Raw genomic sequence first — 57,671 nt, forward strand, 5'->3', positions numbered from 1 at the left:
CTGGGCAACGCCAGCCAAACAACAGGAGTATTATCATTTCATTGCAGATGAAAGTGATCGCCTGAGCCGGCTGATCACCAATGTTCTGCAGCTGGCCCGCATGGAACGACAGGAACTGAAGCTGGATATAAAGCCCTGCCCGGTCAACCAATTGATCGAGTTATTGCGCTCCCGGCTTGAATCACAGGTAGCCGCTACTGAATTTACTTTGTGCTTTAGCCATGAAGATTTCGATAACAATGAACAAATCCAAGTCGATACCGATGCCATGATGCAAATCCTGATGAACCTGGTCGACAACAGCTTGAAATTCGCCAAGCAGGCATCCAACAAACAGCTCGATCTTCACATCCGTAACAACAATGCTCAGCTTGAGATTGTGCTGCGGGATTACGGCCCGGGTATTCCCGATCAGGAGCGCAAGCGGATTTTTGATTTGTTTTACCGTATTGGTAATGAGCTTACCCGATCGGCCCAGGGAACCGGCATTGGCCTGGCGCTGGTGCAACAATTGGTCAGCGTCATGGGCGGCAGCATCGAGATTCAACAGCCGGATCAGGGTGCCGCATTCTGTATCCGCTTTCCCATGTTGTAGAGCACATCGGCAATAGCCCTGCCGCACACCCGTGCATACCCTTGCACACCCCTGCACACAATAAAAAAGCCCCGCGTCATAACGACACGGGGCCACGCCTAAACCACACACTGGTGGTTAAAAAGTAGGGCTTCAGGGCAGTAGGGTATCCAGTACTTCGCGGGAGTAAACCAGCTCACCGTCGGCATCCGTACCGGTAATGCGATAACGTACGGCGGTGGCATCACACTCGGATTCCAGACAGAACGCATCGTAATAACCACCGGTAATGGAGCCACTGGTAAGATTCAAACGCATGACGATATAACCGGTGAGCCCACCACATTGGAATTCAATTGCGTTACCGGTGTTAAGCGGGCCCGTGGCACTGCTGTTGAGTACGCCCGAGGCGGAGCCATTGCCCAGACATCCATCCAGCACCGCATTGTTGGCGGTAAAGGTCATTAAAGCCGTGGGCGGGAAGAAGGTATTGATGGTGGCCTTCCAGTTGGCCGATCCGGCTTCCAGATCGGAGTTGTCCGCTGTGATGGTCCAGTTGAAGGTACCATCAGGCTGCTCACAGCCATTAAACTGGCACTGCATGATGTCCATCAACCGTTGCAGTAGATCCAGATAATCGTTGAAGAATTTATCGGTGCCCACCAGCTCAGGCTCATCACAGACATCACCGATACCGTCCCCGTCACTGTCGGCCTGATCCGCGTTGGGCAGCGCCGGGCAATTGTCCAGGTCATCTTCGATACCGTCGCCATCACTATCGAACAACGAATCACAGGCATCACCGAGGCCATCTCCATCGCCATCGGCCTGATCCGCATTGGGCGCCACCGGGCAGTTATCCAGTTCATTATCGATACCGTCGTTATCCAGATCGGGATCACAGGCATCGCCTATATCGTCTGCATCGCCATCGGCCTGGTCAAGATTGGGAACCGCAGGACAGTTATCAACAGCGTCTTCGATGCCGTCATTGTCCAGATCCACATCACACACATCACCCTGACCGTCATCATCGCTGTCGAGCTGATTCGGGTTGAAATCCGCCGGGCAGTTGTCATTCAGGTCAAGGACACCATCGCCATCAGTGTCCACACCACCGCCGCTATTATCACAATTGAGAAAGAACAAGGCGTCGCGGTTTTCCAGCGTGGGCCCACCCAATGGTGAGGACTGCCATTCAAACGCAAGGCTCACCTGGCGGGGAACTTCGGTTCCGGTTTCACCGCTGTTACAGGCAAGCTCAATACTGCCGCCATAGGTGGCGGTGGTACCGCCACTGCAATCGCCACCGGCATAGCTGACGTCGGTTCCATCGGTAGTAAAACACACCGCACGCCCACTGAGTTTACTCAATACCACGGAGCCGGCATCGCCTTCAAACTGTGTATTCGCGGGTGGGTTAACAAATATTTCTTCATTGGTGGGTGCTTTTTCACAAGCAGCCATCAGCGTTGCAGCGAGCATTAAACCGGAAAGTCGGATCAACCGGTTGGCCCCTATTCCATCAGGAAACAAAAAAGTCATGGTCAGGTCCTTCATTTTTGTCATTGTAGAGTTGAATCGTTATTATGCTGCACCCCAGGATGCAGCATGCAGCTTGGCATAGCACCCGCCTCCGCCGTTAGTACTTAAGTTGCATTGACACTGCCTACCGGCTTGTGGTTTAACTCGAAGCCTCACTTCAAGTTTTTTTGATAGACAAATTAATGTGACTGAATTTCGCGTTCCCCCCTATTCCGCCCCTTCCACCAGCATTCTGGTGATTGATGATCATCCGGTTTTTCAGGATGGCATCGCCGTTATTCTGCAAGCATTGTTGACCGATGTGGAAATCATTCCCGCCCTCAATGCCGACACTGCCATCGCACACGCCAAGGCCCGCCCCGACCTGGACTGGATTTTCGTGGACTACCAGTTACCGGATTCCGATGGTTTGTCCATCATTGCGCAATTGAACGGGCTCATGGTCACCGCGCCTATTGTCATGATGTCCGGTGTCGATGAACTGGAACTGGTGGCAAAAGCGTTGCAGCTCGGTGTCAGCGGCTTTATTCATAAATCCGGGGGCAAGCAGATATTCAAAGACTGTCTGCAAGCCATTGAACAGGGCAAGGTGTATCTGCCCGCCGACACGCAGGTACGACTGGAGCATTATCGGCAGACCATCGGCAAACATACGGATGCCATCAAAAAGCAATTGAGTACGCGGCGCATGGATGTGTTGCTGCTGGTGGCAGAAGGTTATTCCAATCAGGAAATTGCTTCATCCCTGTCGATTTCGGAAGCCACTGTCAAATCCCATGTCTCTGCGCTGATGTCCATTCTGGATGCCGACAGTCGCTACCACTGCGTGGCAGAGGCACGCAAATTGGGGCTCATCAAGTAACCGGTGGTTGCTGCAGAAGTTGTCGCAACACCTTTCTCAAGTGCACTGGCTTTACCGGTTTTTTTAACAGAAACAGCGCATTGTCCCGCATGTTCTGTACCAACTGGGGGCTGGTATCACCACTCATTAGTACTGCCGGTACCGGTTGATCCAGGCAGGATTGCACGGCGCGGATAACCGAGAGCCCGGTGCACCCCTGCAGATGATAATCAGAAACGATGATCTGCGGAGGGACACTGGCATCCGCGTGGGCCAGTGCCGCATCTTTGCCATCTGCTGCCATTACTTCACACCCCCATTCCGCCAGCAGGCTGCAGGTGGCTTCCAATAATGCCGGTTCATCATCCACCACCAACACGCGGCAACCCCGCAATGAAAATCCGGAGACTTCCTCCTGCCGTGCAACCAGGGCCGGGTCGCCCTTGGGCAACACCAACCTGAACGTGGTGCCGGCTCCGGGCACTGATTCCAGTTGCAGGTCCAACTGCAACAAAACCGCCAAACGCTTAACCACAGATAGACCCAAGCCAACTCCCTGCTGACGATGGTGCGTGAATACCTGATGGTATTCCTCAAATACCCGGGACTGTTCATCCAGGGGAATGCCACGACCGCTGTCCTGCACCAGCACCAGCACTTTGTCCGCCAGGCACTGTATACGCAGCTCAACTGTACCGCTGTCGGTAAACTTGATGGCGTTGGACAAAAGGTTGCGAATAATGCGCCCCAATACCATCGGATCAGTCCACACCACACAGGGCTCGGTAACGCAGTTCAGTTGCAGGTTTTTCGCCTGTGCCGCAGGCTCAAATTCCCGTGCCAACATGGACAGCAAATCACTCAGTTCCACGTGCGCCGGAGACACGCTGAGATCGTTGGCCTCCAGCCGGGACAGATCCATTAACGAATTGAACATGTCCGTCAGGGCGTCATGACAATTCACGCCCTGCTGCACCAGTATTTTCTGTTCCGGCGTATCCTGCTGGCGTTTCAGTTTCATGCTCTCCAGAATCAGCCCCAGCGCCTGCAGGGGTTGGCGCAAATCATGGCTCGCCACCGCCAGGAATCGCGACTTTGCCTGATTGGCTGCCTCCGCTTTTTCTTTGGCTACAGTAACCTGCTCCAGCAGTTCACGGTTTTGAAAATCCATGGTTATGGACATGGTGATAATCTGATTGATACGGCTGCTGATCATCACAAAAGCTGTCAGACAGGCCACGCCCAACAAGGCGGTGGCACTCAACCCCAACAGGAACAACTTGATGATAAGCAAGCTCAGAACCGGCAGAATAAAAGCAATATAGGCTGGCAGGAAGGCGGCTAACGCCGGCAAGGTGGAAGCACACATACCAGCCAGCGCGATGGAGATAAAAATAACGGATTCCGTCTGGGGCTGATTCATAAACCACACCGGCACCAACCCCCAGATAGCTCCGGCGTACAACATACCCGCCACCAGCAACGGTTTCACACGGCGGTAATCCCCATGCTGCCGCGCGTGCTGCCATAAACTGTCCACCGTATACAGCCGGACCACATGACTCATGAACATCAACGCCATCCACAGCAGCGCATAGAAAGAATGACTGGTAAACCAGAGCACACCGGTGGTGACCAGGACAGCCACCGTATGGGGCCAGGCATTGGCCCGCAATTGATCAAAAACGTAATCGATCTGGGATTCTGTTACGGCGGATTTTGCATACTGCATGTTATTGTTGTCGCCAATACAGCGGAAATAGTAGACAGCAGAGACTGCATGCTAGCACGAACCCGCAATCATGTATCTAGCGGCTTACTGTCCCTGCGCAACAGCTCGCGCTGACGTCGCAAGCGGGGATTTTCCGGTTCCAGCTCCATGGCCGTGGCGATGATTTCCAGCGCTTCCAGGTGGCGTTGGTGCTTGCCCAGCGCCGTGGCCAATGCCATCAACGCCGGCACACAGCGGGGTTTGTGCTCCAGGCAACGGGTGGCCGCTCGCGATAACATGATGAAATCTTCCAAGGCCTCACAGGCTTCAAACAGCGCCAACCAGCCATCCAGATAATCCGGCAGCTGCTCGGTCAGCTGCTGGGACAAGACCTTGGCGACGGACCACTGCCCCTGCTGTCCCAGCATTTTGGCAAACGCCACCGCCTGCAGGGCAGACATGGCTTTGCCGCCCCGCCCCGGCAGGGTCAACTCGATCTGTTTGTTGTCATTATTTTCAGTACTGGTCACGACTTACCACTTCATCATCCGGCAGGCGCTTCAGTATACTCCGAAAAGCAAACTAATTGCGTTTGGTCTGACTGCCTGCCCCAAACGCCTCTCCCCCTTGATTCAAGCGCCAGATCCGTTAGAATCCCGCCGCTCGTATTTCTACTTTACTAACCGCCCTGGATTTACGCTCCAGACAGCGAGGACACTATGCACCACCCCACCGGCAGCGCACCCATAGTGGTTTGCGCGCTCTATAAATTCGTAACTTTGGAAAACTTCGAGGCGCTACGCCGCCCCCTGCTGGAGGTCATGCTGCAGCAGGATGTAAAAGGCACACTGCTTCTGGCCAAAGAGGGCATCAACGGCACCATCGCCGGCAGCCGTGCCGGCATCGACGCAGTGCTGGCGCACTTGCGCAGCGACCCCAGGCTGGCACAGCTGGACAGCAAAGAATCCTTTGATGAAGAGCAACCCTTCTACCGCACCAAGGTCAAGCTCAAGCAGGAAATCGTAACCATGGGCATTGCGGACATTGATCCCAAGCGGGTGGTGGGCACCTACGTCAAACCCAGCCAGTGGAACGCTCTGATCAGCGACCCTGAAGTGCTATTGGTGGATACCCGCAACGATTACGAAGTGGAAATCGGCACCTTCAAAGGGGCCATTGACCCACAAACCAAAACCTTTCGGGAATTCCCCGCCTACGTTGCCGAACACCTGGACAAGAACAAGCACAAAAAAGTAGCCATGTTCTGTACCGGCGGCATCCGTTGCGAAAAATCCACTGCGTTCCTTAAGGAACAGGGGTTTGAAGAGGTGTATCACCTGGAAGGCGGTATCCTCAAATACCTGGAAGAAGTTCCCCAGGAAGAGTCCCTGTGGCAGGGGGAATGTTTTGTCTTTGATAATCGCGTTACCGTGGATCACCAGTTGCGCAAGGGCAACTTTGACCAATGCCACGCCTGCCGGCGACCGATCACGGAACAGGACAAACGCTCGCCCCATTATCAGGCGGGGGTCAGTTGCCATCATTGCTACGACGAGTATTCGCAGGAGCAAAAGCGGCGTTTTGCGCAGCGGGAAAAACAGATCAAACTGGCACAAAAGCGCGGCGAACAGCACCTGGGGGGCGATCAGCGCACCCTGATCGAAGAGCGCCGCCGCCTGAAGCTGGAGCAGAAAAATGCCCAGCGCGAACAGGATCGTAAAGCCGGGCAATAGCGTAGCGCACGTTAACGCAGGCGGGCCATCATCGAATCCGGTGGCACCAGATCACCGGTTACCGGAAAATGCACGATGGCTTCCAGCCCCCCGCCGTCGCGATTACGCAATTGCACCCGGCCATGGTGCATATCCACAATCCGCTTCACAATGGCAAGCCCCAGGCCGGAACCTTTACTGGTCCGGCTTTGATCACCGCGGGCGAAGGGTTGAAACAGTTCGAACATTTCCTTTTCACTCAAGCCGGGGCCGCGGTCTGCCACCACCACACAGATTTCACCATCTTCCATGCCGCTGTGCACATCAACCTGGCCACCCCCATGACGAATGGCGTTGCCGATCAAATTGGCAAACAGGCGCTTCAGGGAAAGCCGCTTCAGAGAGATACCCGGCAATTCATGTAACGCGGTTTTAATGGTGCAGCCTTCCGATTCGAATTGAGAGACCACCTCCACAATCACTTCGTTGAGATCACCCACTTCGGTTTGTTCATCACTGCCATCGCGCACAAACAGGATAAACTGATCCAGGATCGCGTTCATATCCTCAATATCCCGAATCATGCCGTCGGTGAATTCTGTTTCACCCAGCAACTCAGCGGTGAGCCGCATGCGGGTGAGCGGTGTGCGCAGGTCATGGGAAATGCCGGCCAGCAGCAAGGCCCGCTCCCGGTCCACCCGCTGCAGATTATCGCTCATCTGCAGAAAGGCCCGGTTCACCGCTGCAATCTCACGGGAGGTGTTTTCCAGCAGGTAACCTTTGACCGGTTCACCGCGACCGATTCTACGCGCTGCCAGTGCCAGGTTTTTCAGTGGCCGATTAATCTGGCCGGCAAAAAAAGTACCCAGCAGAAAGGCCAGCGCCGGGGTTCCGATCAACCAGGTCAGAAAGGCAATGACTTCGTAGCGACCGAAATTTTCCAGTGGAAACCGCACCCACAGGCTGCCCAGTTGCCGGGTACTCACCCATAACCCCGGCGCAGGATCAAAGCCCAGCCGAACAGCGCTGCCCTCCCCGATACGGCTGCGCATGGGTTCCACGAACAGGTTGTCGAACAGGCCCGCACCCGGTGGTGGAATCAGGCTGTCATCGGCGGTGATAACAATATTATGCTGTGCCTCCAGCCGCTGCAGCAGCTCGGTTTTACGTTCGCTGTCCACCAGGTAGCGAATGGTATCCATCTCCAGCGCGACCAGCTTAGCGTTCTGTTTGATGCCGGGCAAATACAGGTAGTACACCGCAAACAACAGTGTGGAAATCTGACTTAACAAAATCACCAGCCACACCAGCCAGATGGTGCGCCAGAACGAGGAGCGGGGAATCAGCTTCATAGAGAATCCAGAATGACATCAACGGCACATTATCCAGATTTCCAGGCTCCGGTGCCACTGACCTTGCCCGCCGCCCTCAGACCAGCCGGGCCACACTCAACGGCCGTAAGGTCGCGCGCCGTTTATGGTAGTGCTGATCCATGCGTGCCAGAATATCCCGCAGCATGACCACGGTTTCCACAATATACGGCCCCTTGTTGAGCATGACGCACTCCGCCACCACCGCCATAGCAGCGTCCGTCACCTCGGCGCGGGAGGGCACTCCCTTCTTGGCCATGGACTCCAGAATCTGGGTGGCCCAGATCACCGGAATGTGGGCGGCCTCGCACAGCCAGAGAATTTCCTGCTGCACCTCGGAAAGCCGCTCGAACCCCAACTCCACCGCCAGGTCGCCACGGGCAATCATCACCCCCAGCGGGCGGCCATGACGCAACCCGGCCAACAGAATACGGGGCAGATTCTCGAACGCCTGCCGGTTTTCGATTTTCAGCACCACCCCCAATTGGGGCCGGTCCAGCCGGTCCAACGCCTGATGCAGGGCATCCACATCTGCCGGCACCCGTACAAAGGACAGTGCGATCATGTCGGCAAACTCCACCACCTGCTCCAGATCAAGCAGATCCTTGGCCGTGAGCGCCGGCAGATCCAATACCGTATCCGGAAAATTGATGCCTTTTTCCGGCTGCAGCCTGCTGCCTTTGGGATCAGCCTGGGTGATTCGCAAATGCATCTCCCGGCCATCGCAGGCTTCCACCCGGGCACCTATTTTGCCATCGTCAAACCATACCCGCTGGCCCACCTCAACCTGGTCAAACGCCTGCGGCAATGAGCAATGAATACGTGCGGGCTGCACCAGATCGCCCAACTGGTCCCGTTGTTCCTGCACCCCGGGTTGCAGGCTGCGGGTCAGAACGAGGGTATCGCCACGGAACAGAACGATGGGCAACACCACGTCCTGCAACCCAAGCGCCAGCGTCGACGCCATCGTTTTCTGCCCTCGTTTCAGGTCCAGCCGCGTGGCGTCGGTGATATAGGCGGTATGATTCAGTTCGGCAATACAGCTACCGGTTTGCACCTGGACCACGTTCATCTTGCGACGCTGGCCCCGGCCGTCCACCAACTGTATGCGATCACCCACCTGACACTGCTGCAGAAATTCCGCCGCCACACACAATGGCTTGTGCAGACCCGCCGGCAGACGGGCGTCCGCCTCCGCATGCAGCCATACCCGGCAGGGTTCCAGCACCAGCCCGTATAAATCGCGACGGGGCTTCAACTTCCGCAGGCGACCACTGCTTTGCATCGGGCCGGTGCGCAGTTTGGGGCCCGCCAGATCCACCTGAATCCTGGCGGGTGAAGCGCCGTTTTCCACCGCGCTGCGAAGGTGTCGGGCCATTGCCCGCCATGCGCTCGCATCATCGTGGGCGCAATTGATGCGCATGACGTTCATGCCACTGGCCAGCAAATCCGCCACCAACTGTGGCTCAGCCGCCGCCTGGGATGGCATGGTCACCATCACACTGGCCTCTGTACCGGCCTCTGCACCGGCCTTTACACTGGGCGGCAATTCACCCAGCAACCGCCGGCGCTGTTGGCGCAATAATTGGGGGCCACTGAGATAATCCACCGGCGCTTGCGGTGTCTCGCACCGGCGGCCGGTTATGCTCTGCAGCAAATTAATGACAGCATTAAGATGGGCCAGGGTATACGGCTCCATGGCCGACAGAGAGGACAGGCCGAAACGTGACAACCGATGTTGCAAGGGGCGAATGTCACCCTGCCGCACGCTGAGATAATGCACCAGATTGCGGGCACTGCTCTGATACTGTTCACTGCAGCGCCGGATCTCGGGTTCCAGTTGACGCTCCAGGGCCATGGCGCCGTCCCGCAAGTGAATCAGCTCCGCTTGCAGATCCAGCAACGAATCCATATTCGATGCAATCACATAACCCCCCTGCTCTACCGGCGTTGGCAGAGAGACAGATTAAGGCAGCTTTATGACGGTTTGGGGAAGCCGGTCAGCCGGCACTGCTGCCGTCGGGCACAAATACGTAGCCCACCCCCCAGACGGTCTGGATATAACGGGAGTTGGAGGGATCGTCTTCGATCAGCCGCCGCAACCGCGATACCTGGACATCGATACTGCGTTCCATGGCACTCCATTCACGCCCACGGGCCAGATTCATCAGCTTATCCCGGGTCAGCGGTTCACGGGGATGCTGTACCAGGGCTTTCATGACGGCAAACTCACCGGTGGTGAGGGACACCGCCTGCCCGTCCTTGGTCAGCGTACGGGTGGACAGATCCAGTGAGAAAGGCCCGAAGGTCACCACCGTTTCCTGTTGTGACGGGGCGCCGGGCAATTCTTTCACCTGGCGGCGCAGAACAGCCTTGACCCGGGCCAGCAGCTCCCGCGGGTTGAATGGCTTGGGCAGATAATCGTCCGCCCCGGCTTCCAGACCATTGATACGGTCGGCATCATCACCCTTGGCCGTGAGCATGATGATCGGAATCTGGTTGTCCGCGCCCCGCAGGCGTTTGCAAATGGACATTCCGTCTTCCCCGGGCAGCATCAGATCCAGCACCATCAGGGAGTAAATCTCCCGTGACAGGGCCCGATCCATTTGCTCGGCATCGGCCACCGCCTTCACCAGAAACCCCTGTTCTTCCAGATAACGCTGTAGCAATCCCCGCAACCGGGAATCATCATCAACTACCAGAACCTTCTGCTGCTGTTCCTGCTCGCGGGGGCTGTCTACCATTGAAATTACCTGTTAAAACCTCGTGGGGATGGAACCATCCGGATAAACGTGCCTCAAAACCAGTCACGGGCACAACCGGTTAAGGTAGCGGGATCACCGCGCAAAGTCATGTCCGGAAAGTGTTACAAACCGTGTTATGACAACTAACGTGCTAAAATTGCACTGCTTTTCGACATTATCAACTATTGCATGAGAATGTTGCTTAGCTTCATTATGCACAAAACCATTCCAATAACGCGACAACCTGGATGACCACATTGCGCGCAGCCATCAATACGATACTCAGAAAAACACCGCTGCCCCTGTTGATTGCAGCCTTCACCCTACTGATCATCCTTGCCCTGTTCATGCTGCAACCGGAGCCGGAGAAAAAACCCGTGGCCGACATCCTGCCACTGGTGAAAACCCTGCCCGCCAAGCCGCAAAGCCACCGCCCCATGGTGACCCTCTATGGCCGTCTGGAATCTCCGCGGGAATCCAACCTGTCCAGCACCATTAATGCCTATGTGGCAAAAGTGCTGATACAGGAGGGCCACTGGGTTCGCACCGGCGACATAATCGTGGAGCTGGAAGACAGCGATGTGCGCCTGATTTACGAACAAAGACAGGCGGAGCTGGAAGACCTGGAAGCCCAGCTGGCATCTGAACAGGCACGCTACGAGACCGACGTCAAAGCCCTGCAGGTGGAACGGCAGCTGGTGGCCCTGACACAGAAGTCGGCCCAGCGCTACGAAAAACTGGTGGAGCGCAATGTGGGCTCTGACCTGAGCCGGGATGAGGCCCTGCAGCAGGCCCGCGCCCAGGCCCTGAGCCTGTACAGCCGCGAATACGCCGTCAACGACCATCCCAATCGGGTGAAACGCCTGCAGGCGCAGCTGAAGCGAGCGCGGGCAGTGCGGGATCAGGCTGCCCTGGACCTGGCCCGGACCCGCATCACCGCGCCCTTTGACGGCCGCGTCACCGCCATCAACGCCTCACCCGGCAACCGGGTGCGCCCCGGCGACGTAGTGGCGACCCTGTTCGATTCAGAACACGTGGAAGTCCGCGCCCAGATTCCCTCGCGCTACCTGAACCAGGTGGAACCCGCACTGGCAAACGGCATTGAGCTGGACGCCACCTTCGCCCTGAATGAGAAACGCATCGGTCTGGTTCTGGAACGGTTGGCCGGGGCCATCGCAAGTGGGCAGGGCGGCGTGGACGCCTTGTTTGCCCTGGATGAAAGCCAACGCAATCTCACCCTCGGCCGCGCCGGCGAGGTGTACCTGCATATGCCCCCGGTGGACAACAGCATCGCCCTGCCCCCCACCGCCATCTACGGCCAGCAGCGCATTTATACGGTGGAGGATGGCGTTCTCAATACGGTTATGATTCAGCGCCTGGGAGAGGTGCTGACCGAAGACGGTGACCGCTGGCAACTGATTCAGGCCGACGTGGAGCCCGGCCAACCCATCCTGATCACGCAACTCTCCAACGCCCTGGGCGGCCTGCGGGTGAAGCAGCAAGACGATACCGGGCGGGCCGGCGATGAGTGAACCCAAAGGCATCATCGCCACCTTTGCCACGCACCGGGTGGCGTCCAATCTGCTCATGTTTCTGTTTATCCTGGCCGGGTTGTGGGCGTTAAAGAAAATGAACACCCAGTTCTTTCCCAACTTCGAACTGGAATACATCAGCATCGCCGTGCCCTGGAGTGGTGCCAGCGCCGAGGATGTGGAGCGCTCCATCATCATCCCCATGGAGCAGGAACTGAAAACCCTCACCGAAGTAAAAAAGATGACCGCCACTGCGCGGTCCGGCTCCGGCAGCATTGTGCTGGAACTGGAGGAGGGGGTGATCGTAGGTGATGTACTGGATCGGGTGAAACAACGGGTGGAATCCATCCGCAACCTGCCGGACGAAGCCGAGCGGCCGGTGATCCAGCAGATCGAGCGCTTCTCCCCCATCGCCAACATCGTCATCATGGGGTCGGAATCCCTGCCGGAGCTGGCCATGTTGGCGCGCCAGTTCGAGGATGAACTGCTGGGCCGCGGCATCCGTAAGATCAATTTTGTGGGCATGCCGGCAGAAGAAATTGCCATCAAGGTGCCGTCGTCCACCCTCCATGAAACCGGCCTGTCGCTGACCGAAATCGCCAACCGGGTGCGCCAGAACAGCACCGACCTGCCGGCCGGCACCGCCGCCAAGGATGAAGTCTCCAAACAGGTGCGCAGCCTGAGCCAGCAACGCACCGTGCAGGGCTTTGAAGAAATGCCCCTGTTTACCGACAGCAGCGGCCGCCTGCTGCGGGTGGGGGATCTGGCGGAGGTGGAGCGCCGCCCGCAGGAAGACGAGCCTTACATCACCGTCAACGGGCAGCCCGCCATTGAAATGCTGATGATGCGCACCGAATCGGAGGACACCCTGCGTACCGCCCGCATATTCACCCAATGGCTGGAGGATGTGCGGCCGCGTCTGCCGCAAGGGGTGTCCATTAAGGTGTACAACGAGCGCTGGAAGCACCTGCGTGATCGCATCAACCTGCTGCTGGAAAACGGCATCAGCGGACTGATCCTGGTGATCGCCACCCTGTTTCTGTTTCTCAATGTACGGGTGGCGTTCTGGGTTACGGTGGGGATCCCGGTCTCGTTTCTGGCCACCCTGGCGGTGCTCTATCTCACCGGTGGCACCATCAATATGATCAGCCTGTTTGCCCTGATCATGGCCCTGGGTATCATCGTGGATGACGCCATCGTGGTGGGCGAAGACACCCTCACCCACCTGGAGATGGGCGAGTCCGCCGAGCGGGCCTCGGTGGGTGGCGCCCGCCGTATGTTTGCGCCGGTATTGGCCTCCTCCATGACCACCATCGCTGCGTTCCTGCCACTGACCATGCTGCATGGCGTAATGGGGAAAATCGCCTTCGACCTGCCGGTGGTGATCATCTGTGTCATCATCGCCTCCGTGGTGGAATGTTTTCTGATTCTGCCCGGCCACCTCAACCACAGCCTGCGCAAACAGAAAGAAGAAAAAACCACCGGTTTCAAAGCCAACTTTGATCGTAAGTTTGTGGCGTTTCGGGAAAAGCGTCTGCGCACCGCCGTGGACGCCGCCATCAAGAATCGGGGCAGTGTCATCGTCGCCGGCCTCAGCGCCTTCGCCCTGATGTTGAGCCTGGTATTCACCGGTGTCATCAAAACCACGTTCTTCCCGGCCGTGGACGGCAACGAGATTCGCGCCAATGTGGAATTTCACGCCGGCACCTCCAAGAAAACCGTGGATGACTTTCTGGTTCACCTGGAGGACAGCCTGCAGCAAACCCGGCGCCAGATTCAAAACGAGTTTGACCAGGATATTCTGAACGCGGTCATCACCTACCATGGCCGCTCGTTCTTCGATATCACCGGGCGGGAAGTCAATCGCGAATCCGGTGCAGTGATCGTCGACCTGGTGAGCGGACAACGCCCCATGACCAACGCCGAGTTCATCCGCCGCTGGCAGGACAACATTGCCAAACCACCGGGCATCAAGCGCTTTGCCATGACCCAACGGGAAGCCGGACCGGCCGGCAAACCCATCGCCATCCGCCTGATCGGCGATGATATACAGGCCTTGAAAGCCGCCAGCCTGGAATTGCAGGCCGCCCTAGCCCGCTATCGCGGAGTCAGCAATATTGACGATGATCTGCCCTGGGGCAAGGAACAACTGATTTACGAGCTGACCCCAACCGGACGCCAACTGGGCCTGGACACCGCTACCGTCGGCCGCCAGCTGCGGGCCGCTTTTGACGGTAACCTGGCCCAGATCTTCAACCAGGATGACGATGAAATCGAAGTGCGGGTGACCCTGCCGGACAACGAACGCAACAGCACCCAGACACTGGAGTATTTCCCGGTCACCCTGGCCAGTGGCGCCACCGTACCCCTGAGTGAAGTGGTGCGCTTTGAATCCCGCCAGGGTATCGAGAAGCTCAATCACACCGACGGCGCGCTCAATGTCACCGTGTCAGCGGACCTGGACGACAAGATCGCCAATGCCAACGAAATCTTTGCAGACCTCAATGCCGGCCTGCTACCGGATCTGCAGCGCCGCTACAGCGTCAACCTGGGCCTGGAAGGCAAAGCCCAGGATCAACAGGAGACGCTGCAGGAAATGCGCCTGGGCATGATGATTGGCCTGGCGCTGATTTTTATTGTGCTGAGCTGGGTGTTTTCATCCTACATCTGGCCATTGGCGGTGATGGCCGCCATTCCCCTGGGCCTCACCGGTTCGCTGATCGGGCACCTGATTATGAACAAAGACCTGTCCATGTTCTCACTGATGGGGTTATTTGGCCTGTCCGGAATCGTCGTTAACGACTCCATTGTCCTGATCACCTTCTTCAGTCAATTACGGGAGCGGGGCATGGCGGTGCACGAAGCCATCGTGGAGGCCATCTGCGCGCGTTTCCGGGCGGTGGTACTGACCTCCATGACCACCGTCGCCGGTCTGCTGCCCATATTATTCGAAACCTCACTGCAGGCTCAGTTCCTGATTCCCATGGCCATTTCCATCGTTTTCGGCCTGGCCTATGGCACCTTCTTGATCCTGTTCTTTGTTCCTGCGATGATCACCTACCTCGAATCCGGCAAGCTGCGGTTAACGGGTGTCACCGCCAAGCTGCATAATCGTATCCGCCCTGTACCAGGCGGCTAAATTACAGAAAGTCTGTATTTAATCTCCGGTAAGTCGTATATGTTTACCGTTCGAGCCCGACACAACTTTGATCAAAAATACAGCTAAGCGCCTTAGAATCAACACCGTTTCTAAGGCGTTATGGCAAATTGCGATGGAAACCCGGCGTGGATTTTGAAACAATCCTCACTCCATATTTCGCATGGCCAACGTTAGTATCCCGGGTTTGATAAAACCAATTGGGGTTCAGGGAAAAGATGTCTCCATCAGATCAATCATCGTTTACAAAAGGATTCTCTGTGCACAATGCACACAACAGGGATCGTGATGGATCACTCCTGGTCAACATCCAGAGCCGGGTGCTGGCAAGCCTGTCCGACCTGCTCACCGAATTCTTTCACCAAATGGACGATGCCTTTTTTGACCGGGCAGAACAGGCGGCCACCAATAACGAACAAAACATGTATTTTGAAGCCATGCGTGAACTGCGCATGCATGCCCGCGACGTGGACAACGAACTGCGCAAAGAGCTGGCGTTCCAGTTCGATCTGCTGAGCAAAAAACAACGCCAGGAAGACGTCCATCGTGATGACGATTTAAGCCTGGTGGACAAAGACCGGGTAGAGGTGGATGTTGCCCTGTCCAACATCCGCAACAAGATCCGCACCAGCTATCCGGACCTGCAGCTGCAGTTCAGCCGCCTGCTGAATCACTATCTGGGGATTGACTGGCTCAACGAAGACAACCATCCCCTGGGCGCCGACACTCTGGTGACCGCCTTCAGTCACGCCATCGAAAAACTGGATTTACCGCTCAAGGTACGGCTGATGGTGTTGAAGTATTTCGAACGCCAGGTGGTGGAAAATCTGCGTCAGCCACTGTTGGATGCCGCGAAAATTCTGTTGGATGCCGGAGTCAAATCCGAGCCCGCCAACACCAGCACAACCAGCACACCCCCTGCCGGCCCGGAGCAGCAAGCGGCCCCCGGCGCGTCAGCCGCGGAACCACAGCCAGCAGCTTCACAGGGCGGGGACAGCCCCGACCTGCACAGCGCACTGGCCGCCCATTACGAAACCACGGTGCCGTTCGAGCAGGTGCAGGCCTTGATGACCCATTTCTACAAAGGCAGCCTGAACAATCGCCTGTTCGCAGTAAAACAGGGGCAAGCGGCACCGGAGCTGCACCGGGAAGACCTGTTCAGTGTGCTGAGCCGGCTGCAAAGTGCCGAACGGGATTCACTGCAGGATGAAGATCCCGCCAACAGCCATTATGACCACCAGGATGTGCGCTTGCTGCTGGAACACCAGTTGGCCCATACCGTCCGCCAGCGGGGCGCCCGCAAACTGAAGCAGGCCGATGATGATGTCATCAACCTGGTGAGCATGGTATTCGAATTCATACTGGACGATCACAATATCCCACCGGAGGTATCCCTGCTGCTGGGCCGTCTGCAAATTCCGGTGATCAAGATCGCACTGGCCGACAAGCAGTTCTTCAGCGACGCCCATCACCCGGCCCGCCGCCTGCTGAAGTTGTTGTCCCAGGCCGCCATCGGCTGGGAAAAAGAATCGGTTCTGCAGCGTGACCTGTTGATGGAGGAGATCCGCAATGTGGTCACGCGCATTCTCAACGAATTCGAAGTGGACAACCTGTCCCTGTTCGCCGATCTGGAAAAAAGTTTTTCCCGCTTCCTGCAGGAAGAAACCCGGCGCGCCAAAACCGTCGAAAAACGTGTGCTGCAAACCGCCCAGGGGCAGGCCAAAACCGAGCAGGCCCGCAACACCATCAATCAGCTGATCAACGACCGCATGCAAGGCAAAACCCTGCCCTCTGTAGTGATCGACATGATCGACGGACCCTGGCGGGTGTTGATGCTGCAGCGCCTGATGCGCCACGGGCGGGATTCCGATGAATGGAAACACTGCCTGAAAACCGTGGATGACCTGATCTGGAGCATTCAACCGGCCAACGCCGGCAGCGACCGCGAACGCTGGGTGAAGATCATTCCCACCCTGCTGCGGGAAATCTGTGGTGGCCTGGAAAGCATCAAGCATCCCGGGCTGGAAGTGGACAAATTTCTAGCCGCCCTGTGGGAAATCCACGGCCAGATTCTGCAGACACCGCCGGATCAGCAACTGCCCAACAGCCGCACAGTGGATCACACCCTGACTGAACCGGCAGGCAGCCCCGTTGCCGTCCACCACACCCCCGGCAACTCACCGGCCAGCGACCCTGCCAGCGGCGCTGAACTCTCCGCCATCGAGCGCCAGAAAAAGCGGGCGGCGGAACGCAAAGCCCTGCTCGATCCCAAGCAACATGCCCAGTCCGACCTGCGCCGTCAGTTGCTCACCATGAAAGCCGGCCAATGGATTGAAGTCCATACCCTGGAAGGCAAGGTCCGCCGCTGCAAACTGGCCTGGCGCGACACCAACACGGACATCTACATTTTTGTCTCGCGCCGCGGCAACAAGGTGCTGGAAACCAACCTGGACAGCATGATTCGCATGGCCAACGCCGACGAATTGCGCCTGCTGGAAAACGTGTCCATGTGGGATCGTGCCCTCAGCAACGTACTGGGGGGCCTCAAACGCAATGTCTCCCGGGAGGCCGAGACCTCCTCGACGGATTGAGCAAACAGGTCACATAGACAAGCCCCCTTCCTATCGTTTTACCTGTTCATGGGTTTATAATCCCGCCTCCACCTCAGGTAGTAGCCACGAGAAAGATTAGAAAATGATCAATATCGCTGACACCATTGCCAACGAACTTGGCGTCAACTCCATTCAAGTCAACGCCGCCGTCGCCCTGCTGGACGAAGGCGCCACTGTTCCGTTTATTGCCCGTTACCGGAAGGAAGCCACCGGCGGCCTGGACGACACCCAACTGCGTACGCTGGAAGAACGCCTGCGCTATCTGAGAGAACTGGAAGAGCGCCGCGAAGCCATCCTCAAGAGCATTGCCGAGCAGGAAAAACTCACGCCGGAACTGGAATCGGCCATCCAGGCCGCCGACACCAAAACCCGTTTGGAAGACCTGTACCTGCCCTATAAACCCAAGCGCCGCACCAAAGGCCAGATCGCCCGCGAAGCCGGCCTGGACCCGCTGGCCCAGTCCCTGCTGCAGGATCCCCGCCTGGACCCGGAACAGGAAGCGGAAAAGTTCATCAACGCGGAACAGGGGGTGGCCGATGTCAAGGCCGCCCTGGATGGTGCCAAGTACATTTTGATGGAGCAGTTCAGCGAAGACGCCGACCTGCTGGCTCGTCTGCGCGGCTATCTGTTCCAGAACGGCATTCTCACCGCCAAAGTGGTCACCGGCAAAGAAGAGGAAGGTGCCAAGTTCCGCGATTACTTCGAGCATTCCGAGCCTCTGAAAAGCGCGCCATCCCACCGTGCCCTGGCCATCTTCCGCGGCCGCAACGAGGGCATTCTGCAGGCCAGCATCACCCTCGATCAGGATGAAGAGGTCATCACCCATCCCTGCGAGGACATGATCGCCCAGCACTTCGAATTGCGGGATGAAGGCCGGGCTGCTGACAAATGGCTGGCGGAGGTCGTACGCTGGACCTGGCGTATCAAGCTGCTCACTCATCTGGAAACCGAACTGCTGGGCGACCTGCGGGAGAGGGCCGAAGAAGAGGCCATCAAGGTGTTCGCCCACAACCTGAAAGATCTGCTGATGGCCGCTCCGGCAGGCCCCCGCGCCACCATGGGACTGGACCCGGGCCTGCGTACCGGGGTCAAAGTCGCCATCGTCGATGCCACCGGACAACTGGTGGAACACGGCACCATCTTTCCCCATGCGCCGCGCAACCAATGGGATGAATCCATTGCCGTCATCGCGGCGCTGTGTAAAAAATATAACGTGGAGCTGATCAGCATCGGCAACGGCACCGCCTCCCGGGAAACCGACAAGCTGGCCGCTGAAATGCTGAAGAAGCACCCGGATCTGACAGCCCAGAAGATCATGGTAAGCGAAGCCGGGGCGTCGGTGTATTCCGCCTCTGAATTCGCCGCCCGGGAATTCCCCAAACTGGATGTATCCTACCGTGGTGCGGTGTCCATTGCCCGGCGCCTGCAGGATCCCCTGGCGGAGCTGGTAAAAATCGAACCCAAAGCCATTGGTGTGGGCCAGTACCAGCACGATGTCAGCCAGAGCAAAATGGCGCGCAGCCTGGATGCGGTGGTGGAAGACTGTGTGAACGCGGTGGGCGTGGATGTGAATACCGCGTCGGAACCCCTGCTGGCGCGCATCTCCGGTTTGAACAAAACCATTGCCGGCAACATCGTATCGTTCCGCAATCAAAACGGCGCCTTCCATTCCCGTGATGATCTGAAACAGGTCCCACGCCTGGGGGATAAAACCTACGAACAGGCCGCCGGTTTCCTGCGCATCATGAACGGCAGCAATCCCCTGGACCGCTCGGCAGTACACCCGGAGGCGTATCCGGTGGTGGAGAAAATCGCCGCCCGCAACAGCCGCGACATCGGCCAGATCGTCGGTGACACCGGCTTCCTTAAAACCCTGGCCGCCAATGATTATGCGGATGACACCTTCGGTTTACCCACGGTCACCGACATCATCAACGAACTGGAAAAACCCGGCCGCGACCCCCGCCCGGAATTCAAAACCGCTGAATTCAAGGAAGGTGTGGAAACCATGGATGATCTGCAGCCGGGGATGATCCTGGAGGGTGTCGTCACCAACGTCACCAACTTCGGTGCGTTCGTGGATATCGGGGTCCATCAGGATGGGCTGGTGCACATTTCCGTGCTGTCCAACACCTTTGTGTCCGACCCCCGCGAAGTGGTTAAAGCCGGTGATATCGTCAAGGTGAAGGTGGTGGATATCGATTTGCCGCGTAAGCGAATCGGCCTCAGCATGAAATTGGACGAAGCCGCCGGCGAAAAAGTGGATGGCCCACGGGTACCGAAAGGCAAGCACGGGGCCAAAAGCAAAGCCCGCCCCAACAAACCCCAGCGCAGCAGCAAAGGCCCCTCCAATGCACCCGGCAAAACCGGCACCTTTGCCGACCTGTTCGCCAATGCGAAAAAACTGCGCTAAGCAGCCTTTCGCCTGCCCATAACAAGGTCAAAAAAAGCCCCGGCACGGGTTTCCATGCCGGGGCTTTTTAATCCCGCCCGCTTCCCGTTCAGTTCATCTGATCCAGAAAAGTCACGATATCCGTGGCCGCCTGGCGCCACTGGTTTTCCAGCAATACTGCGTGAGCACTGTTGTACACATGCAGGCGCTTGTGAACACTGGACACCTCATCAAAAATTTCCTGGCTTGAGGTTACCGGCACCAACGCGTCACTGTTTCCATGCAACAGCAATATGGGGACAGTAATGTAACGCAGGCGGGGCTCCATGTAATCACCCGCGGCTAATATGGTGCTGACATAGGCACCGGGCAGCCAACCATGGGCAACCAATGGATCATCCAACAGGCGGGACTGCAGTGAATCATTGTCGATGACCAACCGGATCCCGGTATCGGATTCCACTGCCGGGAAGGAGGAAAATCCCGACGTTACCCACTGGGTGGTGGTCAGGGTGATTTCGTTAATAAAATCAGGGGCGCGTATCCCCAGCAATTTCATACTGGGCTTGTAGCCCACAGCACTGGTAATCACGCCATTGAGTAAAAACTCATGTTTGACCGCGGTGTACAGGGCCACCGCACCACCCAGGCTTTCCCCCATGACCACGTTTTTAACACCGGGGTAGCGTTTACGCAGCATCTGCAGCACAAACTTCAGATCATCGGAATATGCATCGAAACTGTCCACATAACCGTGGCCTTTCAATCCCTGAGAGCGCCCCCAGCTTTGCATATCGTAGGCGTAAACGCGGTACCCCTGTTGCGACAGATAGGTGGCGGTATCCACATACAACCCACTGTGCAACGCCGTGCCATGGAGCAGAATCACATTGGCTTTGGCGGCCTGCGCAGGTTCCCAGGTGCGGGCAAACAGATCAAGCCCCCGGGCGTTGGTGAGAATTTCCTCGGCATAGTCTGCCCGCCGTTCAAGTGACCCGCTGAAGGCCGGCGGATGGGAACTGCAGCCGGCAACGGCCAACAGACTCAGCAGTAGAATCAGCAGGGGAAAACGCAACATACACCACCTCATTGACAGGTTTCCGAAACGGAAAAACGGCCTGACTATACGGCCGACCCAGCACTGAGTCAATAAAACCATTATGTATCATCCGGCTTTTGTTGCCGGCAATAATGGCCATTTCATTGATCTGCCATTTCCCGCATAATCACGCAAAACCGTTCGGGAAAACTGCGTGAAAAACAAGTTACTGCACCGCCTTGAAACCATCCGCGAGGTGCAACTGCATCAAAGCCTCACCCACATGAAACGGGGGCTGGAAAAGGAAAGTCTGCGGGTCAATAGCAACGGCGAGCTGGCACAAACCCGGCACCCTGCAGCCTTGGGTTCCGCACTAACCCACCAATGGATCACCACCGACTACTCCGAAGCCCTGCTGGAATTCATCACACCGGTGTTCCAGGACATCAAACGCCCACTGGCATTTCTACATGACCTGCACCGTTTTACTTACCAGAATCTGGATCAGGAACTGTTGTGGGTAAACAGTATGCCGTGCCTGATGGGCGACGAATTGTCCATTCCCATAGCGGATTATGGCAGCTCCAATGTGGGCAAAATGAAGCATTACTATCGTCATGGACTCTGGCACCGCTATGGTCGCTACATGCAAACCATCGCCGGGATTCACTACAACGTTTCCATTCCTGACACGTTCTGGTCCGTCTATCACCAACTGGAAAACAGCGGCGAGGAGTTGCAGGATTTTATCTCCGGGCAGTATTTTGGCCTGATTCGCAATTTCCTGCGTAATGTGGGCCTGGTGGTGTATCTGTACGGCGCCTCGCCGGCGGTGTGTGGCTCCTTTCTCAGGGGCCGTGAGCATCAATTGGAAACCTTCCAGCAACACACCTGTTATATGCCTTACGGCACCTCCCTGCGCATGAGCGATCTGGGCTATCACAACGACGCCCAAGCGGGATTAAAGGTGTCCTACAACTCGCTGGATGAGTACGTGAGTTCGCTGCAGCACGCCATTCGCACCCCCTACCCGCCCTATGAAAAACTGGGTGTAAAAAACCATGGCCAGTACCAGCAACTGAACACCAATATTCTGCAAATCGAAAACGAGTTCTACAGCAGCATTCGCCCCAAACGGGTGACCCAAAGCGGCGAGCGGCCCACCTGCGCTCTGGCCGACCGCGGGGTGGAGTACATCGAACTGCGCTGTGTGGACCTCGATCCTTTCAGTCCGCTGGGTATCACCGATTCCCAGATCCGTTTTCTGGATGTGTTCGCCCTTTATTGCCTGCTCGAGGACAGCCCGGCGCTGACGGAGCAGGAACAGCAATGCAATATCGAGAACTTGCAATCCATCGTCACCCAGGGGCGCGACCCACAGCTGCGCCTGACCTCGAAATGCACCCAGGCCCCGTTCCGGCAATGGGCCCAGGAGCATCTGCAGAAAATGCTGCAGGTGGCCCAATTGTTTGATCAGGCCCATGGCCACAGCGCCCATTCCGGGGTGGTCAAAGCCCAGATGCAAAAATTGGCGCAGCCGGAACTGACCCCATCGGCCCAGGTCATGACCACCCTGTTTGAGCAACAGCAACCCTTCTTCGAGTTTGCCATGAACCGGGCTCAGGACACCGCCAACTATTTTAAAAATCAACCGCTTAGCTCAGCCGAAGCCGCCGCTTTCACCAAAGAGGCGCGCCGTTCCATCGAAGCTCAACGCCGCATTGAAGCAGAAGACGACATCACCTTTGAGCAATATTTAGACAATTTCTTCGCGCAGGACGCCTGCAATTGATCTTGTTTGGAAAATTTTCAAGCACTTAGCGTGACTTCCTAGAATTCACTGCTAGTCTTGATCGTAGATGCAGGAAGTTGGCATCAGAGTATGCAGTAAAACAATAAATGACGACCGTAATATGAAGAGGCTGGGAGCCATGAGCATCAGTGAAATCGATCAACATAACTGGAGCATCGAAACCCTGAATAAGGCCTATCGTCAAGGCTACATGTTTGGCCTGAGTGGTGAACCACAGAAGGCCTGCCCCTATGATTCAGATGTCATTGCCGCGGCCTGGGAAGCGGGTTGGACCGACGGCAGTGCGCAGGCCGATCAGATCGGCTTCCGGGCGCGGGAACAAGCCATCGCCTGACGGGGAACCAAGCCCCGTAATGGGGGGTCGAAGGTCACACAAAGACGCCGCTTGTGTTTATAATCGGTGCGGGATTCTCTCCCCCTGACAATAACACACAAGCAACCGCACTGACTGAAGAGACCACGACCTTGCCTTCCTACCGTATTCTAAACGCACTGGGCGTACTCGGCGCCATCATCTCCATCGCTTTCGCCTACTTTTACCTGCAACGCCATCTGGGACTGGATGCCTGCCCGCTGTGCCTGATCGATCGCGGCATTGTGATCAGTATCGGATTCTTCTTCCTGCTGGCACTGGTGCATAATCCCGCCACACTGGGACAACGCGTCTATGCAGGCTGCGCCCTGCTGTTCAGTGTTTTCGGCATCGCCGTGTGCTGGCGTCACCTTTGGTTACAGAGCCTGCCCAAGGATCAGGTACCGGAATGCAGCCCGGGCCTGGAATATATGCTGGAAACCTTCCCCATCAGCGAAACCATCACCACGATTTTCAACAGCGCCGGCGAGTGTGCCGACATCCAGTGGACTTTTATGGGATTGTCCATTCCGGCCCAAACAATGCTGGTATTCATTGGTTTCGCACTGTTATCACTGGTGCAATTGCTGCGTAAAAACGGGTAAGTGACCGTTTTTACGCCCTTTTGTCCTCATAAAATTTAGAACGTGTTTTCATAAAAATGATCGCCATCATTACCTAAACAACGTTTTCCAATCGTAAATACCCACCAAGCCAATAAATCATTTTTGTCAACGTGATAATGTGGTGTTTGGCGCCACCTAAATGTCTTGCCCGCCCAAATCAATTTGCATATTCTCGATAGTCCACAGTCTGCAAAAACACGTTGACTGTGGATGATTTCCCTGTGGAATCAATGACAATTTGCAGCAGTACCTATCAGGAGCAGGGCCATGTTTGAGCCCTGGAAAAGAAGAAGCGTTATTTAACGTTTCGTTGTGTAAAAGGGTAACAGTGAGCCCCTATCAGCCACGACCCGACAACAACTACCATGCAAATGGGGAGACCAGAACATGCTGACCGAAGCCAAAATCCCGAGTGACCTGCACTGGGTCAATATCGATAAGATGATTAGCCGCTGGCTGAAGGAACGACAGGAATTGATCGTTCTGTATTGCAAAGTGGATGGCCTGAAACAATTTTCACAGCAGGACACACCCATCAGCGTCCGGGTGCAGGCCCTGTGCGACGTACTCATCGACTACGTATCCGCCGGCCACTTCGAAGTTTACCAATTGCTGATGAAAGAAGCCGAACATTTCCAGGATGACTATCAGAAAACCATCGACCGTATCCTGCCTCTGATCCAACACTCCACTGAACTGGCGCTGGACTTCAACGACCAGTACTGCTCTGCCGAATTGTGTGAAAAGAACATGGAAAAACTGGCCCGCGACCTGAACCAGCTGGGTGAAAAAATGGTGGAACGGTTTGATCTGGAGGATCAGCTGATCGACAATCTGCATAACTGCCATCGCGACATGGTTGCCTGAACACTGTTGGCTGCACACTATCGGCCAAACACAGGGCAACCATCACAATACCGATCTACCGCAGATCGATAATAAAAAAGAGAGCGTTACGCTCTCTTTTTTATTATTGGCTACACTGTTTTTATAACTCTTTTTTTTTACAACTCCGTGGTTACCGATAAGCATTGAATCATGCGCACTCTGATCCCGCTCATAATCTGTCTGTTCATCACCGCCTGCGGTGACACCCCCAATCGCCAATGGGAAACCACCGCCAGTGGTGCCTACACCGCCTCCCTCAGTCCGGCCGGTGATTATGCGGTAATCGGCGCGGTGGAACACGGCGGCAGTCTGTGGCGGCTACAGGATGGCGAGCGTCTCTATAACTGGAATCACACAGCAGGCCAATTCTCAAAACTGGTTGCCAGCACGTTCTCCACCGATGGCCGCTACACCCTCACCGCCGAGCGGAAACGTTTTGTTATGTGGGAAGTGGCAAGCGGCCGGGCCGCCGGTTTCTGGCCCGCGGAAGGCGGCGTGCTCTCCCTGGCGCTATCGGATAACGGGCGCTACGCCATTGTCGGGCAGGAAGATTACACCGCGCTCTACATTGACACCGCCACCGGCTCCATTCTCAACACCTTAAGCCACGCCGGTGACATCAATACGGTTGCCATCAGTGCCGATGGTTTGGTGGGTGTTACCGGCTCCGAAGACGGTATCGTCAAGGTTTGGGATCTGCCCGCCGGCAAAGAAACCTTCGCCTACCGGCTGGGGGATGATGTCAGCGCGGTGGCATTGAGCGCCGACGGCAGCCTGGTGTTCGGCAGCCTGTACTACGGCAAAGGTAAAATATGGCAGACTAAAACCGGCCAGGAGGTGGCCAGCATCGGCCACAACCGCACCACCATCACCGTCGCCCGTTTCTCCAAAGACAACAGTAAACTGCTGACCGGATTCACTGCCCGTCGCGTTGTACTGTGGGAGGTGGCAACCGGCAACGACCTGAAAAGCTGGCGTGCCGATGCCCCCCTGTTCTGGCGCCCGTCCGGTTTGGTGGTAAACGACGTGGCCTTCGGTAGCCAGCCCAATCAGATCCTCACTGTTTTTTCCAACGGCCTGATCTATCAGTGGTAACAGGCCATCAATGCTGCCCATCTGGTTTGAATAACCGCGCCACCGCCTGCGGATTGGAGCCGAAAAAAAGATGCAGGTAAGTGGCGGTCAAACTGCCCTGCCGATAAATGGCCTCTCCCGGTGCCGGATGCCGCTGACGCCGACCGTACGCCAACGGTGCTGGAGTATTTTCACTCATGGAACGGTGGTGCGCATGCCCCCGAATTTCCCCTTCCGGTAGCGGCGCGCTCTGCATACCCTGACAGCCGCCGCGATCACGCATGCGCCCTTCCCCCGGCAACACACCCAACATGGGCGTACGTTTTCCCTGCAGATCGGTGAGGCCTTGCAGGCAATAGAGAAAACCACCGCACTCAGCCAATACCGGTTTACCGGAAGCCACAAAATCACGCATGGATTGGGTCATGCTCACGTTAGCGGCCAGGGCCTCGGCGTGCAGCTCCGGATAGCCACCGGGCAACCAGAGGGCATCAGCCTGTGGTACCGCCGTCTCGTTCAACGGTGAAAAGAATAGAACCTCCGCCCCCAACTGCTGCAGGGTCAGTACATTGGCATCGTAAATAAAACTGAACGCCACATCCCGCGCGATGGCAATACGGGTGCCGGCAAGGCCATCAGACGGCACAGGGGGCAGGGCCCCGGTGGCAGCCGGGTAAAACGCCACCGGCGGCAGTTGCGGTAACCCATTGAGGATACCTGATTGCTGCAACCAGTCCGCCGCCGCTTCCAATTGTTGCTCCAGGTCTGCACGTATTTCTTGTGCCTGCACCAATCCCAGATGCCGCTCGGGCAACTGCACCGTCGACTCCCGCGGCAGGGCAGCCAGCAATGGCAACGACGGCGGCAGTGCATCGGCGATCAATTGCCGATGACGCTGTGAACCACACTGGTTGGCTATCAAGCCGGCTACCTGAAGGTCATCACGATACGTGGCCAGCCCCTGTGCCAGCGCTGCTGCCGTCTGCGCCATTCCCGCTACATCCATAACAATAGCCAGAGGCATCTGAAACAAGGCAGCCAGGTCGGCGCTGGAGGGTTCCCCATCGTACATGCCCATGACCCCCTCCACCAAAATCAGGTCAGCCTCGGCGGCGGCGTCATACAGAGCCTGGCGGCAATAGGCCTCCCCTGCCATCCAGAGATCCAGTTGCAACACCGGGGCCGCGGAAGCCTGCTGCAAAATCTGTGGATCCAGATAATCCGGCCCGGCCTTGAAAACCCGCACACGTTTACCCTGGCGTTTCAGCAAACGGGCCAGACCGGCGGTAATGGTGGTTTTGCCCTGGCCGGAGGCCGGTGCCGCCATCAGTAGCGCGACGCAATGGCGGGGCCCTGGCCGGCCCATCAAGGCCCCACCGCCATGACGCTGCCCACCAGAACCACACCGGCAAACCCGACGCTGTACGCCACCAGCAGATACCCGGAAAAACGCAGGTAGGCCCCAAAGGTCAGGGATTCCACCTTACTCATGGCCACCACCCCTGCCGCAGAACCGATTGCCAGCAAAGAGCCTCCCACCCCCACGGCATAGGTCAAGGTTAACCATTCACGCAGGTCCATGCTGATCCCGGATTTGAGCAGAGCGGCAGTCAACGGCACGTTGTCAAACAGTGCCGACAGCAAGCCCACCACAAAATTGGCCGCCATGGCCGGCATGTACTGGTACAGCTCGGGGAAATAAGCCAGCACGCCAAGCTCCTTCAACATGCCCACCAGCAACAGGACGCCTAAGAAGAACAACAATGTATCGAACTCAATCCGCCGCACGTAATCCAGGATGGGTTCATCCCGATTCATAAATTGCACCACCATAAACATCAACGACAGGCCGAACAGAAACGACAGCACCGGGGGGATGCCAAAGGCCACGTTGCCGCCAATGGTACCCAGAATGGTGAGGAAGAACAAAGCGCCAATCAGCAGATCCCCTCCACTGAAGCGGGGCGCCTGCTTGGTGAAGGTAAGTTCACCTTTCAATGGCAAAGACAGCATCCAGGCCAGCACCATGACCGCCACCATGGCTGGCAGAATCAACAACAACAAGGATGGAATGGCCACCTTACCGGCCAGAAATATCATCAGGGTGGTGACATCACCGGTGATCAGGGCGGCCCCACCCGCGTTGGTGGAAAACACCACCAGCACCACATAACGCAGAAGCTTGTCCCGGGGCAGGTTCAGGCTCAACAGCACCGTGACACACACCAGGGTGCAGGTCACGTTATCGGCCATGGAGGAGAACACAAAGGCAAACAGGCCGGTAATCATCATCAGCGACCGTTCACTCATCTTCGCGGGCAACAGCTGATTAACCAGGCCATCGATCAAGCCCTTGCTGGACAGATACGCCACAAAGGTCATGGCGGCCATCAGGAACAACCACAACGTGGCAATATCCAGCAGGTTTTCATTGAGCGCGTGCATCAGCTCAGCGGAATTCAGCTGCCCCGGGGGCGAGATAAAAAACAGCACCCACACCAGGGAACCAAAAAACAAAGTGGTTTTAGCTTTGTCGATATGGACAATATCTTCGATGACGATGGAAAGAAATCCAAGGGCCACCAGGACAAGCAAAATCGCTGACATGGCATATTCCTGATCGGGTGGACAAACGGAAAGTGCGCGAATTCTAGCCCAAGGCTGCAACCGAATCGAGCCCCTGAGTATTGCGTTTTGTGAACACACGCGCCCGTCGTGCCTGCCCGGATTTTCCTGATCGCCGTTTTGCAATGTGCACTATACTCATACATTCAATAGCTTACGCAGTGACCCGGATAGAAGGAATCCTTTTCCACATGGTTCGGTACGTTTCATCCGCCCTCATTTTAACGGTCGTGCTGGTGGTATTACTGGGCCGTTGCCATTACAGCAATATGACCGTTGGCATGATGGGGCCCGCTCACAACGCAGTAGCCCGGATCGGCGATCTCAAGCATGCCATCGACATGCATTATTACGATCACCACCAATTGCCGGACAGTAATCTGGAGCTGCGCAAGCCGGAACCGGATCAATACGGCAAACAGGCCGCCTTACTGCAGCGCCTGGAAGTGCTGCCGGGGGGCATCCTGTACGCGCAGTTTGCCGCCGAGAACAAAGGTATCCCGGTGGAGCTGGTGTATACCCCCAGTACAGCAGGCAGACATCGCTTGAACTGGACCTGTTCCAGCTACAATCTTACCCAGGCGTTGCGGGATGCGCTCTGGGAACCCTGTGGCGATGCAGCGGCTGCCTTTGACCGCGAGCAGGCTTTACGCCCGCAGGAGCTGGCACAATCCGCCGACGATTACCTGCAGCGGGTCACCGCAATCCAGCGGGAGAAGATCAGCAACACACCCCGGGAGCCCATGGATTGCTCGGCCCTACAACAGGCCGGCAATGACTTTCTGCACATTACCACCCGGCGGATCGAATACTGGTCCCTGCAGGATGACCGGCAACGCCGGTTCGCCTTCGACCGCCCCCAGGACAACAGCTCTCCCGCCCACTGGGCATTGAACGGGAACGCGTACCTGTACCGGAATAACCGCTTGCAGGTATTCAACGCGGACCATCCCGCAGGGTTGCTCACCCCCATTCACCTGCTGCAGCCCTACCGGATCCGTCGTGATGGGAGCCTGCTACTGGCCAACACCGGTGTGGGCGTAACCCGCATCGACCTGTGCCGGCCTGAGCCCGCAATAAAGGACACCTACCTGCTGGAACTGGGCGCCTACCATCAGATTCAGGACTTCGTTCCGGCAAACAATCTGATCTACCTCACCGCACAGGAGCCCAATCGCGGGCTGTCCCATTCCGCCTTGCAGATCGTCAGCCTGCGCTCCAACCGGCCCGTGGGATTCCTCAAGCTGGAAGGTCAGAGCAGGGGCATTGCCATCGCCGGGCGCCACATCTATGTTGCCAATGGTGCGCGGGGCATTGCCATTCTGGATGGCTTCGATCCCACCATGCCGCGCTTGCAGAGCCGCATCGCCACTCAGGATTTTGCCAGCGACCTGCTGTTGCAAGGCGACTATCTCCTGTTGGCGGACCACCTGGCCGGACTGAAAGTCTATTACCGGGATGGCGACAGCCTGGCGCTGGCCCAGGCCCTGCCCACAGCGCAGGCCGCCATTCAAATCAAACGCCTCACTGAGCGTTATTTTGCCGTCAGCTTCAAGAACGGCACCACCGCCCTCTATCAATGGCAAGACAATAAGGCAGCCCCCGTTGAACTCTCTTCCCCTTAAACAAACCAAAATCATTGTCGGTGGTGTGCTGGTACTGCTGCTGGCGGGTTTCCTGTTCTTCTACAGTGATTACCAGGCTACCCGGGAGCAGGCTGCGGACATTACCGGCACCCTGGCCAAAATTCAGCAGGAGTATATTCGCACTTTTGTGGCACAGGGCCGGTTTCCCCGTTTCAACCAAGAGGCCAATCTGCCTAAGGCAGCCGATGCCCGCTTTGGGGCAATCCAGTCCGCCATTGTAATGAAAGACCAGCGCCTGTTCCTGGTCATCAAGGATCGCTCGGGTGCCACCAGTACCCTGTATCTCACCCCGGAGATGAACAGCGAACATCGTTTCAGCTGGTTCTGCCGCTCACCGGATCTAAGCGATCTGCTGCGCGATCACCTCTTCCCTTCCTGCCAGGCCAGCACGGAAACCCTCAGCGTGGCACAGGCCACGGCACTGCAGGGCAAACCCCGCAAGCGCAAACCCCAGCCCGCGGAATCCGCTGCACTGGATTTCACCCTACCACCGGCGCCGCCACAGACAGCACCTCCGCCCACTCAACCCTGCGAGGCATCGCCGCCCCGGGAACTGCTGATCTACGATAATGGCATCGGCATCTGGGATTTCTCACAGGACCCGGTACTGGACGCATTTGTACCCATGAACATCCAGCGGCCCAACGGCATGGCTGCCCGTATCGGCAAGGTATTGTTTGTCTTAAAGGAAGGTTACATCTGGTATGCCGACACCGGCAAACAGCCCATCACTCTGGAAAAATCCAGCGTCTGGATCAAAGCCGGTACCCGCCTCTACAGTACCGGGCAGCAATTGATTTGGATCACACCGGACCATCAGCTGTTTGTGGGTGACGTATGTTACCCACCCAACATCCGCATCATTCACAATACCAAGCTGCGCTACTCCAGCCGCAACAACCTGGTGAGCGTAACCGTGGCCGAAGGGGATTTGCATCTGTTGAGCCGCTATGGCTCTGACTGGTCCAACCGCAGCAATCTGGATGTGTATCGGATCAAGAAAAACGGCACTCTGGTGCATGCCTTCAATTTCCGCTTCGACGGCATGGCCAATAATATGTACCGGGCCGAGCCCTTTCTGCTGATTGCCAATGGTCGTGACGGACTCTCCATCAAGGAAAGAACCTCAGACCTGCGTTGGATGGAAACCGATGCTGTTTCCGCACTGGATTTCGTTATGGATGCGGTGATCAAAGACAACACATTATGGGTTGCCGACCGCAGCGCCGGCTTGCTGGTGTACCGGCGCCGCTCGCAGCAGGACCCGTGGGAACAGATCGATCAGCGCGAGTTCGACTTTCCCGCCTTCAAACTGCGCTGGTTTGGGCACGGGGTGCTGGTGAGCAGTGCCACCAATCACGCCTGGGTGCCCCATGGTAAACAGGGACAACGCATCCTGCAGCCTGCTAGTCCAGTGGAATCTCACTGACCTGGTATTCCAGATCGTAGAGTTCATCCTGATACTGGTAATAGCAATCGCTCCAGCGTTGCCACACCGCCTGCGTGCCTGGCTGGTTGGGATTGCGGTACGGCTCACTGCCGCATTGCTTTTCCCGCTGAGATTTAATGCGGGCAATCTTCCGGTTGAGTTCAGACGCTTCCTGCCGTAATGCAGCCCGAGCCTTTTCCACGTTCCCCTTCTGCTTGTCCACCCAGGCGATGGCGCACTGTAGATCCCGCTTGCGCTGGCCCGCCTCCGATGGATTACGGCTCACGTTGTAGCGCCCCATGTACATACGGAAACGCACATTATTCAGATCCGTATCACCTTCCAACTCATTGAGCCAGGCCTGGCGCAGTTCCCCCAGATCCAGGTATTCCTCCGGCTTTTTCGGGTTGATGGACGGTAGCTGAATTTCGCCGCAATACTGATTTTGACCCAGAGTACGAACCTGAGACGCACTGTCACCACTGACACTCATTTCATCCACCCGAACACCATCCTGCTGCTGTGCGGGCTGGGGCGGTGGAGGAAACTGGCTGTACGTGACATTGCCCTGTTCATCAACAATTTTATACATTTTGGCAGCCTCAACGCTGCCAATACACAAACACAACGCCCCAGCAAACAAGGCAAAACGCATACTCATGATTGACCAACCCCAACAGCAAACTAAATCGACCCAAAATATGCAGTCAATATTAGCTCAGAATCGGTTGCCCCGCGTGGCGATTTTGATCGCAACTGGCGCTTGCGACCGCCAACTGCCTGATGATATTGAAGATCCGGCGGTTATTGTGACGACAACAGCTCGAACACATAGCCCGGCAATTTGCTGTTGATTTCATCGCGCACCCGTTGCTGCAGCAGGTTGACCTCGGTGGACGACACCTTCACCGGCCAGCGCTGTTTGGCCAACACTTTGGTACCGTCACGAAAGACCAGCTCGTAGGAGCCCCGCATCCAGTACCAGGCTTGCTTCTGCTCCACCGGAGCCACATCCAGCTCCCCGCTCAACTTCAGGTTCGACTGCTCCACTACCGGCACCCCCAGCGTAGCCAGGGCCTGCTGAATCTCAGCCTGCAACGAATTATTCTCCGCCTGAACCTGCAACTTCATGCTGCCCAGTGCATTGCGAATCAGCATTTCCACGGCAGCGGTATCATAGGGGCTCGGAATGCCACGCCCCTGCGCCACAATCATCAGGTTACGATTGGCCTGATCCCGCTTGATCTGCGCCAGCCGGGCCCGCTTCAGCGCATTCAGTGCTGCCACCGGGCTGTCCGCCTTCTGGGTGGCATAATCAATCAGATTCTTCACCTCACGATCCAGTCCGGCGATGGCTTGCTGAAAGCGGCTGGCGGCGGGCTGCTTGGCCAGAATGGCCAATGCGGATATACGCCCCTGTTCGGATTCCCAGTACTCCACCACCTGGGCACCACTCAATACCTGGCGGGCTTCTGTACTGACGGTGCGCGTAATCTTCTGTTCGTTGGCCACGGTTTGCTGACCCAAAGCATGGCTTACCTGGGCGCTGCTGAAATCCATACTGCTGTCCTGCACCGCCACTTCAAAAATTTTTGCCAGGTTGGCGAGCGCCCGGTCAGCGGCGGTATCCCGATCATCCGCTGAACCCACCGCGGTGAGATGCGTGGCAGCTGGATACGCCGATTCCGGTTGATCCACCCAACCGGGTTTGCCGCCGGTGCTGCTGCAGGCGGACAGCACGCTAAATACCGCCGACAACAATAACAGCAACGGGACAGGGAATTGATTCAGTGTGATATCAGGGCGCGGCATCGGATTCTCCTTGAGCGGGGTTTTCCTCTGGGGATTGGGTACCGGCTTGTTCTGCAACCGGCAGCGCAGTGGGTTGCGGCGGCAGTGATGGCCAGCTGTAAACCTGATCGATCAAGCTGCTGGCCAGTACGATGGCTTTACCAGCAGGGGCAAATTCGCTCTGCGGCGGCAGGGTAACGGCCCGCTCCGCCAGACTCACAGGTTGATTCAGCTTACTTGTGATGCGTGCCACCTGCACACTGGAAGGCAACATATTCCAACTGCGCACATCCGCCTGCTCCGATGCAACGGTGGCAATGTTCATCAGAATACCGCCGAAATCCCCCTTGCTTTGGGCTTCCTGCACCATCTTGTATTTGGCCACCGCGCGCACCGTGGCGGCGGCCAGAAGCTTGGCCCGTTGAGCGTCCAGATCCTGCCGCGCCCGCACTTCCAGATTCTCTATCATGGCGCTGCGCTGTCGCTGCCCGCCCACCAGGGTCAGCCCCCGGGGCTGGTAGTTGACCGGAGCATAGTGTGGCATCACCACACTTACCATGGTATCCACCTCCCCATCGTACACAGAAAGGCGGGTTTCGGTCTTGTTGCTGATCACGCCGTCAAAATAGATCAGGAACCATTCCCCTTCATCGGTGGCGGGCAATTGCGCCTGCCGCCCAAAGCGCTTACTGAACGCCTCGTACTCCTGACGGAAGCCCTGACGCTGGGTAAGATTCAGCAGGCTGATCTGCAAGGCTTCCGGAATGGGCTCGCCACGGTCCGACAGGATGTTGTAGGCCCGGCGATAGCTGATCAGTGCATCATCCCGTTCACCGTTCACCTCATAAATCAAACCCGCCAGGAAACGGGCACTGGCCAGCTGACCCAGAGTACTGTCCTCTTCGGCCAGCCGCTGCATGGTGACATCCGCCTGCAGCATCTCCACCCGGGCACCATCGGGATCGCCTGACAACAAATAGCCCAACGCCAGCATGACGTGCACCAGCACCTGGTCGGTGGGGGTTCCGTTGTAGGTGCGCAGGGTTTCGTTAGCGGTCATGGCAGCAAAATTTTCTGTCACACTCACCGCCTGCATGGACGACATAATGGCCTTGGCCTGCTCCAGGTCATCACGGCTTCCTTGCCAATCCCCAAGGTACAGCTTAAGCACCCCGGTGTTCAGCAACAGTTGCGCCTGATCCCGGCCCGAGGTGGGGATTTGCTCCAGCCGTGCCAGTGTTGCCCGCGGGCCCGCCGTGGCTAATGAGGCGGCCGCCTGGTTCACCTGCCAGGCCGCGCAAGCCTGCAATAGAAAAAGGGCGCTGAACAGGCCGATCAGCGCCAGACGTTGTGTGTTCATCAATGCGGATTAATAACGCAGCTTGGCGTTCTTCACGTATTTTTTGATTTTCTTCTGACCCAACCAGACCTTACGGTTATCAGCCATGCTGATCATGGTCAAATCCACCTGATAGTAACGTACCTGTTCTTTTCCTTCTGCATCAATGATGGTGTTGATCTGGCCCTGCAGCATGAAATCCGCACCCAGCTCCTGGCCCGCTGCATTACGGGTATCCTCCCGGGCATTCAGATCCTGATCGATACGCTCGTCACGCACCTCACCGCGCTCATCGCGGGATGCCACAAAGTCCACTCGGCCCGAATTCACCAGGGCACGCTCCATATCCGCCACAAAGGTTTTGACGTTGATATGCTCGTGGCTCAGATTGCGCACCGTGCCCACGATTACGGCAGGGCGTTGTCCGGTACGACCGGTAAACTCCCCGATCCAGGGACGCGACAGGGCATCCTGAATCATTTCCTCCGCCACCAGACGAGAATCGGTATCGTTCCAGGCACCACTCAAATCAATGGTGGAGTCAGACGCAACCCGTTCAACAGAGGTGGCACAGGCAGACAGAACAACAGCGGCGAGAATAAGTATCCAATGCTTCATTACTGGGAATCCTTCATGAATCGGTCAAAGTTGGCGTTGGCGTTTTGTTGATAGAAATCCTTGAAATTCTGGGACAGCTTGCCTGCCGTGGTGATGGCGTCATCCAGTGCTTTCATGTCCATTTCCGCAAAAGAGTAGATATTGCCCGAATTCTGGTCTTTCCAGCGGCCTTTAATCCTGGCCCCGTTGAGCACCGTTTGGGTGCTGCTGTTGAGGGTCTGCTGGATACTGCTGGTGGCACTGTCACCGGTACTGGAGGCGTAATCACTGAGCGTATGATCGATGTAAGTCGACACCATACGCGCCACTTCGGCACGGGCTCGGCTATCTGCCGTGGAGGTTTGCAGGGATTCATCATTGAGCGGAGGCGCAAACGCCACCCCGTAAACAAAGCGGCCATCATCGTTATCCACTGCCTGGGTACCCTCGTTGACCCAGTCCGGGGCACCCTTGATACCCAGGTCACTTTCGATGGTAGGGGAGCTGCTGCAGGCGGATAAGACCGATACCAGTAACAACGTCATCAGTCCTAAAAGGGGGCGGATCATGGTGATTACTCCTTAATCAGAAGCCCTAATCAAAGGCCTTTTCTAATGGTTGTAATATCCTTGCAAGCTTAATCCATATCGCCACGCTTATCGAATAGGAATGATAAAAGCGTAAAAAGTTCACAATCAATAAAAAAGGGCGCCTGCATTACAGGCGCCCTTTTTTGTCTTCGTGGTTCAGGTTCACCCTGATCCGCTTAGTCGACCTTTTCCACACCCAGCAGTTCCACTTCAAACACCAGTGCCTGATTGGGGCCGATTTTGGGGCCGGCGCCGCGGGCACCGTAGGCCAGATCGGAGGGGATAAACAGTTTCCACTTATCACCCACTTTCATCAGTTGCAGTGCTTCAGTCCAGCCTTTGATAACACCATTAACCGGGAACGAAATAGGCTCACCACGCTCAATGGAACTATCAAACACGGTGCCATCCGGCAAAGTGCCGTGATAGTGTACGTTTACTTTGTCGTTTTCGTCCGGTGATTCACCCTCGCCCTGAGTAATCACTTCATACTGCAGGCCACTCTCGGTAACCACAACACCATCACGGGCCTTGTTATCTTCCAGGAATTTCGCGCCGGCGGCCTGGTTCTCTTCCAGCGCCTTGGTCTGGGCTGCCTGTTGCTCTTTCATTTTCCGGGCCTGCAGCGCATTCATCGCCGCTACCATCTCTTCCTGGGTCATCTTGGAATCACGGCCATTGAAGCCGTCATCAAACCCTTTATAGAAGGCATCGATATCCAGCTCGTCCTTCAAATCACGCCCCATGCCTTCACCGAATTTCATACCGATGGCATAGCTGGCTTTCTGATCTTCGGTCTGCAGCATCAGGGTGGGTTCCTTTTTTGCTGCGGTCTCCTCGCTACCGGCCTCACCTTTACAGGCCACCAGAGCGGCCATCGCGGTAGCAACTATTATGTAGTGTTTCATGCTTTCTCCTGTCTCGAATGAATACCCGGAAATCGGCCGAACAGGTATCGAAAAGTCGGGCGGCTATACCCGTGGACATCAATAACCAGGCCCCACTTTCTCTCCGGATTGTATTGTTATCTTCTGGGGACGCTCCCGATGGTAACAGAAAGCCCCGTTATCTGAACCCTGGTCAACAAATATTTTGCGTTCCAGTGTGCATGTGCTATCACAAGAAAGGTAGATATTGTTTAGACAACCCGTATAATTGCAGGCACCTGCGTCACCAAAATCACAGCTGAGGAACTTTGATTATGGCAGCAAAAAAAACCACGGCGAAACGAAATGCCGTGAAAGCAAAAAAAGATCCAGTGGTTGATCTGTCAGCCCAGATCGCAAAACTGGAGAAACAATTGGAAGCGGCCCGTAAAAAAGCCGTCGACCAAACCACCAAAGCCGTAACCACGGCGAAAAAAGCCGTAGACAAAGCCCAGGCCGCCGCCAAAAAAGCCAGTGCGAAGACCGCTGACAAGGCCAAAGCCAAACTGGCCGAAGCCAAGGCGACGTTGGCCAGCGCCAAAGATGCCCAGGCTGCTGCCAAGAAAGAGGCCGCCAACGCTGCCAAAATCAAAAAAGCGGTGACCGGCGTTGAAAAGGAACTGGCTGCCCAAGCCAAAGCAGAAGCCAAGGTAGCGGCGGATAAAGCCAAAGCCCTGGCCAAGAAAGAAGCTGAAGCACGTAAGAAAGCGGCGGCAAAAGCCAAAGCAGCAGCCAAAAAGGCGGCCACAGCGAAAAAAGCCAGCGCCAAAAAAGCCGCGGCCAAGAAAACCGCAGCCAAGAAAGCCCCGGTAAAGAAAGCGGCCGTTAAAAAACCTGCAGCCAAGAAAACTGCGGCAAAAAAGGCGGCTCCCAAGAAGGCTGCTCCCACAAAAGCGGCAGCGAAAAAGGCTCCCGCCAAGAAAGCGACCACTAAGAAAGCGACCGCCAAGAAAGCCCCGGTGAAAAAGGCAGCCGCTAAGAAAGCCACTCCGGCAAAGAAAGCAGCGCCTGCAAAAAAGCCCGCGGCCAAAAAACCCGCCCCGACGAAGAAAGCAGCGGCCCCCAAACCCACAACTCCGAAAGCTGAAACAAAGCCTGCGGAAACAAAACCGGCCGCCAAGCCTGCAGCAAAGCCCGTAGCACCGGCAACGCCTAAGGCTGAAGTACCGAAACCTGCACCCAAGCCAGCGCCGAAACCAGTGGCTCCCAAGCCGGCTCCGGCGCCCAAACCGGCTCCTGAAGCACCCAAAGCAGAAGAAAAGCCATTTGAACTGAAGCCTGTTGAAGCACCCACTGCTCCGGATCGCAGTATCTTCGATCCTGACAAGGACGCATAAGTCACCACCTAAGTAACTTAAGCGTTCAAGCAGAAAAGGGCTGACCCGTATCCGGATCAGCCCTTTTTTCATGGCCGCGAATTGGGTATTCTGCCCACCCTCTTTGTTGTACAAGCCAGAGCAATATGATCCAACTGCAATCAGTAAATTTGTATCGGGGCAACAAATGCCTCCTCAGCGACGCCACTTTCACCGCCTATCCGGGATGGCATATCGCGCTGGTTGGGCATAATGGCTGCGGCAAATCGTCCCTGTTCGCGTTGCTCCTGGGTGAGACCGGCCCCGATGCCGGCACGGTGAACATCGCCAATGGCAGCCGGATTGCCCACATGGCGCAGGAAGTGGAGGCGCTGGATCGCAGCGCGCTGGATTACGTCATCGATGGGGACCGGCCCCTGCGCACACTGCAGGACCGGCTGCAACAGGCAGAACTGAACAATGATGCGCACACCATTGCGCAGTGTCATCAGCAACTGGATGATATCGATGCCTACAGCGCGGAATCCCGGGCTGCAAAACTACTGACCGGGCTGGGTTTTCAACAACATCAACTGAAAGCAACGGTGCAATCGTTTTCCGGCGGTTGGCGCATGCGCCTGAACCTGGCACAAACACTGATGTGCCCGTCTGATATTCTGCTGCTGGACGAACCCACCAACCACCTGGATCTGGATGCCATTCTATGGCTGGAAGACTGGTTGAAAGCCTATCCCGGCACCCTGATCCTGATTTCCCATGATCGTGAATTCATCGATGAAATCACTCAACATGTTCTGCATATAGAACACCAGCAGCTCAATTATTACAGCGGCAACTATTCCAGTTTCGAGATTCAGCGGTCGGCGCGCATGGCCAATCAACAATCTGCTTTTGAAAAACAACAGCGAGAAATTGCCCATCTGCAACAGTTCATCACCCGATTCAAGGCCAAGGCCACCAAAGCCAAACAGGCACAGAGCCGGGTCAAGGCGCTGGAGCGCATGGAAAAAATCGCGCCGGCTCATGTGGATTCACCGTTTCATTTTACCATCCCCGCTGCCGCCAAAATGTCTGATCCACTGCTGGACATTAAATCCGCGGAGCTGGGATACAACGGTAAACCGGTACTGCAGCAGGTCTCGCTGCAACTGGGGCCGGCCAATCGAATCGGCCTGATTGGCCCCAACGGGGCCGGCAAATCCACCCTGATCAAAACCCTGGCGGCAACACTGGAGCTGGTGTCCGGTGAAAAACAACTGGGGGAGCACACTCGCATTGGTTATTTTGCCCAACATCAGTTGGATCAACTGGATAGTAACGCCACACCCTTTCTATCCCTGCAACGACAGGCTCCCACTACCGATGAGCTGACGCTACGCAAATACCTGGGCAGCTTCGGCTTTCATGGCGATGCGGTTCACGACACCATCGCCCGCTTCTCCGGGGGTGAAAAGGCCCGCCTGGCGCTGGCCTTGATTATCTGGCACAAGCCCAATCTGCTGCTGCTGGACGAGCCCACCAACCATCTGGATCTGGAAATGCGTCTGGCCCTGACCCTGGCCCTGCAGGAGTACGAAGGCGGCCTGGTACTGGTGTCACACGACCGGCATTTGCTGCGTTCCACTACCGACGAGTTGTTTCTGGTGGCCCACAACAAAGTGGAACCCTTCAACGGTGACCTGGAAGACTACGCCCAATGGTTGGTGGATTATCGGCAGGCCCAACAAAGCAGCAACGATTCCCCGGGCCAAAACCGGGAAGACAAACGGGATAAAAAAGCAGAACGGCAGAAAGCGGCTGAAATCCGTAACCAGTTACGGCCGCTGAAGAACCGCATCCAGAAGCTGGAACAGAGCCTGGCCCAACTGGAGGCAGACAAAAAGCAGATTGAAACACGGCTCAGCGCAGAAGATATTTATGATGCGGCAAACAAGGAACAGCTAACCGAGCTGTTGCAACGTCAGGGGGCCGTCGCTGCGCAACTGGAAGCCACCGAAATGGCGTGGTTGGAAGCATCAGAAACGTTACAAACCCTGCAGCAATCGCAATAGCCGTGGCCGCTATTCGGCGCTATCCTGAGAGCGGTCTGCCATAAAGCCGGCCGCTTCACCCATATTGATATTGTGCTGGGTGAACTCCGCCAGGTCGATTCCGTAGGAGCCGTCCATCAACACTGTTTTAATGCGATGGGGATTCTCCAGCCCTTTATCCCGCTCCAGTTTCAGGTCCACCACGCGCTGCGCCACCGGTTGTTTGTCCGCATCCAGCAGCAGGGCCACTTTCGGCAATAAACGGTTTTCCGGCTCCACTGACAGCACCACACCCACCTCACCGGAACTCATCTCCACCAATGCCCCGGGGGGATAGATTCCGATGCACTCAATAAATTTAACCACCAGCCGCGGATCAAATTGCGTGCCGCTGTTTTCGTACAGAATTTTCAGGGCCGTTGCCGACGTATTGCCTTTGCTGTAGCAACGCTGACTGGTGATGGCATCATAGGCATCCACGATGGTCACCACCTTGGTGTAGAAATTCAATGCCGCGGCATCCATGCCGGTGGGGTAACCCTTACCATCCTGACGTTCATGGTGATTGTAGGCGGCACCAATAACCTCATTGGGCAGAGTACTGTCCTGTACCAGGATTTCCCGGCCGTACACCACATGCAACTTCATGTGTTCAAACTCTTCCCGGGTCAGACGATCCGGTTTATTGAGAATCGCCTGATCGACCTTCATTTTGCCCACATCATGGAGCATGCCACACAGGCCCAACAGCTCCATATGTTTACGCCCCACCCCCACATGGCGCCCCAGCGCAATGGCCAGAATGCCCACATTCAAACAGTGTTCCGCCGTGTACTTGTCGACATTCTTAATCCGCGTCAGCCACATCATGGCAGAGGGGTTGCGCTCAATGGAGTCCACACAGTCCTTGATGTGGCGCCGGATCTCATCCGTATCAATGCGGCCGTCGGCGTAAGCGGTATCCAGAAGCCGCTCCACCTCACTGAAGCTTTTCTTGTAGTGTTGGCTGGCCTCTTTAATCTCTTTTTCAACCGGCGTGACGATCTCGTAATGCTTCGGCTTGCCCTGCCCCACCAACGCTGACCGGGCAGCGGAGTTCACACGGCCGGTTTTCAGCACGTCGATATAAACGTATTCACAGATGTTTTTCAGCGCCGTCAGATCATCCACATCGTGCACGGAAAAACCCTGAAACAGAAAGGGCGTGTCCAGCCACGGCCGGTCCAGCCGGGAAACATGCATACCCAGCTTCAGCTGATCGGTAGGAACCTTAATGGTTTCCCGGATTCGGGTCGTATTCTTCTTCATTAATTCGGAATTTGCTCGTACTGCTCACCCTATAACTTTAGCTCAGGAAATAAAATTCGCCCTCTCGCACTACAAAATTTCAACACAATTCAGCGCACGTGCGTAACCCTGCTGCCCGCCTATAAATCCATTGAAATTCATTGAGTTAAGCACCCGGCGGAAGGATATCAGGTGGCTCAAAGTCAGTACGATTGGCGATTTTCGTCATACCACACTGACGGCGGTCAACTTAGAATGACCACCCCATCATCAACATGCGCGGATTCATGCCCCAGCCAGCACCGGTACCGTTCAGCCTAATCCAGTTTATTCTCATGGCCTGCATCATCAGCATCGGCATGGGACAGTTCATTGTTTTTGCCGTTCTGGCGCCGCTGATCCGCAGCGTGGGGCTGCAGGAAATCCACGGTGGGCTGATCATCTCGTTCTCTTCCATTATTTTCGCCCTCAGCAGTGGCGTGTGGGGGCGCATCAGCAGTGTATACGGGCGCCGTAAGGTGATGCAGATTGGCCTCTACGGTTACTGTTGCGGCACGCTGTTGTTTGCTGCGGTGTTCTATGCCGGGCTGCAGTGGTGGCTGCAGGGTACGATGTTGTTTCTGGCGCTGTCGGTCGCACGAATGCTGCAATCCACTCTGATGGGTGCCACAACCCCGGCAGCCACGGCCTATATGGCGGATATCACCACACCGGAACAACGGGTAAAGGGAATGGGGCTGCTGGGTTCCGCTCACAGTCTGGGCACTATCCTGGGGCCGGCGCTGGCTGCCCCCCTGATTCTGCTGCATTTGCTGGCGCCGCTGCTGGCGGCCAGCGTAATCACCCTGCTTACGGCGCTGGTGGTGTGGAAATGGTTGCCCCGGCATGACGTGCAGGCTCCCCATGCTCCGATCCATATCGGGCGGGAAATCCTGCGCACCCTGCATTCCTACTTCGACCCCCGTTATGCCGGCACCCTGCTGATTGGTGTTTTGATGTTTCTGGGCTATGCCATGTGCCAGCAAACGGTGGGGTATCTGGTGCAGGATCGCCTGTTGATCGGACCGGAGCAAACCGCAAGCATCGTGGCCCACGCCTTTATTTGTTCGGCTATTTTCGCGCTGACGGCTCAGTTGCTTGTGGTGGCACGGCTCAAACTGGCGCCATCCACCCTGTTGTTTCTGGGGTTGCCCATGATGCTGGCAGGGTATGTGGTACTGGTGCAACTGCAGTGGGAGCGGGATGCCCTGATTGCGTTTTCGTTTATCGGTTTCGGTTTCGGCCTGGCACTGCCGGGGTTTTCTGCCACCGCATCCCTCTCGGTTTCCGCCGAAGAACAGGGCGCCGTTGCCGGAATCATCGCCGGGGCGCCGGCGCTGGGGTTCATCCTGGGCCCGACGCTGGGGGCCATTCTCTACGAGATGCACACCATGGCACCCTATGCAGCGGCGGCCCTGTTGAACGGTTTACTGGCAATGGCGGTATTGCGCCGCAACCGAAAACAGAAGGGTATTTAGGCCGTTGTGCCTTGATGGGCAAAGGGAGCCCATTGTCAGCGCCGGGACGGGTGAAAAGCCGATCATGCCCGTGCCAGTACCGCCTCCACCAGTTTACTGATCCCCGCAGACGCTTCACTGATACGGCCGGCCAGCATATAGGCCGGTGTCGTCACGAGATTGCGCTCTTCATCAATGCTGATCTCGTCCACCGCACATTGTTCATGGGCGCCACCCATGGCCACCACCGCTTTGGCGGCATCATCATCGTTACTGCCCAGGGTACACCTGACCCCATCCCCAAACAGTTTCGGTGCCAATGCCGGGGCAATACACACCAGCCCAACCGGTTTGCCCTGCTTGTGCAGCGCCTGAACAAACTTCAAAAACGCCTCGTTTACACTCATGCCGGGGCCATCCACCGCAAAACTGGACAGGTTCTTCGCCACCCCGAAGCCACCGGGTACGATGACCGCGTCGTAATCGTCCGGATTGGCGTCCGCCAGATCAATAATCTCACCACGGCACAGACGGGAGGCTTCCACCAGCACGTTGCGGGTTTCCTGCATTTCCTCTCCGGTCATGTGATTCAGCACATGCATCTGATCCACGTTGGGCGCCATGCATTGAAACTCAGCCCCGGCTTCATCCAGGCGCAGCTGCACCAATGTGGCTTCGTATATTTCCGCGCCGTCAAAGACGCCGCATCCCGCCAGAATCACCGCTACTTTCTTAGCCATTGTTACCCTCCGTTCTCAATCTGGTTCAAGGTATATTCAACTCAATTGCCCTCTGGGCACAGCTTACGATTCCTGATCCAATTGTGCCACCTCGCCGGTGCAGTGGGGCAGTGGGCAGCGCCCATAACCCGGCCAATCCAAGGCAATCACCCGACCATAGTCCGCCAGGGCTGCGGACACCGCCTCGAAATCCCGGCTATCACCGGGATTGGCGTGCAGCAGCAAATCGTGACCGCCGATTCGGCTCTGTCAGTCGACCCCATCCCGGGGCCTGCGTCAACCCAATAAAACTCCATGTTGATATCCAGTGACAACTACTTTACAGTATACAGCGTATACTAAATTTCATCGCAACCCGACCGAAAACAACAAACAAGAGTAGTGTCATGCCTCAGCAACCCCAGCTCCCGCCGATCCCCAAGGGCGGCAAGATCAAACACGCACTCAGCCTTGGCCTGGATATCTGGAACAACCTGGACCGCTTTCAGGACGAGTACGGTGATTCCTTCACCCTCACCCTGCCCGGACAGGGCCCCATGGTCTGGACCGGGGACCCGGCCGTGGTACGGGATATATTTTCGCTTAAACCGGAGCAATATGATCCGTTTGCCGTGCAGATCCCCATTGATGTCGGGGAAGAATGTGTGCTGTTTCAAAACTTCAAGAAGCACCAGGATTCCCGTAAACGGATTATCCCTTCCCTGGCCACGGCCCAACTGAAGAATCGTGCCGGGGTGATGCATGAGATCATCAGTGAGCACATTGATTCCTGGCAGGTGGGTCAGGAGTTTGATTTTCCCCGGGTGGTGGGTGACATCACCCTGGACATCATCTGCTACACGCTGTTCGGCCTGCGCCATGGTGCCCGCAAGGAGCACTACAAAATGCTGATGAACGGCTGGCTAAGCACATCCACCAACGACACCATGTTCACCATCGGCCAGCTAATGGGCGCACGGAAGTTCCGGGCCAAACTCAACGCCAAATACATCAAGCGCTGCGAGCAGGACAAGCTTGGCAATCTGAAAAAGGGCATTTTACCCTGGAAACAGTCGCTGGATTACAAGGTGCAACTGGCCAAAATGATTCGCGAGGATGTGAATGATATTCGCGCCCGCATGGACGAGAACGAAGCCACCCTGCTTTCGGTATTCGCCCGCGCCAAATACGATGACGGCGAGTTTCTGGAGATGGAAAAAATCATCTCGGAAACCATTGCCATGCTGGTGGCCGGCCATGAAACCAGCGCAGCCACCTCTTCCTGGATGCTGATCTGGCTGTTGAAAACCCCCCGGGCAATGCAAAAAGTACGCGACGAAGTGGCAGAGTCAGTTGCCAAACTGGGGGAATACGATCCGCTCACCATCAGTGAGTTGCCTTACATTACCGCCTGCCTCAACGAATCCCAGCGCCTGTCACCTTCTGCTCCCGCCACTGTACGTTGGCTGACCGAAGACACCCAGCTGGGCAAGTGGTTGATGCCGGCGGGTACCTGCGTGGCACCCTGCATGTATCTGACCCAGCGCCGTAAGGACGTGTTTGGTGAGGATGCCCATGAGTATCGGCCTGAGCGCTGGCTTGACGGTAGCTGCAAACCCAAACCCTGGGAATTCTTTCCTTTTGGTGGTGGCCGCCGTGCCTGCGCCGGCATGGCCCAGGCACGTCAGCAGTTACGCATCATTCTGGCTGAGATCGTGCGCCGGGTGACCTTCGAATCCAATGAGGATTACATCCACAACGATCAATTGCCCACCCCCCGATTGGTGGGTGGTCAGACTGAGCCCAAGGATGGTGTATTGGTGACCGTGAAGGAAGTCAAACCCGTCACCGCGGGTTTACCGGAAATGCGCCGCTCGGCCTGAGGGCTGTCATTCCATTGACGTGACACCAACGTGACACCATTGACGTGGTGCTCACCACCCAGCGCCCCTGCTTACTCCAGCGTGAATGGCAGGGGCCTGCAAGCATCAGGCAGGCGCTTCAAAAGCAGAACCGCTTACTTGAGCTTTGATGCCCAGATAGCCAGTTTATGCCGCATGGCGCCCTGTGATATCTGATCCTGCGGGATGGGCTGGATCAGTTTATCGTGCACCAGCAATCGATAGATGTACTCGATTTTCTCCGTTGCGGAATCCGTGGGTTCGAATTCCACAACCCCCCTTTCCTCGCCGTATCTCATGCCTTCTTCAAGCGCTTTTTTCACCAGCTCTTTTTCGTTCTTAAGTTTTTTCATGGCTTCACTGCCCTTCGGTGCCCATGGCATAGAACGTTATTGTCCGTGCTGCAGGAGCAAATATCCTATCAGCTTATCTCAATACCGGCAGCGGTACTTCAGCGCCGTCGCCAGTTCTGATATTTTTCCACCCAGCGCAGCAGCCATTCCGGTTTATGTGCTTTTTTCCATTCTCCGGCGGCGTATTTATTGGCTTCATTCATGGTGGGATAGATATGAATCGTACCCAGGATCTTATTCAGCCCCAGACCGTGTTTCATCGCCAGCACGTATTCTGCTATCAGATCCCCCGCATGCTGCCCCACGATGGTCACCCCCAGGATTTTATCCTTACCGGGTTTGGTGAGCACTTTCACAAAGCCGTAAGCTTCCTCATCGGTGATGGCCCGGTCCAGATCATCAATGCCGTAACAACTCACCTCATAGGCAATGTTGTTTGCTTTGGCCTCCAGCTCATTCAAGCCCACCCTGGCCACTTCCGGCTGGGTAAAGGTCGCCCAGGGAATCACCGAGTAATCCGCCTTGAATTTCTTCAAATGACCAAACAAGCCATTCACTGAGGCATACCAGGCTTGATGAGCGGCGGTGTGGGTAAACTGATAGGGGCCCGCCACATCGCCGCAAGCCAGTATGTGTTTATGGTTGGGCACCCGCAGATAGGCATCGGTTTTAATGGTGCGATTACTGTTGAGGGCGATGCCCAGTTCCTCCAAGCCCAAACCATCGGTGTTGGCGGTACGGCCCACGGCCACCAGAATTTCATCACAGTGCACCGCCACCCGCTTGCCTTTGTGCTCGCAAATCACCACTTTGTCCCGGGCATAACGGTCCACCCCCACGACCTTGTGATTGGTGAGCACCTGGATTCCTTCCTGGGTGAAATTGGCGGTCACCAGCGCAGACACCTCCTCATCCTCGCGCATCAAGATGCGGGGCAGCATTTCAATCTGGGTGACCTCCACCCCCAGGCGGGAAAAGGCCTGCGACAGCTCCGAACCGATGGGGCCGCCCCCCAGCACCGCTAAACGCCTGGGCTTTTCCCTCAGTTCCCAAACCGTATCGGAGGTTAAAAAGCCGGTATTGGCCAACCCGGGTATGGGCGGAATCGCCGGGCGGGCGCCGGTGGCAATGACAATGCTGCGGGCGGTGAGGGTTTGCCCGTTCACCTCCACTTCCCAAGGGCTTTTCAGGCGGGCATAGCCCTGCACACACTCCACCCCCAGCCCGGTGTAGCGGGCCACCGAATCGTGGGGTTCGATGGCCCGGATATTACGCTGCACTTTTTCCATCACATCGGCAAAGTCAAACTCGGGAGTCACCGACTTCAAACCAAATTCCCGCGCCCGGCTCATGTCATGCAAAACCCCGGCGGTGCGCAACAGGCTTTTGCTGGGCACACAACCGGTATTCAGGCAATCCCCTCCCATACGATGACCTTCGATCAGGGTGACTTTGGCTTTCACCATGGCGGCAATATAGGAGGTCACCAGGCCGGCGGCACCGGCACCGATCACCACCATATTGCGGTCAAAGGATTTTGGTTTCTTATAGTCATTCATATCGCCACTCATGTTGCCTCTCACGCTGTCCGTCGCGCCCTGATACCATTGATGAGTTTTTTGGCCACCAGCGGCAATATCCCCAGGGCCACGAACGACAGGATCAAATCCAGCGATAGAATGCCCTGCATGGACTCCAGCTGGCTGAGCTGAGTGCCGGCATTCACATACACCACCGTTCCCGCCAGCATGCCCAGCTGGCTGATCCAGTAAAATTGCCACACCTTGATCGGCGTCAGAGCCATCACGATGTTAATCAGAAAGAACGGAAACGCCGGAATCAAACGCAGGCTGAACAAATAGAACCCGCCCTCCTCCTCAATACCCTTGTTGATGGTGTGCAACTGCTGGGCAAAGCGCGCCTGCACCCAATCCCGCGCAATGTAACGGGCAATGATGAAGGCCAGGGTGGCGCCAATGGTGCTGGCAAAGGATACCAGGATGGTACCGTATACCACCCCGAACAATGCCCCCGCCGCCAGGGTCATCACCGCTGCGCCGGGCAGGGACAACGCGGTCACCAACACATACACTGCGAAAAAGATAAACGCCACGGTAAACGGGTTTTCCTGCAATGCCTGCTGCCAGGCCGCCTGCTGGGATTGAATGTAGTAAAATGAAAAGTACTGGTGCAGATCAAACACAAACCAGGCGCCGGTCACCACCGTGATCAGCACAAGCAAAATGACAACTTTCTTCAGCATAATTCCCTCAGTAATCGCCCCCGGACTCCATTGGGCGCAATGTGCATTCTGACGTACTCCCCCGAAAACGGGTATGATATCCACTCAGCAAAAGTGAAAAGGTTACAACATGACAGGCAAAACTCTAAATCGGGGCCCGTTTCCTGCCACCCGCATGCGTCGCATGCGACGCCAGGATTTCAGTCGGCGCCTGATGCGGGAAACCAGCTTGACCCCGGCGGATCTGATTTACCCCATGTTTATACTGGAAGGTTCAGGCCAACGCGAGCCTATTCCCTCCATGCCCGGAATTGAACGGGTCTCCCTGGATCTGTTACAGCAGGAAAGCAAACACCTCGCCAGCCTCGGTGTTCCTGCCATTGCCCTGTTTCCGGTGACAGCACAGGACAAAAAATCCCTCGATGCCAAAGAGGCATACAATCCCGATGGCCTGGCCCAGCGTGCCATCAAGGCCATCAAAGACGCCGCCCCGGAAATGGGCGTGATCACGGATGTGGCACTGGATCCGTTCACCACCCATGGCCAGGACGGTATCATTGACGATGCGGGCTACGTGCTTAATGACATTACCGTTGAAACACTGATCCGGCAGGCCCAGTCCCACGCCGAAGCCGGGGCGGATGTGGTGGCCCCCTCCGACATGATGGACGGTCGGATCGGTGCAATTCGTAAGCAATTAGAGGCCTCTGGTCATATTAATGTCTGCATTTTGGCCTATTCTGCTAAATATGCCTCCAGTTATTACGGGCCTTTCCGGGACGCGGTGGGTTCCGCCTCCAACCTGAAGGGTGGCAACAAGTTCACTTACCAGATGGACCCGGCCAACCGCCAGGAAGCCCTGCACGAGGTGGCACTGGATCTGCAGGAAGGTGCCGATATGGTGATGATCAAGCCCGGCATGCCCTACCTGGACATCGTGCGGGAGGTCAAAGATCAATTTGGCGCTCCCACTTTTGTGTACCAGGTCAGCGGTGAATACGCCATGCACATGGCAGCCTTCCAGAATGGCTGGCTCAACCGGGATGCGGTCACGCTGGAGTCATTAAACTGTATTAAACGAGCGGGTGCCGATGGCATCCTCACCTATTTTGCCAAGTACGCTGCTGAACTGCTAAACCGCTGAGTCCACTATGACCACACAATCAACCGTCACCACCGACCCTAACGATGCGACCCCGGATACCCTGGAACCCCAGATTGACCTGGGGGACAGTGCCTATTACTGCAACCGCTACATCAGCTTGCTGGAGTTCAATCTGCGGGTGCTGGCGCAGGCCGAGGATGTGGAACTGCCGTTAATGGAGCGGTTGAAATTCCTGCTGATCTTCAGCAGCAATATGGATGAGTTTTTCGAAGTCCGCCTGGCGGGCCTGCAACGGGATATCGCCTTCAACCAGGCCCGCCCGGAAGCCGATGGCATGCACCCCAAAGATGTACTGAAGCTCATCAGTGACATGTGTCATGCGGCCATTGAGCGCCAGTATCACCTGCTCAACGATGACTTGCTGCCCCTGCTGGCGCAGGAAAACATTCATTTTATTGCCCGCGACAGCTGGTCGGCCGCGCAAGTGAAATGGATCAAACACTACTTCCGCCAACAGGTGGCCCCGGTGCTGACCCCCATCGGCCTGGACCTGGCGCACCCGTTTCCCCGGCTGGTGAACAAAAGTCTCAATTTTCTGGTGACTCTGGAAGGAAACGACGCCTTTGGCCGCAAACTGGGTATGGCGGTGGTACCGGCCCCCAAATCCCTGCCCCGCATTATTCGCATGCCCGATGACGTGTGCGAGAGCGGCGACAATTTTATCTTTCTATCGTCCATCATCCACTATCATGCCGGCTATCTGTTTCCGGGTATGAAATCCACCGGCTGCTATCAATTCCGACTGACCCGCAATTCGGACCTGTTCCTGGATGAAGAGAAGGTGGAGGATCTGTCCACCGCGCTGCGGGGCGAACTGTATTCCCGCCGTTACGGTGAAGAAGTTCGCCTGGAAGTGGCGGACAATATGCCCGATGAGCTGATCGAGTTTCTGCTTAATAAGTTCGGCCTGGACGAGACGCAGCTGTACCGGGTGAATGGCCCGGTCAATCTGACACGGATGATGTCGGTGCTGGATGTGGCCCGCACCCATCACGAATTTCCCTCGTTCAAACCCAAACTGCCCGGTGACCTGCAGCGCAGTGATCGCATGTTCGCCGCCATCACCAGTGGCGACATTCTGCTGAACCATCCTTACGAATCCTTCCAGCCGGTGATTTATTTTCTCAAACAGGCTTCCCGCGATCCCGACGTGGTGGCCATCAAGCAGACCCTGTACCGCACCGGCACCAACTCCGACATTCTGGACCTGCTGGTGGAAGCTGCCCGCAACGGCAAGGAAGTGACCGCCGTGGTGGAGCTGCGGGCGCGCTTTGATGAGGAAAGCAATCTGGAAATCGCGGCTCGATTGCAGGAAGCCGGGGTGGTCGTGGTGTACGGCATTGTGGGCCACAAAACCCACGCCAAGATGATGCTGGTGGTACGGCGCGAAGGCGCCAAGCTGAAGCGCTACGTGCATCTGGGCACCGGAAATTACCACGCCGGCAACGCCCGCCTGTATTCCGACTACAGCCTGCTGACCTGCAACGAGGAACTGGCCGAAGACGTACACAAAATATTTCAGGAACTGACCGGAATGGGCCGGCCGGCACAGTTGCGGCACCTGTACCATTCACCCTTCACCCTGCAACAGGAACTGCTGATTCAGCACATCAAGCAGGAACGGGACAACGCGCTCAATGGCTTACCCGCGAAAATTATATTCAAATGCAATTCCCTGACCGAAAAGGAAATCATCGAGGAGCTGTACCGCGCCTCGCAGGCGGGGGTGGAAGTCAAACTCATTGTGCGCGGCATGTGCTGCCTGCGCCCGGGGATTGCCGGTGTTTCGGAAAATATTGAAGTGCGCTCCATCGTCGGGCGCTTTCTGGAACACACACGGTTGTACTATTTCCACCAAAACGGCGAGTACAGCATCTATCTGGCCAGCGCGGATCTGATGGAGCGCAACCTTTACCGGCGGGTGGAAATCAGCTTCCCCATTCTGGACGACAAACTCCGGGCCCGCACTTACAAGGAAGGTTTGGAAATTTATCTGAAAGACAATTGCCAGGCCTGGATCATGAACTCCGATGGCAGCTACACCCGCCTGCAACCGCAGGAAGGGGAAGAACGAATTTCGGCACAGCACTATCTGGTTGAAAAACTGGGATAAATCCACGCTTCCCGCCTACCCCGGCCTGCCTCGGCAGGCCACTTCAAAGCACCCGGCTTAATCTTCTTCGGCAGCGACGGCATCACCAAATATTGATCTGGGTTGCACACAGCAGCCAGCGGGCCCGATACAATCAATAAATCGTCTGCATAGCATGCCCAGTCAAGGACAGCCCAATGAAAACCGTCATCAGCATCAGCCTGGAAAGCTCGGATCACGACTATGAATTCGAGACCGAGTTTCTCGGCCAGACTTTTCGTATCCAACGCATCGGGGTGGATAAAGATACCAAGCAGGCAGAGCTGCTGATCCGGCAATGGCAATACAAAGCCGATGCCATCGCCCTGGAAGGATTGCGCGATCACCAACGGGTGGGCACCTTTGAACTGCAACAAAAGCTGATCAAACACCTGGAAAGCGCCAGCCAGAACATTCCCGTGACCAGCGGCACCCGCTTACGTGAAATACTGCAGGAATGGGCCATACGCCATACGCAAAACACCCAGAAGGGCTTTTTCAACAACAGTAACGTACTGCTGTTCAGCGGCATGAATCATTACCGCACCGCCCGCGTGCTGACCGAGTTCAGCGAAAACCTGCGCTTTGCCGATCCGGTCCTGCAGCTTGGGATACCCAAGTTCCTGTCCTCTTTTGATGCCCTGGAACTGTTTGCCAAAGGCAGCCATCAGATTTTGCGCTGGAGCCCTCCCCATGTACTTTCCCCCAGCGTGGCGCCCATCAAGGAATGGAATCACTACATCATGCGCAAAGCCATGCACAAGGCAGACGTGGTGGTGGCATTTTATGAAGAACTGGAACGCTACGGACTGGAAGAACTGGCCGGTAAAACGGTCATTACCTCATCGGTTTCCGAAGCCCGCCTGCAGGCTCTGCGTGACAAAGGCGTGCACATGGTGCTGGATTACTCACCACAGCCGTTTGCGGAGCAAACCATCAGCATTGTGGTGCTGGAAGCCATGATCATGGCAACGGTAGCAACGCAGGGCGGACAGGTAACCGATGATGATCTGGTGGAGATCATTGCGGACCTGGAACTGGAACCCCGCACCCTTTACCCCAACGGCTTTAAACGCACCAGCCGGTTTGCCTTTGTGATTCACCCCCTGTCGCAACAATATTTTCGCAACGCCAAGCCATTGGACCTGGTGTCCAAGGTCTCACCCCCGCTGGTCATGAACACTCTGGAGCGCATCATTGCCTATGCACCGCCGTTTGTGTATTCACGGGTAACCGGCGTGCAATCACCCACCGGTGCCGAAGCCGAAGGCTGGCTGATCACGGTAGGCGGCACCCCCAGGGAGATCATGTCCCACAGCCCGGAATTCACCTATCGCCGCTTACTGGCCGCAGCGGACATGGCCAAAAAACTGGGCGCACAGATCATGGGCCTGGGTGCGTTCACCAAGGTGGTGGGCGATGCCGGCGTCACCGTGGCGAAACGGGCTCCCCTGCCCATCACCACAGGCAACAGCTACAGCGCGTCCGGTGCGCTGTGGGCCGCCCATGATGCGGTTCAAAAACTGGGCCTGGTGAGCGTGGGCTCCAGCGGCAAAATGGCGGGCAAAGCGATGGTGGTGGGCGCCACCGGTGCCATTGGGTCGGTGTGTGCCCGCCTGCTGGCCAAAGCCGCAGACGAAATCTACCTGGTGGCACCGGAACCGGCCAAGCTGTTGGCCCTGAAAGAAGACATTGAACAGGAAACACCCGGAGCACAGGTGCATGTGACCGCCAAAACCGAAAAATACCTGGGTGACATGGACATGATCGTGACGGCCACCTCCGGTGCCGGCAAAAAAATTCTCGACATCATGCGGGTGAAACCCGGTTGCGTGATTACCGACGTTGCCCGCCCCCTGGACATTCCCCCCCAGGATGTGGCCAAGCGTCCGGATGTTCTGGTGATCGAATCCGGTGAGATCCGCCTGCCGGGAACCGTACACATGAAAGACATCGGCCTGCCCAAAAATGTCGTCTATGCCTGCCTGGCGGAAACCATAGTATTGGCACTGGAAGGCCGCTTTGAGAACTTCACCCTGGGCCGAAATATTGAATGGGAGAAAGTGCGCGAAATCTACAAGCTCGGCTTGAAACACGGCATGCAACTGGCCTCCATCTCCGGTGTCAACGGTGTCTACACGGAGGAGGACCTGGCACGGGTACGCACGCTGGCCCTGGATAAGCGGCCGGAGCTGAAGGCACTGCAACAGCAGGCAACCCTGCACTGACCACCACCCACGGCGGCAGTCAAAAGCAGCTCACTCAAAATCGAGCGTGGCCCCCAGTTTTTTCCAGATATCCTGCTCCTGCTGGAGATCCGCCAGCAACAACGGCTGACGGTTGATCCAGTCCGGCTCGAACGCCAGATGGATGGAATCCCCTTGCACCGCAATACTGAACACAGGCAAGCCGGCATCGCGACGGGAACGGTTAAACACCACGGCGAGCCGCAACAACATGATCAGGCGCCGCACTTTATCCAGCAGGTGCGGTAACACCTCATCCAGCATCGCAGTACGCACTTTACGCCGGTGACAGCCCACCAGGGTTGCCATGATTTTCTGATCCTGACGGGTAAAACCGGGCAAATCAGAATAACTGAGCAGATAGGCGCCATGACGATGGTAACCGGAATGGGATACCACCAGTCCGATTTCGTGACACAACGCCGACCAGTTCAGCCAATCCTGACAGTACGCCCCCAGATCCCAGGCCTGTTCCACCCGGCGGAACAGGTCCATCGCCGTTTGTTGTACCCGTTCGGCCTGGGTTTCATCGACACTGTAGCGTTTCATCAGGGCCCGTACCGTGCGTTCACGTACGTCCTCCGGGGCGTGACGCCCCAGCATGTCGTACAGAATACCTTCCCGCATGGCACCGTCGGAGAATCGGGCTTTTTCCACGCCCAGCTGCTCGAATATGGCAATCAGGATGGCCAGCCCACTGGGCAGCACCGTACGCCGGTCCACCTTGATACCCGCAATGTCGATATCATCGAGAGTGGAAAACGAAAGCACCTTGTCGCGCAACTTGTACAGCCCATCAAGATGAATGCCATCCTGATACCAGCCGTGTTCAATCAGTGCGTTCTTGATCGCCTTGACGGTGCCGGAAGCACCCACCGCCGCACCCCAACCGGCATCGCGGTAACTGCGTTCAATGGAGGTTAACTCCAGCCGCGCCCGAATCACCGCGCGACGAAAACCCTGTTCGCTGATCTGGCGTTGTGGAAAGAAACGTTCCCGGTAGGAAACACAGCCCATGTGCAGGCTTTCCGTGAGAATGGGCTCAAAGCCCTTGCCGATAATGAACTCAGTGGACCCGCCACCAATATCGAACACCAGACGATGGCCGTCTTCCTGCGCCAGGGAATGGGACACCCCCAGGTAAATCAGACGCGCTTCCTCACGGCCATTGACCACCTCCACCGGGCATTTGAGAATCTTGCGGGCTTCCCGCAAAAACGCATTACCGTTGCGGGCCTTGCGTAAGGTATTGGTGCCCACACAGCGCACATACCTGGGGCTGATGCCTTCCAGGCACTGGGCAAAGCGCCGCAGACACGCCAACCCCCGTTCCAGGGCGGCCTCATCCAGACTGTTGTCTTCCTGCAAACCGGTGGCCAGCATGACCTTTTCAGCAATTTTCTGCACCGGCCGGATTTCGCCGGATTCAGTGCGGGCTATCACCATATGGAAACTGTTGGACCCCATATCAATGGCGGCCATGTGGGGGATTTCGGAATCGGTAACAGTGGGCAATTCAGTCAAGACAGGGCATCCACTCTCTGTACAGCCATTGGCAGCTGCAAAAATTGGTTTGATGTCGTAAGCTAGCTCTAATCAGATTAGACCATTTTGATAATCAGCTGATCATACCATCATAATGAGGCAGTGGCAGTGCGAAATGCCGCGCCCCTGAGATTGAAACTCCCCACCGCGGGACGTACAATCTGCCGGAACAAGATTTGTATAGGGTCCATATCTGGTCGGAAATCCGCTGGATATGACACAACTGGAGAGACAAATGAGCGACATCGTAAACGTAACTGACGGCACCTTTGACGCCGAAGTACTGCAATCAGACAGTCCGGTACTGGTGGATTACTGGGCCGAGTGGTGCGGCCCTTGCAAAATGATTGCCCCCATTCTGGACGAGATCTCCGGTGAATATGATGGCAAATTGAAAATCGCCAAGTTAAACATTGACGAGAACCCCGATACGCCTCCCAAGTACGGGATTCGCGGCATTCCGACCCTGATGCTGTTCAAAAACGGCAATGTTGAAGCAACAAAAGTAGGCGCCTTGTCAAAATCCCAATTGACAGCGTTCCTTGACAGTAATATATAATACCCCCAGCCCCGACCTTCATCGGTCGGGGGCCCTTTAGTGTTTGTGTCTTCAACTTCTATTGACAAGCTGGAAGCGCAACGCGGAGAGCAGTTCCAGGCATCTCATCGATTCCTCACCTCAATGCATCATCATTTACAACCGTTCGTGACGAATCGCTTTACCATGTTTGATATTGATATGCTGGACGCCTTGGCAAGCGAGTGCTAGATTGACTTTATCGCTCCCTCTTTATGGAGCTGCAATTCCTTAATCTGAAACCGAATGAGTCTCTTTAGCGCCCTGCCTCGCGTCTGTAATGCCGGGTTTCGGCTCTCCTTACCTTTAAACAATCAATTATGACCTCCACGGAAATGAATCTCACCGAACTTAAAACAAAACCAATTGCTGAACTTGTAAATGTCGCTTCCGAAATGGGCCTGGATAACATGGCTCGCACCCGTAAGCAGGACGTGATCTTCAGCATTCTTAAAAAACACGCCAAAAGCGGCGAAGACATCTTCGGCGATGGTGTGCTGGAAATCCTGCAGGATGGTTTTGGCTTCCTCCGCTCCGCCGAGGGTTCTTACCTGGCCGGCCCTGACGATATCTATGTATCTCCCAGCCAGATACGCCGTTTCAACCTGCGTACTGGCGACACCGTTTCCGGGAAAATCCGGCCGCCCAAAGAAGGCGAACGTTATTTTGCTCTGTTAAAGGTCAACGAGATTAATCTGGATCGACCAGAGCAAGCCAAGAACAAAATCCTGTTTGAAAACCTGACACCGCTGTTTCCCCAGGAACGGCTGATGATGGAAATCGGCAACGGCAGCACGGAAGACATCACCGCCCGTACCATCGACCTGGTGGCCCCCATCGGCAAAGGTCAGCGTGGCTTGATCGTGTCACCGCCCAAGGCCGGTAAAACCCTGATGCTGCAGAACATCGCCCATTCCATTTCACGCAACAGCCCCGATTGTCACCTCATCGTACTGCTGATCGACGAACGTCCTGAAGAAGTGACTGAGATGCGACGCACCGTGCGCGGCGAAGTGGTGGCCAGCACCTTTGATGAGCCTCCCGCGCGTCACGTGCAGGTGGCTGAGATGGTGCTGGAGAAAGCCAAACGCCTGGTGGAACACAAACGGGACGTGGTGATTCTGCTGGATTCCATCACCCGTCTGGCCCGCGCCTACAACACGGTAATCCCCTCTTCCGGCAAGGTACTCACCGGTGGTGTGGATGCCCATGCCCTGGAACGCCCCAAGCGTTTCTTTGGTGCGGCCCGAAACATCGAAGAGGGCGGCAGCCTGACCATTCTGGCCACGGCTCTGGTGGACACCGGCTCCAAGATGGACGAGGTTATTTTTGAGGAATTCAAAGGCACCGGTAACCAGGAATTGCATCTGGATCGCCGGATCGCTGAGAAGCGCGTCTTCCCGGCCATCAACATCAACAAGTCCGGCACCCGTCGGGAAGACTTGCTGACCTCGGAAGATGAGCTGAAAAAAATGTGGATTCTACGGAAAATCCTCCACCCCATGGACGAAATCGCAGCCATGGAATTCCTCATCGATAAGATGCGCGATACCAAGACCAATGAAGAATTCTTCGACTCCATGAAGCGCAAGTAACACCGTACACGGCCGCCACCGGTAACAGGGTCGCGGCCGCATCCTTTTATGACTCATCAGATTACCTTTCTGCCCAGCCGGCTAACCCTGCAGGCCCAGGCTTGTGAAACGGTTTTGCAGGCGGCCACACGCCAGGGATTTCG

Annotated in this window: 45 protein-coding genes and 1 pseudogene (2 of these 46 cut by a window edge); 24 read left to right on the plus strand and 22 right to left on the minus strand. The window is 56.4% G+C overall.

From position 1 onward, the window contains the following. Positions 1-595 carry the 3' end of a sensor histidine kinase gene (locus D9N13_RS06310; protein ID WP_290587366.1) on the plus strand. 1,391 nt of this gene lie to the left of the window's left edge, so 595 of the gene's 1,986 nt are visible here — the last part of the coding sequence; its start codon lies off the left edge, out of view; it ends in the stop codon at positions 593-595. 132 nt (positions 596-727) lie between these two features. On the opposite strand, the gene D9N13_RS06315 is transcribed toward D9N13_RS06310, so the two are convergent. Then, positions 728-2,119 carry a thrombospondin type 3 repeat-containing protein gene (locus D9N13_RS06315; RefSeq protein ID WP_290587368.1) on the minus strand — a complete coding sequence of 464 codons (1,392 nt, stop codon included), beginning with the start codon at positions 2,117-2,119 and terminating at the stop codon, positions 728-730. Between the two features lie 184 nt (positions 2,120-2,303). Between D9N13_RS06315 and D9N13_RS06320 the strand changes: the two genes are divergently transcribed. Continuing rightward, complete coding sequence (locus D9N13_RS06320) at positions 2,304-2,981, plus strand: response regulator (RefSeq protein WP_290587371.1); 678 nt, start codon at positions 2,304-2,306, stop codon at positions 2,979-2,981. On the opposite strand, the gene D9N13_RS06325 is transcribed toward D9N13_RS06320, so the two are convergent. Both D9N13_RS06325 and D9N13_RS06330 read right to left on the minus strand, forming a co-directional pair. Continuing rightward, on the minus strand, positions 2,974-4,692 hold the full coding sequence (locus tag D9N13_RS06325; protein WP_290587373.1) for a hybrid sensor histidine kinase/response regulator: 1,719 nt from the start codon (positions 4,690-4,692) through the stop codon (positions 2,974-2,976). The two genes, D9N13_RS06320 and D9N13_RS06325, sit on opposite strands and share 8 nt — an antisense overlap. A 68-nt stretch (positions 4,693-4,760) precedes the next feature. Continuing rightward, on the minus strand, positions 4,761-5,201 hold the full coding sequence (locus D9N13_RS06330; protein ID WP_290587375.1) for a hypothetical protein: 441 nt from the start codon (positions 5,199-5,201) through the stop codon (positions 4,761-4,763). A 189-nt stretch (positions 5,202-5,390) separates the two neighbouring features. Here D9N13_RS06330 and D9N13_RS06335 point away from each other — a divergent pair, with 189 nt between their 5' ends. Further along, positions 5,391-6,404, plus strand: coding sequence for a rhodanese-related sulfurtransferase (locus D9N13_RS06335; protein ID WP_290587377.1), 1,014 nt, complete (start codon positions 5,391-5,393; stop codon positions 6,402-6,404). 11 nt (positions 6,405-6,415) lie between these two features. Here the strand turns inward: D9N13_RS06335 and D9N13_RS06340 are convergent, their stop codons facing one another. The 3 genes from D9N13_RS06340 to ompR form a co-directional block, all read right to left on the minus strand. Continuing rightward, positions 6,416-7,735, minus strand: a complete 1,320-nt coding sequence (locus D9N13_RS06340) for an ATP-binding protein (protein ID WP_290587379.1) — start codon at positions 7,733-7,735, stop codon at positions 6,416-6,418. A 76-nt stretch (positions 7,736-7,811) separates the two neighbouring features. Beyond that, positions 7,812-9,680, minus strand: a complete 1,869-nt coding sequence (locus D9N13_RS06345) for a pyruvate kinase (protein ID WP_290587381.1) — start codon at positions 9,678-9,680, stop codon at positions 7,812-7,814. A 73-nt stretch (positions 9,681-9,753) separates the two neighbouring features. Beyond that, complete coding sequence (gene ompR / locus D9N13_RS06350) at positions 9,754-10,497, minus strand: two-component system response regulator OmpR (RefSeq protein ID WP_290587383.1); 744 nt, start codon at positions 10,495-10,497, stop codon at positions 9,754-9,756. Positions 10,498-10,745: 248 nt separating this feature from the next. Here ompR and D9N13_RS06355 point away from each other — a divergent pair, with 248 nt between their 5' ends. The 4 genes and pseudogenes from D9N13_RS06355 to D9N13_RS06370 all read left to right on the plus strand — a co-directional run. Continuing rightward, positions 10,746-12,029 (plus strand): efflux RND transporter periplasmic adaptor subunit, encoded by a 1,284-nt coding sequence (locus D9N13_RS06355; protein WP_290587385.1) that lies wholly within the window; start codon positions 10,746-10,748, stop codon positions 12,027-12,029. Then, the gene (locus D9N13_RS06360) at positions 12,022-15,168 is read left to right on the plus strand and encodes an efflux RND transporter permease subunit (RefSeq protein WP_290587387.1); all 3,147 of its coding nucleotides are present in this window, start codon (positions 12,022-12,024) and stop codon (positions 15,166-15,168) included. Before D9N13_RS06355 ends, D9N13_RS06360 begins: the two co-directional genes overlap by 8 nt. Positions 15,169-15,446: 278 nt before the next feature. Further along, entirely contained in the window at positions 15,447-17,777 is a 2,331-nt protein-coding gene (locus tag D9N13_RS06365) for a DUF1631 domain-containing protein (protein ID WP_290587389.1), read from the plus strand. Between the two features lie 103 nt (positions 17,778-17,880). After that, a pseudogene (locus D9N13_RS06370) lies at positions 17,881-20,073 on the plus strand (Tex family protein); the annotation flags it as partial. Between the two features lie 226 nt (positions 20,074-20,299). Here D9N13_RS06370 and D9N13_RS06375 read toward each other — a convergent pair. After that, positions 20,300-21,268 carry an alpha/beta fold hydrolase gene (locus D9N13_RS06375; protein ID WP_290587393.1) on the minus strand — a complete coding sequence of 323 codons (969 nt, stop codon included), beginning with the start codon at positions 21,266-21,268 and terminating at the stop codon, positions 20,300-20,302. A gap of 175 nt (positions 21,269-21,443) precedes the next feature. On the opposite strand from D9N13_RS06375, the gene gshA reads away from it, so the two are divergent. The 5 genes from gshA (at position 21,444) to D9N13_RS06400 (ending at position 26,003) form a co-directional block, all read left to right on the plus strand. Beyond that, positions 21,444-23,021 (plus strand): glutamate--cysteine ligase, encoded by a 1,578-nt coding sequence (gene gshA, locus D9N13_RS06380; RefSeq protein ID WP_290587395.1) that lies wholly within the window; start codon positions 21,444-21,446, stop codon positions 23,019-23,021. Between the two features lie 139 nt (positions 23,022-23,160). Continuing rightward, the gene (rmf, locus tag D9N13_RS06385) at positions 23,161-23,376 is read left to right on the plus strand and encodes a ribosome modulation factor (RefSeq protein ID WP_290587397.1); all 216 of its coding nucleotides are present in this window, start codon (positions 23,161-23,163) and stop codon (positions 23,374-23,376) included. 131 nt (positions 23,377-23,507) lie between these two features. Then, the gene (locus tag D9N13_RS06390; RefSeq protein ID WP_290587399.1) at positions 23,508-23,999 is read left to right on the plus strand and encodes a disulfide bond formation protein B; all 492 of its coding nucleotides are present in this window, start codon (positions 23,508-23,510) and stop codon (positions 23,997-23,999) included. Positions 24,000-24,407: 408 nt separating this feature from the next. Further along, positions 24,408-24,887 carry a sigma D regulator gene (rsd, locus tag D9N13_RS06395; protein ID WP_290587401.1) on the plus strand — a complete coding sequence of 160 codons (480 nt, stop codon included), beginning with the start codon at positions 24,408-24,410 and terminating at the stop codon, positions 24,885-24,887. A 171-nt stretch (positions 24,888-25,058) separates the two neighbouring features. Next, positions 25,059-26,003 (plus strand): WD40 repeat domain-containing protein, encoded by a 945-nt coding sequence (locus D9N13_RS06400; protein ID WP_290587404.1) that lies wholly within the window; start codon positions 25,059-25,061, stop codon positions 26,001-26,003. 7 nt (positions 26,004-26,010) lie between these two features. Here the strand turns inward: D9N13_RS06400 and D9N13_RS06405 are convergent, their stop codons facing one another. Both D9N13_RS06405 and nhaD read right to left on the minus strand, forming a co-directional pair. After that, on the minus strand, positions 26,011-27,348 hold the full coding sequence (locus tag D9N13_RS06405; protein ID WP_290587406.1) for a cobyrinate a,c-diamide synthase: 1,338 nt from the start codon (positions 27,346-27,348) through the stop codon (positions 26,011-26,013). Then, positions 27,348-28,589: a sodium:proton antiporter NhaD gene (gene nhaD / locus D9N13_RS06410; RefSeq protein WP_290587408.1), complete on the minus strand. Its 1,242-nt coding sequence runs from the start codon at positions 28,587-28,589 to the stop codon at positions 27,348-27,350. The genes D9N13_RS06405 and nhaD overlap by 1 nt, the downstream gene beginning before the upstream one ends. A 209-nt stretch (positions 28,590-28,798) precedes the next feature. Between nhaD and D9N13_RS06415 the strand changes: the two genes are divergently transcribed. Next, positions 28,799-30,232: a YncE family protein gene (locus D9N13_RS06415; RefSeq protein ID WP_290587410.1), complete on the plus strand. Its 1,434-nt coding sequence runs from the start codon at positions 28,799-28,801 to the stop codon at positions 30,230-30,232. After that, a complete protein-coding gene (locus D9N13_RS06420) occupies positions 30,213-31,682 on the plus strand; it encodes a hypothetical protein (RefSeq protein ID WP_290587412.1) in 1,470 nt (489 codons plus the stop codon). The genes D9N13_RS06415 and D9N13_RS06420 overlap by 20 nt, the downstream gene beginning before the upstream one ends. Here D9N13_RS06420 and D9N13_RS06425 read toward each other — a convergent pair. The 6 genes from D9N13_RS06425 to D9N13_RS06450 all read right to left on the minus strand — a co-directional run bounded on the left by D9N13_RS06425 (position 31,660) and on the right by D9N13_RS06450 (position 36,907). Continuing rightward, on the minus strand, positions 31,660-32,343 hold the full coding sequence (locus tag D9N13_RS06425; RefSeq protein ID WP_290587414.1) for a DUF4124 domain-containing protein: 684 nt from the start codon (positions 32,341-32,343) through the stop codon (positions 31,660-31,662). The genes D9N13_RS06420 and D9N13_RS06425 overlap by 23 nt on opposite strands. Positions 32,344-32,486: 143 nt before the next feature. Beyond that, on the minus strand, positions 32,487-33,494 hold the full coding sequence (locus tag D9N13_RS06430) for an LPP20 family lipoprotein (RefSeq protein ID WP_290587416.1): 1,008 nt from the start codon (positions 33,492-33,494) through the stop codon (positions 32,487-32,489). Continuing rightward, on the minus strand, positions 33,481-34,833 hold the full coding sequence (locus D9N13_RS06435; protein ID WP_290587418.1) for a COG3014 family protein: 1,353 nt from the start codon (positions 34,831-34,833) through the stop codon (positions 33,481-33,483). The genes D9N13_RS06430 and D9N13_RS06435 overlap by 14 nt, the downstream gene beginning before the upstream one ends. Before the next feature lie 9 nt (positions 34,834-34,842). Next, a complete protein-coding gene (locus D9N13_RS06440; RefSeq protein WP_290587420.1) occupies positions 34,843-35,430 on the minus strand; it encodes a penicillin-binding protein activator LpoB in 588 nt (195 codons plus the stop codon). Continuing rightward, entirely contained in the window at positions 35,430-35,978 is a 549-nt protein-coding gene (locus D9N13_RS06445) for a hypothetical protein (protein WP_290587422.1), read from the minus strand. The genes D9N13_RS06440 and D9N13_RS06445 overlap by 1 nt, the downstream gene beginning before the upstream one ends. A gap of 197 nt (positions 35,979-36,175) precedes the next feature. After that, positions 36,176-36,907, minus strand: coding sequence for an FKBP-type peptidyl-prolyl cis-trans isomerase (locus D9N13_RS06450; RefSeq protein WP_290587424.1), 732 nt, complete (start codon positions 36,905-36,907; stop codon positions 36,176-36,178). A gap of 293 nt (positions 36,908-37,200) precedes the next feature. Between D9N13_RS06450 and D9N13_RS06455 the strand changes: the two genes are divergently transcribed. Together D9N13_RS06455 and D9N13_RS06460 are read left to right on the plus strand one after the other, a co-directional pair. Further along, positions 37,201-38,262 (plus strand): histone H1-like repetitive region-containing protein, encoded by a 1,062-nt coding sequence (locus tag D9N13_RS06455; protein ID WP_290587426.1) that lies wholly within the window; start codon positions 37,201-37,203, stop codon positions 38,260-38,262. A 125-nt stretch (positions 38,263-38,387) separates the two neighbouring features. Continuing rightward, on the plus strand, positions 38,388-40,292 hold the full coding sequence (locus D9N13_RS06460) for an ATP-binding cassette domain-containing protein (protein ID WP_290587428.1): 1,905 nt from the start codon (positions 38,388-38,390) through the stop codon (positions 40,290-40,292). A 9-nt stretch (positions 40,293-40,301) separates the two neighbouring features. Here D9N13_RS06460 and D9N13_RS06465 read toward each other — a convergent pair whose 3' ends face one another. Continuing rightward, a complete protein-coding gene (locus D9N13_RS06465; protein WP_290587430.1) occupies positions 40,302-41,579 on the minus strand; it encodes an HD-GYP domain-containing protein in 1,278 nt (425 codons plus the stop codon). Positions 41,580-41,845: 266 nt separating this feature from the next. On the opposite strand from D9N13_RS06465, the gene D9N13_RS06470 reads away from it, so the two are divergent. Then, on the plus strand, positions 41,846-43,075 hold the full coding sequence (locus D9N13_RS06470) for an MFS transporter (protein ID WP_290587432.1): 1,230 nt from the start codon (positions 41,846-41,848) through the stop codon (positions 43,073-43,075). A gap of 62 nt (positions 43,076-43,137) precedes the next feature. Here the strand turns inward: D9N13_RS06470 and elbB are convergent, their stop codons facing one another. Further along, positions 43,138-43,794 (minus strand): isoprenoid biosynthesis glyoxalase ElbB, encoded by a 657-nt coding sequence (elbB, locus tag D9N13_RS06475; RefSeq protein ID WP_290587434.1) that lies wholly within the window; start codon positions 43,792-43,794, stop codon positions 43,138-43,140. A gap of 63 nt (positions 43,795-43,857) precedes the next feature. Next, entirely contained in the window at positions 43,858-44,019 is a 162-nt protein-coding gene (locus tag D9N13_RS06480) for an alpha/beta fold hydrolase (RefSeq protein ID WP_290587437.1), read from the minus strand. Between the two features lie 161 nt (positions 44,020-44,180). On the opposite strand from D9N13_RS06480, the gene D9N13_RS06485 reads away from it, so the two are divergent. After that, positions 44,181-45,656, plus strand: coding sequence for a cytochrome P450 (locus D9N13_RS06485; protein WP_290587439.1), 1,476 nt, complete (start codon positions 44,181-44,183; stop codon positions 45,654-45,656). 134 nt (positions 45,657-45,790) lie between these two features. Here the strand turns inward: D9N13_RS06485 and D9N13_RS06490 are convergent, their stop codons facing one another. The 3 genes from D9N13_RS06490 to D9N13_RS24225 form a co-directional block, all read right to left on the minus strand. Beyond that, the gene (locus D9N13_RS06490; protein ID WP_290587441.1) at positions 45,791-46,027 is read right to left on the minus strand and encodes a DUF5062 family protein; all 237 of its coding nucleotides are present in this window, start codon (positions 46,025-46,027) and stop codon (positions 45,791-45,793) included. A gap of 98 nt (positions 46,028-46,125) precedes the next feature. Then, complete coding sequence (locus D9N13_RS06495) at positions 46,126-47,586, minus strand: dihydrolipoyl dehydrogenase family protein (RefSeq protein WP_317622469.1); 1,461 nt, start codon at positions 47,584-47,586, stop codon at positions 46,126-46,128. A gap of 20 nt (positions 47,587-47,606) precedes the next feature. Beyond that, positions 47,607-48,290 carry a TVP38/TMEM64 family protein gene (locus D9N13_RS24225; protein WP_317622470.1) on the minus strand — a complete coding sequence of 228 codons (684 nt, stop codon included), beginning with the start codon at positions 48,288-48,290 and terminating at the stop codon, positions 47,607-47,609. 109 nt (positions 48,291-48,399) lie between these two features. Here D9N13_RS24225 and hemB point away from each other — a divergent pair, with 109 nt between their 5' ends. From hemB to D9N13_RS06510, 3 genes are all read left to right on the plus strand, one after another. Further along, positions 48,400-49,413: a porphobilinogen synthase gene (hemB, locus tag D9N13_RS06500; RefSeq protein ID WP_290587443.1), complete on the plus strand. Its 1,014-nt coding sequence runs from the start codon at positions 48,400-48,402 to the stop codon at positions 49,411-49,413. A 7-nt stretch (positions 49,414-49,420) separates the two neighbouring features. Continuing rightward, a complete protein-coding gene (gene ppk1, locus D9N13_RS06505; protein WP_290587445.1) occupies positions 49,421-51,547 on the plus strand; it encodes a polyphosphate kinase 1 in 2,127 nt (708 codons plus the stop codon). A gap of 176 nt (positions 51,548-51,723) precedes the next feature. Further along, the gene (locus D9N13_RS06510) at positions 51,724-53,793 is read left to right on the plus strand and encodes a dehydrogenase (RefSeq protein ID WP_290587447.1); all 2,070 of its coding nucleotides are present in this window, start codon (positions 51,724-51,726) and stop codon (positions 53,791-53,793) included. Positions 53,794-53,823: 30 nt separating this feature from the next. Here D9N13_RS06510 and ppx read toward each other — a convergent pair whose 3' ends face one another. Beyond that, complete coding sequence (gene ppx / locus D9N13_RS06515) at positions 53,824-55,335, minus strand: exopolyphosphatase (RefSeq protein ID WP_411268138.1); 1,512 nt, start codon at positions 55,333-55,335, stop codon at positions 53,824-53,826. A gap of 256 nt (positions 55,336-55,591) precedes the next feature. Here ppx and trxA point away from each other — a divergent pair, with 256 nt between their 5' ends. The 3 genes from trxA to D9N13_RS06530 all read left to right on the plus strand — a co-directional run. Beyond that, positions 55,592-55,915, plus strand: coding sequence for a thioredoxin TrxA (gene trxA, locus D9N13_RS06520; protein ID WP_290587449.1), 324 nt, complete (start codon positions 55,592-55,594; stop codon positions 55,913-55,915). Positions 55,916-56,268: 353 nt separating this feature from the next. Further along, on the plus strand, positions 56,269-57,528 hold the full coding sequence (rho, locus tag D9N13_RS06525; RefSeq protein ID WP_290588144.1) for a transcription termination factor Rho: 1,260 nt from the start codon (positions 56,269-56,271) through the stop codon (positions 57,526-57,528). 48 nt (positions 57,529-57,576) lie between these two features. Further along, positions 57,577-57,671, plus strand: the start of a protein-coding gene (locus D9N13_RS06530; RefSeq protein ID WP_290587451.1) for a 2Fe-2S iron-sulfur cluster-binding protein. Its footprint extends 925 nt past the window's final position; 95 of the gene's 1,020 nt are visible here — the first part of the coding sequence; it begins with the start codon at positions 57,577-57,579; its stop codon lies beyond the right edge, outside the window.

Source organism: Ketobacter sp. GenoA1 (genome assembly GCF_003671475.1).
Lineage (GTDB): Bacteria > Pseudomonadota > Gammaproteobacteria > Pseudomonadales > Ketobacteraceae > Ketobacter.

Coding starts and splice junctions, on each gene's coding strand:
- D9N13_RS06315 (WP_290587368.1), bottom strand. CDS start 2,119: ATGACTTTTTTGTTTCCTGATGGAATAGGGGCCAACCGGTTGATCCGA.
- D9N13_RS06325 (WP_290587373.1), bottom strand. CDS start 4,692: ATGCAGTATGCAAAATCCGCCGTAACAGAATCCCAGATCGATTACGTT.
- D9N13_RS06335 (WP_290587377.1), top strand. CDS start 5,391: ATGCACCACCCCACCGGCAGCGCACCCATAGTGGTTTGCGCGCTCTAT.
- D9N13_RS06340 (WP_290587379.1), bottom strand. CDS start 7,735: ATGAAGCTGATTCCCCGCTCCTCGTTCTGGCGCACCATCTGGCTGGTG.
- ompR (WP_290587383.1), bottom strand. CDS start 10,497: ATGGTAGACAGCCCCCGCGAGCAGGAACAGCAGCAGAAGGTTCTGGTA.
- D9N13_RS06355 (WP_290587385.1), top strand. CDS start 10,746: ATGACCACATTGCGCGCAGCCATCAATACGATACTCAGAAAAACACCG.
- D9N13_RS06360 (WP_290587387.1), top strand. CDS start 12,022: ATGAGTGAACCCAAAGGCATCATCGCCACCTTTGCCACGCACCGGGTG.
- D9N13_RS06375 (WP_290587393.1), bottom strand. CDS start 21,268: ATGTTGCGTTTTCCCCTGCTGATTCTACTGCTGAGTCTGTTGGCCGTT.
- rmf (WP_290587397.1), top strand. CDS start 23,161: ATGAGCATCAGTGAAATCGATCAACATAACTGGAGCATCGAAACCCTG.
- rsd (WP_290587401.1), top strand. CDS start 24,408: ATGCTGACCGAAGCCAAAATCCCGAGTGACCTGCACTGGGTCAATATC.
- D9N13_RS06400 (WP_290587404.1), top strand. CDS start 25,059: ATGCGCACTCTGATCCCGCTCATAATCTGTCTGTTCATCACCGCCTGC.
- D9N13_RS06405 (WP_290587406.1), bottom strand. CDS start 27,348: ATGGGCCGGCCAGGGCCCCGCCATTGCGTCGCGCTACTGATGGCGGCA.
- nhaD (WP_290587408.1), bottom strand. CDS start 28,589: ATGTCAGCGATTTTGCTTGTCCTGGTGGCCCTTGGATTTCTTTCCATC.
- D9N13_RS06415 (WP_290587410.1), top strand. CDS start 28,799: ATGGTTCGGTACGTTTCATCCGCCCTCATTTTAACGGTCGTGCTGGTG.
- D9N13_RS06425 (WP_290587414.1), bottom strand. CDS start 32,343: ATGAGTATGCGTTTTGCCTTGTTTGCTGGGGCGTTGTGTTTGTGTATT.
- D9N13_RS06430 (WP_290587416.1), bottom strand. CDS start 33,494: ATGCCGCGCCCTGATATCACACTGAATCAATTCCCTGTCCCGTTGCTG.
- D9N13_RS06435 (WP_290587418.1), bottom strand. CDS start 34,833: ATGAACACACAACGTCTGGCGCTGATCGGCCTGTTCAGCGCCCTTTTT.
- D9N13_RS06440 (WP_290587420.1), bottom strand. CDS start 35,430: ATGAAGCATTGGATACTTATTCTCGCCGCTGTTGTTCTGTCTGCCTGT.
- D9N13_RS06445 (WP_290587422.1), bottom strand. CDS start 35,978: ATGATCCGCCCCCTTTTAGGACTGATGACGTTGTTACTGGTATCGGTC.
- D9N13_RS06450 (WP_290587424.1), bottom strand. CDS start 36,907: ATGAAACACTACATAATAGTTGCTACCGCGATGGCCGCTCTGGTGGCC.
- D9N13_RS06455 (WP_290587426.1), top strand. CDS start 37,201: ATGGCAGCAAAAAAAACCACGGCGAAACGAAATGCCGTGAAAGCAAAA.
- D9N13_RS06460 (WP_290587428.1), top strand. CDS start 38,388: ATGATCCAACTGCAATCAGTAAATTTGTATCGGGGCAACAAATGCCTC.
- D9N13_RS06465 (WP_290587430.1), bottom strand. CDS start 41,579: ATGAAGAAGAATACGACCCGAATCCGGGAAACCATTAAGGTTCCTACC.
- D9N13_RS06470 (WP_290587432.1), top strand. CDS start 41,846: ATGCCCCAGCCAGCACCGGTACCGTTCAGCCTAATCCAGTTTATTCTC.
- elbB (WP_290587434.1), bottom strand. CDS start 43,794: ATGGCTAAGAAAGTAGCGGTGATTCTGGCGGGATGCGGCGTCTTTGAC.
- D9N13_RS06485 (WP_290587439.1), top strand. CDS start 44,181: ATGCCTCAGCAACCCCAGCTCCCGCCGATCCCCAAGGGCGGCAAGATC.
- D9N13_RS06490 (WP_290587441.1), bottom strand. CDS start 46,027: ATGAAAAAACTTAAGAACGAAAAAGAGCTGGTGAAAAAAGCGCTTGAA.
- D9N13_RS06495 (WP_317622469.1), bottom strand. CDS start 47,586: ATGAATGACTATAAGAAACCAAAATCCTTTGACCGCAATATGGTGGTG.
- D9N13_RS24225 (WP_317622470.1), bottom strand. CDS start 48,290: ATGCTGAAGAAAGTTGTCATTTTGCTTGTGCTGATCACGGTGGTGACC.
- hemB (WP_290587443.1), top strand. CDS start 48,400: ATGACAGGCAAAACTCTAAATCGGGGCCCGTTTCCTGCCACCCGCATG.
- ppk1 (WP_290587445.1), top strand. CDS start 49,421: ATGACCACACAATCAACCGTCACCACCGACCCTAACGATGCGACCCCG.
- D9N13_RS06510 (WP_290587447.1), top strand. CDS start 51,724: ATGAAAACCGTCATCAGCATCAGCCTGGAAAGCTCGGATCACGACTAT.
- trxA (WP_290587449.1), top strand. CDS start 55,592: ATGAGCGACATCGTAAACGTAACTGACGGCACCTTTGACGCCGAAGTA.
- rho (WP_290588144.1), top strand. CDS start 56,269: ATGAATCTCACCGAACTTAAAACAAAACCAATTGCTGAACTTGTAAAT.